55 protein-coding genes, 1 tRNA gene and 1 riboswitch (1 of these 57 cut by a window edge) are annotated in these 55,246 nt (G+C 65.2%); of the genes, 22 read left to right on the forward strand and 34 right to left on the reverse strand.

Annotation, left to right across the window (positions count from 1 at the left end; genetic code table 11):
• Positions 1-385: the 5' portion of a drug/metabolite exporter YedA gene (gene yedA / locus AC5YGJ_RS11935; protein ID WP_496186652.1), read on the reverse strand. The gene continues 521 nt to the left of window position 1, outside the view; 385 of the gene's 906 nt are visible here — the first part of the coding sequence; its start codon is at positions 383-385; its stop codon lies off the left edge, out of view.
• Positions 386-684: 299 nt separating this feature from the next.
• On the opposite strand from yedA, the gene AC5YGJ_RS11940 reads away from it, so the two are divergent.
• Together AC5YGJ_RS11940 and AC5YGJ_RS11945 are read left to right on the forward strand one after the other, a co-directional pair.
• Complete coding sequence (locus AC5YGJ_RS11940) at positions 685-2,019, forward strand: MFS transporter (protein ID WP_496186653.1); 1,335 nt, start codon at positions 685-687, stop codon at positions 2,017-2,019.
• Positions 2,020-2,086: 67 nt separating this feature from the next.
• Positions 2,087-2,386 carry a hypothetical protein gene (locus AC5YGJ_RS11945; RefSeq protein WP_249844917.1) on the forward strand — a complete coding sequence of 100 codons (300 nt, stop codon included), beginning with the start codon at positions 2,087-2,089 and terminating at the stop codon, positions 2,384-2,386.
• Between the two features lie 26 nt (positions 2,387-2,412).
• Here AC5YGJ_RS11945 and AC5YGJ_RS11950 read toward each other — a convergent pair whose 3' ends face one another.
• The 4 genes from AC5YGJ_RS11950 to AC5YGJ_RS11965 all read right to left on the reverse strand — a co-directional run bounded on the left by AC5YGJ_RS11950 (position 2,413) and on the right by AC5YGJ_RS11965 (position 7,012).
• Positions 2,413-4,065 (reverse strand): M28 family metallopeptidase, encoded by a 1,653-nt coding sequence (locus AC5YGJ_RS11950; RefSeq protein WP_496186743.1) that lies wholly within the window; start codon positions 4,063-4,065, stop codon positions 2,413-2,415.
• 105 nt (positions 4,066-4,170) lie between these two features.
• Complete coding sequence (locus tag AC5YGJ_RS11955; protein WP_496186654.1) at positions 4,171-5,103, reverse strand: MBL fold metallo-hydrolase; 933 nt, start codon at positions 5,101-5,103, stop codon at positions 4,171-4,173.
• A 156-nt stretch (positions 5,104-5,259) separates the two neighbouring features.
• Entirely contained in the window at positions 5,260-5,562 is a 303-nt protein-coding gene (locus tag AC5YGJ_RS11960; protein ID WP_309336574.1) for a hypothetical protein, read from the reverse strand.
• A gap of 154 nt (positions 5,563-5,716) precedes the next feature.
• Positions 5,717-7,012: a tryptophan--tRNA ligase gene (locus AC5YGJ_RS11965; RefSeq protein WP_496186655.1), complete on the reverse strand. Its 1,296-nt coding sequence runs from the start codon at positions 7,010-7,012 to the stop codon at positions 5,717-5,719.
• A 108-nt stretch (positions 7,013-7,120) separates the two neighbouring features.
• Here AC5YGJ_RS11965 and AC5YGJ_RS11970 point away from each other — a divergent pair, with 108 nt between their 5' ends.
• Entirely contained in the window at positions 7,121-7,921 is an 801-nt protein-coding gene (locus tag AC5YGJ_RS11970; RefSeq protein ID WP_496186656.1) for a hypothetical protein, read from the forward strand.
• Between the two features lie 66 nt (positions 7,922-7,987).
• On the opposite strand, the gene AC5YGJ_RS11975 is transcribed toward AC5YGJ_RS11970, so the two are convergent.
• From AC5YGJ_RS11975 to rocF, 3 genes are all read right to left on the reverse strand, one after another.
• Positions 7,988-8,209, reverse strand: a complete 222-nt coding sequence (locus tag AC5YGJ_RS11975; protein WP_004153772.1) for a CsbD family protein — start codon at positions 8,207-8,209, stop codon at positions 7,988-7,990.
• 199 nt (positions 8,210-8,408) lie between these two features.
• Complete coding sequence (locus tag AC5YGJ_RS11980; protein WP_014035659.1) at positions 8,409-8,546, reverse strand: entericidin A/B family lipoprotein; 138 nt, start codon at positions 8,544-8,546, stop codon at positions 8,409-8,411.
• A gap of 162 nt (positions 8,547-8,708) precedes the next feature.
• Entirely contained in the window at positions 8,709-9,629 is a 921-nt protein-coding gene (gene rocF / locus AC5YGJ_RS11985) for an arginase (RefSeq protein ID WP_123959397.1), read from the reverse strand.
• 130 nt (positions 9,630-9,759) lie between these two features.
• Here rocF and AC5YGJ_RS11990 point away from each other — a divergent pair, with 130 nt between their 5' ends.
• The gene (locus AC5YGJ_RS11990) at positions 9,760-10,107 is read left to right on the forward strand and encodes a hypothetical protein (RefSeq protein ID WP_496186657.1); all 348 of its coding nucleotides are present in this window, start codon (positions 9,760-9,762) and stop codon (positions 10,105-10,107) included.
• A gap of 22 nt (positions 10,108-10,129) precedes the next feature.
• Here the strand turns inward: AC5YGJ_RS11990 and AC5YGJ_RS11995 are convergent, their stop codons facing one another.
• The gene (locus tag AC5YGJ_RS11995; RefSeq protein WP_496186658.1) at positions 10,130-10,900 is read right to left on the reverse strand and encodes a DUF3011 domain-containing protein; all 771 of its coding nucleotides are present in this window, start codon (positions 10,898-10,900) and stop codon (positions 10,130-10,132) included.
• A gap of 584 nt (positions 10,901-11,484) precedes the next feature.
• Between AC5YGJ_RS11995 and AC5YGJ_RS12000 the strand changes: the two genes are divergently transcribed.
• Together AC5YGJ_RS12000 and AC5YGJ_RS12005 are read left to right on the forward strand one after the other, a co-directional pair.
• The gene (locus AC5YGJ_RS12000) at positions 11,485-11,892 is read left to right on the forward strand and encodes a hypothetical protein (protein WP_496186659.1); all 408 of its coding nucleotides are present in this window, start codon (positions 11,485-11,487) and stop codon (positions 11,890-11,892) included.
• An 80-nt stretch (positions 11,893-11,972) separates the two neighbouring features.
• Positions 11,973-12,296 (forward strand): hypothetical protein, encoded by a 324-nt coding sequence (locus AC5YGJ_RS12005; RefSeq protein WP_496186660.1) that lies wholly within the window; start codon positions 11,973-11,975, stop codon positions 12,294-12,296.
• 57 nt (positions 12,297-12,353) lie between these two features.
• Here AC5YGJ_RS12005 and AC5YGJ_RS12010 read toward each other — a convergent pair whose 3' ends face one another.
• Positions 12,354-12,656, reverse strand: a complete 303-nt coding sequence (locus AC5YGJ_RS12010) for an addiction module antidote protein (protein WP_496186661.1) — start codon at positions 12,654-12,656, stop codon at positions 12,354-12,356.
• 58 nt (positions 12,657-12,714) lie between these two features.
• The gene (locus tag AC5YGJ_RS12015; RefSeq protein ID WP_496186744.1) at positions 12,715-12,930 is read right to left on the reverse strand and encodes a type II toxin-antitoxin system RelE/ParE family toxin; all 216 of its coding nucleotides are present in this window, start codon (positions 12,928-12,930) and stop codon (positions 12,715-12,717) included.
• A 663-nt stretch (positions 12,931-13,593) separates the two neighbouring features.
• Between AC5YGJ_RS12015 and AC5YGJ_RS12020 the strand changes: the two genes are divergently transcribed.
• Together AC5YGJ_RS12020 and AC5YGJ_RS12025 are read left to right on the forward strand one after the other, a co-directional pair.
• Positions 13,594-14,964, forward strand: coding sequence for a hypothetical protein (locus tag AC5YGJ_RS12020; protein WP_496186662.1), 1,371 nt, complete (start codon positions 13,594-13,596; stop codon positions 14,962-14,964).
• 429 nt (positions 14,965-15,393) lie between these two features.
• Entirely contained in the window at positions 15,394-16,563 is a 1,170-nt protein-coding gene (locus AC5YGJ_RS12025) for an HNH endonuclease signature motif containing protein (RefSeq protein WP_496186663.1), read from the forward strand.
• Between the two features lie 348 nt (positions 16,564-16,911).
• On the opposite strand, the gene AC5YGJ_RS12030 is transcribed toward AC5YGJ_RS12025, so the two are convergent.
• The 4 genes from AC5YGJ_RS12030 to birA form a co-directional block, all read right to left on the reverse strand.
• Positions 16,912-16,987: transfer RNA gene (locus tag AC5YGJ_RS12030), tRNA-Thr, on the reverse strand.
• Positions 16,988-17,028: 41 nt separating this feature from the next.
• On the reverse strand, positions 17,029-17,862 hold the full coding sequence (locus AC5YGJ_RS12035; RefSeq protein ID WP_496186664.1) for an SPOR domain-containing protein: 834 nt from the start codon (positions 17,860-17,862) through the stop codon (positions 17,029-17,031).
• 9 nt (positions 17,863-17,871) lie between these two features.
• A complete protein-coding gene (locus AC5YGJ_RS12040; protein WP_496186665.1) occupies positions 17,872-18,603 on the reverse strand; it encodes a type III pantothenate kinase in 732 nt (243 codons plus the stop codon).
• The gene (gene birA / locus AC5YGJ_RS12045) at positions 18,600-19,568 is read right to left on the reverse strand and encodes a bifunctional biotin--[acetyl-CoA-carboxylase] ligase/biotin operon repressor BirA (protein ID WP_496186666.1); all 969 of its coding nucleotides are present in this window, start codon (positions 19,566-19,568) and stop codon (positions 18,600-18,602) included. The genes AC5YGJ_RS12040 and birA overlap by 4 nt, the downstream gene beginning before the upstream one ends.
• A gap of 144 nt (positions 19,569-19,712) precedes the next feature.
• Between birA and AC5YGJ_RS12050 the strand changes: the two genes are divergently transcribed.
• Both AC5YGJ_RS12050 and AC5YGJ_RS12055 read left to right on the forward strand, forming a co-directional pair.
• Positions 19,713-19,991, forward strand: coding sequence for a hypothetical protein (locus tag AC5YGJ_RS12050; protein ID WP_249842212.1), 279 nt, complete (start codon positions 19,713-19,715; stop codon positions 19,989-19,991).
• A complete protein-coding gene (locus AC5YGJ_RS12055; protein WP_249842213.1) occupies positions 19,958-20,746 on the forward strand; it encodes a M90 family metallopeptidase in 789 nt (262 codons plus the stop codon). Before AC5YGJ_RS12050 ends, AC5YGJ_RS12055 begins: the two co-directional genes overlap by 34 nt.
• A gap of 36 nt (positions 20,747-20,782) precedes the next feature.
• Here AC5YGJ_RS12055 and AC5YGJ_RS12060 read toward each other — a convergent pair whose 3' ends face one another.
• From AC5YGJ_RS12060 to dusA, 4 genes are all read right to left on the reverse strand, one after another.
• Entirely contained in the window at positions 20,783-22,207 is a 1,425-nt protein-coding gene (locus AC5YGJ_RS12060; RefSeq protein ID WP_107277805.1) for an ATP-binding protein, read from the reverse strand.
• Between the two features lie 25 nt (positions 22,208-22,232).
• Positions 22,233-22,916, reverse strand: coding sequence for a response regulator transcription factor (locus AC5YGJ_RS12065; protein WP_004136763.1), 684 nt, complete (start codon positions 22,914-22,916; stop codon positions 22,233-22,235).
• A gap of 73 nt (positions 22,917-22,989) precedes the next feature.
• Positions 22,990-23,364 carry a hypothetical protein gene (locus AC5YGJ_RS12070; RefSeq protein ID WP_057498613.1) on the reverse strand — a complete coding sequence of 125 codons (375 nt, stop codon included), beginning with the start codon at positions 23,362-23,364 and terminating at the stop codon, positions 22,990-22,992.
• Positions 23,365-23,576: 212 nt separating this feature from the next.
• On the reverse strand, positions 23,577-24,608 hold the full coding sequence (dusA, locus tag AC5YGJ_RS12075) for a tRNA dihydrouridine(20/20a) synthase DusA (protein ID WP_496186667.1): 1,032 nt from the start codon (positions 24,606-24,608) through the stop codon (positions 23,577-23,579).
• A 192-nt stretch (positions 24,609-24,800) separates the two neighbouring features.
• On the opposite strand from dusA, the gene AC5YGJ_RS12080 reads away from it, so the two are divergent.
• Positions 24,801-25,043, forward strand: coding sequence for a hypothetical protein (locus tag AC5YGJ_RS12080; RefSeq protein WP_249842216.1), 243 nt, complete (start codon positions 24,801-24,803; stop codon positions 25,041-25,043).
• A 12-nt stretch (positions 25,044-25,055) separates the two neighbouring features.
• On the forward strand, positions 25,056-25,952 hold the full coding sequence (locus AC5YGJ_RS12085; RefSeq protein ID WP_496186668.1) for a hypothetical protein: 897 nt from the start codon (positions 25,056-25,058) through the stop codon (positions 25,950-25,952).
• Positions 25,953-26,097: 145 nt separating this feature from the next.
• On the opposite strand, the gene AC5YGJ_RS12090 is transcribed toward AC5YGJ_RS12085, so the two are convergent.
• Positions 26,098-27,552, reverse strand: a complete 1,455-nt coding sequence (locus AC5YGJ_RS12090; protein ID WP_496186669.1) for a SulP family inorganic anion transporter — start codon at positions 27,550-27,552, stop codon at positions 26,098-26,100.
• A 221-nt stretch (positions 27,553-27,773) separates the two neighbouring features.
• Between AC5YGJ_RS12090 and AC5YGJ_RS12095 the strand changes: the two genes are divergently transcribed.
• On the forward strand, positions 27,774-28,730 hold the full coding sequence (locus AC5YGJ_RS12095; protein ID WP_496186670.1) for a cation diffusion facilitator family transporter: 957 nt from the start codon (positions 27,774-27,776) through the stop codon (positions 28,728-28,730).
• A gap of 111 nt (positions 28,731-28,841) precedes the next feature.
• The gene (locus tag AC5YGJ_RS12100) at positions 28,842-29,267 is read left to right on the forward strand and encodes an organic hydroperoxide resistance protein (RefSeq protein WP_004153735.1); all 426 of its coding nucleotides are present in this window, start codon (positions 28,842-28,844) and stop codon (positions 29,265-29,267) included.
• 230 nt (positions 29,268-29,497) lie between these two features.
• Here AC5YGJ_RS12100 and mmsB read toward each other — a convergent pair whose 3' ends face one another.
• Genes mmsB through AC5YGJ_RS12125 form a run of 5 tightly spaced genes read right to left on the reverse strand, consistent with a single transcriptional unit; the run spans position 29,498 to position 35,037 of the window.
• On the reverse strand, positions 29,498-30,388 hold the full coding sequence (gene mmsB, locus AC5YGJ_RS12105; RefSeq protein WP_107231484.1) for a 3-hydroxyisobutyrate dehydrogenase: 891 nt from the start codon (positions 30,386-30,388) through the stop codon (positions 29,498-29,500).
• On the reverse strand, positions 30,385-31,560 hold the full coding sequence (locus AC5YGJ_RS12110; RefSeq protein ID WP_496186671.1) for an enoyl-CoA hydratase/isomerase family protein: 1,176 nt from the start codon (positions 31,558-31,560) through the stop codon (positions 30,385-30,387). Before AC5YGJ_RS12110 ends, mmsB begins: the two co-directional genes overlap by 4 nt.
• Positions 31,557-32,354, reverse strand: a complete 798-nt coding sequence (locus AC5YGJ_RS12115; RefSeq protein WP_496186672.1) for an enoyl-CoA hydratase — start codon at positions 32,352-32,354, stop codon at positions 31,557-31,559. Before AC5YGJ_RS12115 ends, AC5YGJ_RS12110 begins: the two co-directional genes overlap by 4 nt.
• The gene (locus AC5YGJ_RS12120; protein WP_496186673.1) at positions 32,351-33,517 is read right to left on the reverse strand and encodes an acyl-CoA dehydrogenase family protein; all 1,167 of its coding nucleotides are present in this window, start codon (positions 33,515-33,517) and stop codon (positions 32,351-32,353) included. Before AC5YGJ_RS12120 ends, AC5YGJ_RS12115 begins: the two co-directional genes overlap by 4 nt.
• Positions 33,518-33,531: 14 nt before the next feature.
• Positions 33,532-35,037, reverse strand: a complete 1,506-nt coding sequence (locus AC5YGJ_RS12125) for a CoA-acylating methylmalonate-semialdehyde dehydrogenase (RefSeq protein ID WP_249842226.1) — start codon at positions 35,035-35,037, stop codon at positions 33,532-33,534.
• A 114-nt stretch (positions 35,038-35,151) separates the two neighbouring features.
• On the opposite strand from AC5YGJ_RS12125, the gene AC5YGJ_RS12130 reads away from it, so the two are divergent.
• The 3 genes from AC5YGJ_RS12130 (at position 35,152) to AC5YGJ_RS12140 (ending at position 39,252) form a co-directional block, all read left to right on the forward strand.
• Positions 35,152-36,519: a helix-turn-helix domain-containing protein gene (locus tag AC5YGJ_RS12130; protein WP_249842227.1), complete on the forward strand. Its 1,368-nt coding sequence runs from the start codon at positions 35,152-35,154 to the stop codon at positions 36,517-36,519.
• Between the two features lie 112 nt (positions 36,520-36,631).
• On the forward strand, positions 36,632-37,903 hold the full coding sequence (locus AC5YGJ_RS12135; RefSeq protein WP_496186674.1) for a phosphoribosyltransferase-like protein: 1,272 nt from the start codon (positions 36,632-36,634) through the stop codon (positions 37,901-37,903).
• A gap of 188 nt (positions 37,904-38,091) precedes the next feature.
• The gene (locus AC5YGJ_RS12140; protein WP_496186675.1) at positions 38,092-39,252 is read left to right on the forward strand and encodes a reverse transcriptase family protein; all 1,161 of its coding nucleotides are present in this window, start codon (positions 38,092-38,094) and stop codon (positions 39,250-39,252) included.
• A 23-nt stretch (positions 39,253-39,275) separates the two neighbouring features.
• Here AC5YGJ_RS12140 and AC5YGJ_RS12145 read toward each other — a convergent pair whose 3' ends face one another.
• The gene (locus AC5YGJ_RS12145; RefSeq protein WP_279919747.1) at positions 39,276-41,150 is read right to left on the reverse strand and encodes a patatin-like phospholipase family protein; all 1,875 of its coding nucleotides are present in this window, start codon (positions 41,148-41,150) and stop codon (positions 39,276-39,278) included.
• A gap of 131 nt (positions 41,151-41,281) precedes the next feature.
• Positions 41,282-41,475: riboswitch (cobalamin riboswitch) on the forward strand.
• 192 nt (positions 41,476-41,667) lie between these two features.
• Between AC5YGJ_RS12145 and AC5YGJ_RS12150 the strand changes: the two genes are divergently transcribed.
• Both AC5YGJ_RS12150 and pncA read left to right on the forward strand, forming a co-directional pair.
• Positions 41,668-42,339, forward strand: coding sequence for an epoxyqueuosine reductase QueH (locus AC5YGJ_RS12150; RefSeq protein ID WP_249842229.1), 672 nt, complete (start codon positions 41,668-41,670; stop codon positions 42,337-42,339).
• A 56-nt stretch (positions 42,340-42,395) separates the two neighbouring features.
• On the forward strand, positions 42,396-43,022 hold the full coding sequence (gene pncA, locus AC5YGJ_RS12155) for a bifunctional nicotinamidase/pyrazinamidase (RefSeq protein ID WP_496186676.1): 627 nt from the start codon (positions 42,396-42,398) through the stop codon (positions 43,020-43,022).
• 111 nt (positions 43,023-43,133) lie between these two features.
• Here pncA and purU read toward each other — a convergent pair whose 3' ends face one another.
• Positions 43,134-43,985, reverse strand: a complete 852-nt coding sequence (purU, locus tag AC5YGJ_RS12160; protein WP_249844921.1) for a formyltetrahydrofolate deformylase — start codon at positions 43,983-43,985, stop codon at positions 43,134-43,136.
• A gap of 114 nt (positions 43,986-44,099) precedes the next feature.
• Here purU and AC5YGJ_RS12165 point away from each other — a divergent pair, with 114 nt between their 5' ends.
• Positions 44,100-45,011 carry a LysR family transcriptional regulator gene (locus AC5YGJ_RS12165; protein ID WP_496186677.1) on the forward strand — a complete coding sequence of 304 codons (912 nt, stop codon included), beginning with the start codon at positions 44,100-44,102 and terminating at the stop codon, positions 45,009-45,011.
• A gap of 3 nt (positions 45,012-45,014) precedes the next feature.
• On the opposite strand, the gene AC5YGJ_RS12170 is transcribed toward AC5YGJ_RS12165, so the two are convergent.
• The 3 genes from AC5YGJ_RS12170 to AC5YGJ_RS12180 form a co-directional block, all read right to left on the reverse strand.
• Positions 45,015-46,115 carry an NADH:flavin oxidoreductase/NADH oxidase gene (locus AC5YGJ_RS12170; protein WP_496186678.1) on the reverse strand — a complete coding sequence of 367 codons (1,101 nt, stop codon included), beginning with the start codon at positions 46,113-46,115 and terminating at the stop codon, positions 45,015-45,017.
• 173 nt (positions 46,116-46,288) lie between these two features.
• Complete coding sequence (locus AC5YGJ_RS12175) at positions 46,289-47,095, reverse strand: NAD-dependent protein deacetylase (RefSeq protein ID WP_496186679.1); 807 nt, start codon at positions 47,093-47,095, stop codon at positions 46,289-46,291.
• A 43-nt stretch (positions 47,096-47,138) separates the two neighbouring features.
• Positions 47,139-47,543 carry an acyl-CoA thioesterase gene (locus tag AC5YGJ_RS12180; RefSeq protein ID WP_107231471.1) on the reverse strand — a complete coding sequence of 135 codons (405 nt, stop codon included), beginning with the start codon at positions 47,541-47,543 and terminating at the stop codon, positions 47,139-47,141.
• Positions 47,544-47,634: 91 nt separating this feature from the next.
• On the opposite strand from AC5YGJ_RS12180, the gene AC5YGJ_RS12185 reads away from it, so the two are divergent.
• The gene (locus AC5YGJ_RS12185) at positions 47,635-48,270 is read left to right on the forward strand and encodes a LysE family translocator (protein ID WP_496186680.1); all 636 of its coding nucleotides are present in this window, start codon (positions 47,635-47,637) and stop codon (positions 48,268-48,270) included.
• A 123-nt stretch (positions 48,271-48,393) separates the two neighbouring features.
• Here the strand turns inward: AC5YGJ_RS12185 and AC5YGJ_RS12190 are convergent, their stop codons facing one another.
• Together AC5YGJ_RS12190 and AC5YGJ_RS12195 are read right to left on the reverse strand one after the other, a co-directional pair.
• On the reverse strand, positions 48,394-49,413 hold the full coding sequence (locus AC5YGJ_RS12190) for a ribonucleotide-diphosphate reductase subunit beta (RefSeq protein WP_008264781.1): 1,020 nt from the start codon (positions 49,411-49,413) through the stop codon (positions 48,394-48,396).
• Between the two features lie 143 nt (positions 49,414-49,556).
• On the reverse strand, positions 49,557-51,959 hold the full coding sequence (locus tag AC5YGJ_RS12195; RefSeq protein WP_107231469.1) for a ribonucleoside-diphosphate reductase subunit alpha: 2,403 nt from the start codon (positions 51,957-51,959) through the stop codon (positions 49,557-49,559).
• 536 nt (positions 51,960-52,495) lie between these two features.
• Here AC5YGJ_RS12195 and AC5YGJ_RS12200 point away from each other — a divergent pair.
• Positions 52,496-53,332, forward strand: coding sequence for a DUF2884 family protein (locus AC5YGJ_RS12200; RefSeq protein WP_249842236.1), 837 nt, complete (start codon positions 52,496-52,498; stop codon positions 53,330-53,332).
• Positions 53,333-53,435: 103 nt separating this feature from the next.
• On the opposite strand, the gene zapE is transcribed toward AC5YGJ_RS12200, so the two are convergent.
• A complete protein-coding gene (gene zapE, locus AC5YGJ_RS12205) occupies positions 53,436-54,536 on the reverse strand; it encodes a cell division protein ZapE (RefSeq protein WP_057497008.1) in 1,101 nt (366 codons plus the stop codon).
• Positions 54,533-55,204 (reverse strand): alpha/beta hydrolase, encoded by a 672-nt coding sequence (locus AC5YGJ_RS12210; RefSeq protein WP_409460772.1) that lies wholly within the window; start codon positions 55,202-55,204, stop codon positions 54,533-54,535. Before AC5YGJ_RS12210 ends, zapE begins: the two co-directional genes overlap by 4 nt.
• Positions 55,205-55,246: the final 42 nt, after the last annotated feature.

Consider the following 55,246-nt stretch of genomic DNA (forward strand, 5'->3'; position numbering starts at 1 on the left):
GGCCGCGCAGCGCCGAGAACAACGCCATCCACAGCGGCACCGAGGCCACGGCGGTCGCCGCCAGGCCCGAGGACACCTCGCGCTCGGCCAGCACCACCATGCCGTTGCCCAGCACCAGCATGGTCACGCCCATGATCAGCAGGTTGCGCCACTGCCGCAGGCTCGGGTTCGGCATCTTCCAGAACAGGCGCAAGGCCAGGAACATCACACCGCCGGCGATGATGAACCGGCTGCCGGAGACCATCGTCAGCGGCAGCGCGCCGCCATGCAGGGCCTTGGCGATGCCCAGGTAGGTCGAACCCCAGACCACATAGACCAGCAGCAAGGCCAGCGCGACAAGGCCACCCCGGGGGGCAGCCGCAGACGGAGAAGGGGGAGCCGACATGACGCACCAGCAGACGGGGGAAACCGATTCTAGAGCCTTCTACAGAGGGAAATCACCCCGGTTTGCGACAACCTGCCGGTGCCCGCCGAAGCCCCCGCGATGACACCGGATACGACGATTTAGTTATGGTCCGCAGGCGTGGCCTGGTCCACCCTGTGCGGTCCCATGCGCTGCCCGCCCTCCCGGCACCCGGCGTTGACGTGGGATGCAGTACCTAGGAGGCTGGCCCGCAGCGCCCTGCGCACGCCTGGCACCGATCTTTCCCGCACGGAAGCGCCGCATCGAGGATTCCCACCCAGATGAGCACCACGTCCCAACCCGCTGCCCCCAGCACCGAAGGCGCCGCGCTGCGCCGCTCGATCTCCAATACCCTCAAAGGCTCCGCCGGCAACCTGGTGGAGTGGTACGACGTCTACGTGTACTCGGTGTTCGCCGTGTACTTCGAGTCGCAGTTCTTCTCGCCCGATGACAAGAACTCCACGATGTATGTGTGGGCGATCTTCGCGGCCACCTTCCTGATGCGCCCGATCGGGGCCTGGTTCTTCGGCCGCTTCGCCGACCGCCATGGCCGCCGCCTGGCGCTGACCGTCTCGGTGACGGTGATGGCGCTGTGCTCGTTCCTGATCGCCATCACTCCCACTGCGGCCAGCATCGGCATCTGGGCGGCGGTCATCCTGCTGTTCGCGCGGCTGCTGCAGGGCTTCGCCACCGGCGGTGAATATGGCGCCAGCGCCACCTACATGTCCGAGGCCGCCATTCCCGGCCGTCGCGGCTTCCTGTCCTCGTTCCACTACGTCACCCTGGTCGGCGGGCACGTGCTGGCCCAGCTTACCCTGCTGTTGATGCTGACCTTCTGGGGCAAGCCGGAGATCTCCGAGTGGGGCTGGCGCATCGCCTTCGGCATCGGTGGCATCGCCGCGGTGGTGGTGTTCTGGCTGCGTCGGGGCATGGACGAATCGCTGTCGGAGTCGTCCATCGAAGCCGCGCGCGAGGGCAAGGCACAGAAGTCCGGCTCGATGTACGAACTGTTCGTGCACCAGTGGCGCCCGCTGCTGCTGTGCTTCCTGATCACCGCCGGTGGCACCATCGCCTTCTACACCTATTCGGTGAACGGCCCGAAGATGATCCAGAGCGCCTTCGCGGGTAACGACCCGATGACCGGCACCCTGATCAACCTGGGCGTGCTGGCGTTCCTGATGGTGCTGCAGCCGGTCGGTGGCTGGCTGTCGGACATCATCGGCCGCAAGAGCCTGCTGGTGTTCTTCGGCGTGGGCGGCGTGCTGTACAGCTGGTACCTGATCACCCAGCTGCCGCACCAGCATGACGCCACCCTGGCCTTCCTGACCCTGGCCCTGGGCTTTGTCATCCTCACCGGCTACACCTCGATCAACGCGGTGGTGAAGGCCGAGCTGTTCCCCACCCACGTGCGTGCACTGGGCGTGGGCCTGGGCTATGCGCTGGCCAACTCGCTGTTCGGCGGCACCGCCCCGCTGCTGTACCAGGGCGCACTGAAGACCGGTCACGTCGACTGGTTCGCCATCTACGTGACCGCGACGATCGCGGTATCGTTGGTGGTCTATGTGTTCTTCCTCACCAACAAGGGCCCGAACTGGCTCGACGGCACCCGCAAGTAAGGATGCTGTAGTGATCGCGGCCACCGGTGCAATGCCGGTGGCCGCTGCGTCTGCGGCCTCGCCGCTGATGTGGATGGCGGTGATGCTGGCCGCCGCCACCGCGCTGGCCTGGCTGCTGCGCCGCCCCGACGCGCAGGCGGCGTGGCCGCGCATCGGTTTCGGCATCACCCTGCTGGTGCTCTGCGCCGCGCTTTCGCTGCAACTGGCGATGGACCTGGGCAGCGGGCACAGTTCGCTGCAACTGCGCTGGAGCTCCCGCCCGGGCCCCCTGCATGACGTCGGCCTGCGCACGATGGTGGTGTGCTATCTGGCCGCACTCGCGGCAGCCGGCTGGGGCGCGTGGAAACTGCTGCGCCGACGACGGTAGTGCCGGCCGCTGGCCGGCAACCCCCATCAGCGGCGGGCGGCTTCGCTCTTGTCACGCGCGCCACGGAACTCCGATTCCTTTTCCCACGTCGGCCAGCGGCGGCTGTTGGCCAGCTCGGCACCCAGGTCGTAGACCAGCAGGGTGTCGGCGGCGTGGCCGCTCGGGTCCCAGCTCGGGGTCCAGGCATCGCAGGCCTGGTGGTAGCAGTCGGCAAAGTACTTCTCGCGCAGGGCGCGGCCGGCTTCTACGCCACCGTCCCGCTTGTCCAGGCCCGGTCCGATGGTGATCGCCGGCACGCCCAAACGGGCGAAGGCGAAGTGGTCGGCGCGATAGAAGAAGCCGGCCTCCAGGTTCGGATCCGGGCTGTAGCTGCGGCCACGGGCCTTGGCCACGCGCTCCAGGTCGCCTTCCAGCGAAACCCGGCCCTTGCCCCACGACGCAATGTCACGGGTCGGGCCATCCGGGCTGAACATCTCGATGTTCAGCACCGCAGCGGTCTTGTCCAGCGGCGCCAACGGGTGCGCGGCATAGTAGCTGGCACCCAGCAGGCCCTTCTCTTCGGCGGTGAGCGCCACGAAGTACAGCGTGCGCTGCGGCTGCGGGCCGGCCGCGAACACGCGGCCCAGCTCCAGCACGGTGGCCACGCCGGTGGCGTTGTCGATCGCACCACGGCGGATGCGGTCCCCCTTGGCATCCGGCTGGCCGATGCCGAACGCGTCCCAGTGCGCAGAGAAGATCACCGCCTCGTCGCCGTGCTCGCCACCGGGCAGCTTGGCCACCACGTTGCGGGTCACCACCTGCTCGCGCTTGAGCGCGAAATCCACGCTCAGCTTGGCGTTGTCCAGCGCCACCGGGCGGAAGTCGGCGCGCATTGCCTTGCGCTTCTCGGCATCGAAATCCAGGCCGGCGTCGGCGAAGATCGCCTCGGCCAGTTCGCGCTGCATCCAGCCGCGCAGCGGCGTGTGCTGGGCCATCGCGTCAGCTTGGCCGCGCTCGATGTCGAACAGCGGCGAGGTACCCGAGCTCTTCACTGTCGCCCAGCCATAGGCGGCCGGCGCGGTCTCGTGCACGATCAGCACGCCCTCGGCGCCACGGCGTGCGGCTTCCTCGAACTTGTAGGTCCAGCGGCCGTAATAGGTCACCGCCTTGCCGTCGAACGCGCCCGGTGCATCGGCCTCGAAGTCGGCATCGTTGATCAGCACCACGGCGATCTTGCCGTGCAGGTCCACGTCCTTGTAGTCATTCCAGTGGCGTTCCGGCGCGTCGATGCCGTAGCCAACGAACACCAGCGGCGCATCCTTGATCTGCACGCGCTTGCGCGGCTGCAGGCTCTGCAGGGTCACGTCCACGCCATTGGCCAGTGCGCGCTTGCCCTGCTTCAGCGACAGGCTGGCCTTGGCCGGGCCGTCCAGCTGTGCACGCACCAGCGGTACCGGCTGCACCCAGCTGCCATCCACGCCGCCCGGCTGCAGGCCGTAGCTGCGGAACTGCTCGATCAGGTACTGCACGGTGCGCTCTTCGCCGGCAGTGGCCGGCGCGCGGCCCTCGAACTCGTCCGACGCCAGCACACGCACGTGACGCGACAGCGCCTGCGGATCGATGCCGCCGCCGGGCAGATCGTTGGCCGCATGGGCCAGGCCACCGACGAACAGGCAGGACGACAGCAGCAACACGCGCATCGGATTCACGGCAATACCACGGCAGGCTTGGAAGTCACCAGAGTGTAACGTGGTCGTGACATCGCGGCGCAGCGTGCCCTCGCCTCATTCACGCCAGGCGTGGCGTCAGGCGCGGATGCGGTCCAGCCAGCAGGCCAGGCCCTGTGCGTTGAGCTCGATGTCCATCGCCAGCACCGCCGTCACGGCGGCCTCGTCCAGCGCACAACCATGCTGCTGCGCGCGTTCCAGGTACAGCGCCTGCAAGGCAGCCAGCAGGCAGCGGTGGCGGTCCGGGCGGTCATCGCACTGGCGGCCGATGGTGGCCATTGCATCGATCTGCTCGAACAGATCGTTGGCCAGTTTCTGCACCTGCTGCACGCGGCCGTAATGGGTCAGGTACATCGCCTGCGGCGCGTAATCGAGCATGCGCTGGATCGAAGCCTTCATCGCCTCAGGGTCGAACTGCACCGGCGAGGAGGTGGGGAAGATGAAGGCGCCCTGCGCGCTGTCCAACTCGCGGTAGGAGATGCCGAAGGTATCGCCGGTGAACCAGCTGCGGCTGCGCGCATCCCACACGCAGTAGTGGTGCAGCGCGTGGCCCGGTGTGTGCAGCAGCATCAGCTCGCGGCCAGCCAGATCGATGCGGTGGCCGTCTTCGGCCACCACCACGCGCTGCTGCGGAATCGGCTCGATGCGGCCATAGCTGCGTGCGATCTCCTCGGCGCCGTACACCGCCGTCGCACCGGCAACCAGCCGGGTCGGGTCGATCATGTGCGGTGCACCGCGCGGATGCAGCACCGCCTTCGCGTTCGGCAGCTGCTGCATCAGCAGGCCGGCGCCCCCGGCGTGGTCCAGGTGCACATGGGTCAGCAGCAGCCAGTCCACCGCCTCAACGCCCAGCCCCGCGTCGGCCAGCGCCTGCAGCATGGCCGGCACTGACAGCCCGGTGCCGCAATCGACGAACGCGGCGCGGCCGTTTTCAACAATCAGATAGGCCGCATCGAAGTCGGCGCGTTGGAAGCCGGTATCGATGGTGTGGATGCTGGGGTCGGCGGTCATCGGCACGCACCTGGCAGGATCGGGAACAGACGCCCATGGTAGGCGCGTGGGCGGGCCGGGTTCGATGCGGCTTTGGTCGGGTAGTGCCGGCCGCTGGCCGGCAATCTCGCGGTCGCGAGGTGAAGGCGGTTGCCGGCCAGCGGCCGGCACTACCGATCAACCGCAGCGCAATGCGAACCGCGGTCGCAGCAGCAGGGCCAGCACCAGCACCGCCAGGAATGCGCCGTAGGCGTACAGCACCGCCAGCACCTGCGGCCAGATCGGGCCGGCGCCGGGCTGCACCACGCCGATGTGGTGCCCCCACAGCATCGAGACGATGCTCAGCGCGAAGGCCAGCAGCAGGGTGGTGCCATCGAACAAGCGCCGCCGCGCAGTACGCGGCTGGCGCGGGAACAGCCAGTACAGGCTGCCCAGCAGCAGGAACCAGGGCAGGAACAGCAGCAGCGACAACCAGGCCATCGCAGACTCCTTCTGATGTGCCAGGCCCACGCCTGACAGCAGGTTCCCTGTGTAGAGCCGAGCCCATGCTCGGCTGCCCGGAAAAGCAGTCGAGCTTGGCTCGACTCTACAAAAGCAAAGCCGAGCGTGGGCTCGGCTCTACCGCATTATCCGATCAGGCCGCTTCGCGCAGCGCCGCCAGCGCGGCCAGCACCGCATCCACCTCGGCCTCCAGCTTGAACAGCTCGCTCTGCAGCTGGTCGCCCTGCTCGGCCTGCTTGATCACCGCGATCAGCTGGCCGGCATCGCGCGGCGAATCGAAGCCTTCGCTCTGGATCAGCAGCGTGCCGTCACCGGCGGTCAGCTTGAAGTAGAAGCGGCCATCCTTCTCGCGGTACTGCTTGAACAGCGGCGGAGCCACACGGGCCACACCAGCGTCCTCGCTGGCGATGTCGCCGGCCGTGGACAGGTCGCGCAGGCCCACCGCATGGCGCAGCTCGTCCAGCAGCGGGGCCGCCAGCTGCTCGCGCAGCTGCTGGCCACGTCGCTTGAGCAGCGCTTCGATCTTCTCCGGCTCGGCCATCAGCGCGTTGTAGCGCTCGCGCAGCGGCGACAGTTCGTTGTCGATGCGCTCGAACAGCTGCTGCTTGGCATCGCCCCAGCTGATGCCGGCGGCGAACGCCTTGGCGAATTCGGCAGTCTGTTCCGGGGTAGCGAACGCCTGGTACATCTGGAACAACGCCGAGCCCTCGGTGTCCTTCGGCTCGCCCGGTGCGCGCGAGTCGGTCAGGATCGAGAACACCAGCTTCTTCAGCTCCTCGCGCGGCACGAACAGCGGAATGGTGTTGTGGTAGCTCTTGCTCATCTTGCGGCCATCCAGGCCGGCCAGCGTCGCCACCTGCTCGTCGATCACCACGTCCGGCAGCGGGAAGTACTCCTTGCCGTACACGTGGTTGAAGCGCTGGGCAAAATCGCGCGCCATCTCGATGTGCTGGATCTGGTCACGGCCCACCGGTACCTGGTTGGCCTTGAAGATCAGGATATCGGCGGCCATCAGCACCGGGTACATGAACAGGCCGGCGCTGACGCCCGCATCTTCATCCACGCCTTCCTCGCGGTTCTTGTCCACCGCCGCCTTGTAGGCGTGCGCGCGGTTGAGGATGCCCTTGCTGGCAATGGCGGTGAGGAACCACATCAGCTCGGTGGTCTCGCGGATGTCGCTCTGGCGGTAGAACCACACGTGTTCCGGGTCCAGGCCGCAGGCCAGCCAGCTGGCCGCGATCTCCAGGGTCGCGCGCTGGGTGCGCTGCGGGTCCTGGGACTTGATCAGGCTGTGCAGGTCGGCCAGGAAGAAGAAGCTCTCGATCCCCGGGGCGCGGCTGGCCGCGATCGCCGGACGGATGGCGCCAACGTAGTTGCCCAGGTGGGGCGTGCCGGAGGGGGTGATGCCGGTAAGGACTCGGGTCGTCATGACTGCGTGGGGAAACCTTCGATGAACGGGGCCAGTTTACCGTGCCCACGGCCAACCCCGTCAGGGCCGGCGGCGCGTTCATTCACTCAACCCCGCTGGAGACGCCCGATGAAACGCCTGCTGCCCCTGCTGCTGATCCTGCCCCTGGCCGGTTTCCGCCCGGCCCCGCCCCCGCCGCCGGTGTACGAAGGCGGCCCGGTGCGCATGACCCTGGTCGACCGCGACCGTGGCACCGAACTGCGCAGCTATCCCGCCGAGGGCCAGCGCTGGGTGGCCGGCGAGCGTGGCCATCGCTACGCCGTGCGCCTGTACAACGACAGCCCGCGCCGGGTGCTGGTGGTGCTGTCGGTGGACGGCATCAACGCCATTTCCGGCGAGAATGCCGATCCCTCGCAGACCGGCTACGTGCTCAACCCCGGCCAGCGCGCCGACATCACCGGCTGGCGCAAGAGCCAGGACGAAGTGGCGCAGTTCGTGTTCAGCAGCCCCAGCGGCAGCTACGCCAGCCGTACCGGCCGCCCGGACAACATCGGCGTGGTCGGCGTGGCCGTGTTCGAAGAGGCGCGTCGCTGGCGCCCCGAGCCGATCCTGCGCCGTGGCCTGCCGCCACCGGCGCCGGCCGCACAGGCCGAAGCGGCCGCCGATGCCAGTGCCAGCCGTATCGAGGGCTACGCCAGCAAGGCGCAGGCTCCCGCGCTGGGCACCGGCCACGGTGCGCGCGAACAGTCCTCTGTGCGCGATACCGCGTTCGAGCGCGCCAGCCGCAGCCCGGCCCAGGTGCTGCAGCTGCGCTACGACAGCGCCCGCAACCTGCGTGCGCGCGGCATCCTGGTCGACGCGCCCTCGCGCCTGCCGCGCGAACCGAAGGCGTTCCCGAACCGCTACGTGCCTGACCCGCCGGCGCGCTGAGCGCAGACAACACAACGCCCGCAACCTCACGGTGCGGGCGTTGTGCTGTGGGGGGAACTGTAGCGCTTACTTGTAGTCCGGGTAGTCCTTGCTCACCGCATCCTGGAACTCACGGACTTCCTTCTCGGCGCGGTCCTTGGCCCAGCCATAACGTTCCTGCAGGCGGCCGGCCAGGTACTCGGCATTGCCTTCGGCCACATCGAAATCGTCGTTGGTCAGATCGCCCCACTTGGCCTGGGCCTTGCCCTTCAGCTGCGACCACTTGCCGGAAATGATGTCTTTGTTCATTGCTGGGAGTCCTTGGTTGCAACGGCGTTCTTACCGTGGCTCCAGCTTCGCGCAGCGGCTGTTGAATGCCGGTCAACCGCCAATGAAATGCGTGCTCACCTGCTTGAATGGTTCACTACCGGTGCACGCCCGCGCAGATCAGCACGCACAAAAAAGGCCGGGAAGCCCCGGCCTTTTCCTGTTGCGTTCCGCGCCGGGCTTACTTGCCCTTGGCGGCGTCCTCAACCTTTTCACCGGCCTTCTGCACGTCCTTGCCAGCACCGGCCACGGTGTTGCAACCGGCCAGCAGGGCCACCGAGAACATCGACAACAGCATCAGGGCAACTACGCGCTTCATGGGCTTCTCCTTGGGTTCGCCGCTATACCGCTTCATTCGCGGATGGGGTTCTTTCGCTCGGCGGGAGGGCACCAATGCCCACTGCCGCCGCGTGAAGTGCAATCTGGCGGCAGGGGCGTGGAGCGGGTGTGAACGGTTCGGGATTCCGTTCAGGGGACGCCTTCAATCGCGCATCAGGGTGGACTTGCCGAACAGGCTTTCGACCAGATCCACGGCCAGCTCGGCGGTGGCATTCTGCTTGTCCAACAAGGGGTTGAGCTCGACGATATCCAGCGAACCCATGCGCCCGGTGTCGGCAATCATCTCCATCACCAGCTGCGCCTCGCGGTAGTTCACCCCGCCCGGCACGGTGGTGCCCACGCCCGGGGCGATGCTCGGGTCGAGGAAATCCACATCGAAGCTGACATGCAGATGGGTGTTCTCGTCGATGCCGGCCAGCGCCGCTTCCACCGCGCGCTTCATGCCGTTCTCGTCGATGTAGCGCATGTCATAGACATCCACCTTGTGGGTCTTGATCAGGCGCTTCTCTTCCGGGTCCACCGAGCGGATGCCAATCTGGTGCATCTGCGCCGGGGTGATCGCCGGTGCGCTGCCGCCCAGGCGGGTCAGCGCGTCGGGGCCGAGGCCGCACAGGCAGGCCACCGGCATGCCGTGGATGTTGCCCGACGGGGTCACATCGCTGGTGTTGAAATCCGAATGCGCATCCAGCCACAGCACGCGCAGCGTCTTGCCCTGCTCGCGGCACCAGCGCGCGACGGCGGTGATCGAACCGATGCCCAGGCAATGGTCGCCACCGAGCATGATCGGCATGCGCCCGGCCTGCAGTTCGGCATAACTGGCTTCCATCAGTGCATGGTTCCACGCCACCACTTCGTCCAGGTGGCGGTAGCCTTCTACCGGCGCAGTCCACGGGTTGCGCGGGCCATCCAGGTTGCCCACATCGCGCACGTCCACGCCGCGCGCTTCCAGCGCCTCCGGCAGGCCCGCCACGCGCAGCGCTTCCGGCCCCAGTCGTGCACCGCGATGGCCCGCACCCACGTCGGTGGGAACGCCGATCAACGATACGGAAATGGGATGGGCCATGGGTGCCTCCTGCGGGGGAAAAAGAAGCACAGTCTAGCCAGAGCTGTGTGACACCACTCGCGGCGGTGCAGCAGGCCATGGGCATGGCATGATGCCGCGCGGACCCGACCGCCCTTCATGGAAGAATGCCATGTCGCCCTTCATCAATACCGCCTGGCCACGCTTTTTCATGGGCGCGCTGCCCATCGCCGCGTTTGCGGTTCTGTTGAACGGCAAGGCCGATGCGTCGCCGAACGGCTGGATGATCCAGACGGCGCTCCTGCTGACGCCGTTCTCGTTCCTGGTGTTCTTCGGATTCGGTTGGCACCGCCTGCGCAAGGCGCACGCTGAATACCCGATCCTGAAGAGCGAGCCGCAGCGGATGCTGACGGCGTTGATTGGCAGCGTGAAGGTTGCCGCGCTGTGGTTCGGCCTGACGTTTTTCGCAACGTTCGCCCTGCTGCTGGCGTGGGTGCTGCTGCGGCAGACCGGCGGCTGACGCCGGCCCCGAACCCGCGGATTCAACGGCCGCGTCGGCGAACCGGCGTCACGCTCTGCACCTGGCCGTTATTGCGCATCATGCACAGGAAGCGGCCGTCGGGATAATCGATGATCAGTTCCTGGTAATCGCTGCCCACCGGCATCTGGGTGACCAGGGCGCCCTGCGCGCCCTTGCGCACATTGCAGGCCCCCAGTGCGGTATCGCCTGACGGCGCCGGGGTGGTCACCGAAGACACATTGCGGAACACCGCGCGGCAGCCGCCATTGACCCACACCGAGTGCCGCGACAGGCCCCAGTTCTTGCCTTCCTCGCAGCGGGTGCGGCTGAGCTGGCGCACGATCTCCACATTGCCACGGGTGTTCAGATCGCACGACACCTGCTGCTGGCCGGTGGATTCACAAGTCACTTCGCGCGGCAGCGCGGCATCCCCGGTGGCAGCGTCGCCAGGGCGGGCGCTGTTTGTGGCGGGCGCGGGCGCACCACGGCTGCTGACCTGGCAGATGCCATTGGCGCCGCCTCGGCCGGTGTAGCTGACCTGCGGCGAGCCGTCATCGTTGCGGCTGATCGACAGGGTGATGCCGCTGTTGGCATCGCGTGCTTCGAGATAGCGGTCGTTGAAGCGCTTCAACGCCGTTTCGCGGCCCTGCACGTAGACCGGCCCGCCTTCATCAGCGTGCACATCGATGCCGCCCGGGCAGCTGGCGTTGAAGAACGGCACGGCGGCCATGGCCGGGGCTGCGAACGCGGCGGACAACAGTGCGACGGTGAGCGGCAGGGCGTGGCGACACATGGGCGGTTCCCGAAGGGTGTGTGCCCACAGTATGCGGTGGGCCGCCGGGAGTGGTGTGTGAGGAGAATCAATATCCGGGCGCGCGTTTGGGGGTTTATGTTTGCTATGGTGGCTGTGGCGCCTCCACCCGGGCTGTTAAGCCAGCTTCACTTTGTAGGTCTTTCCAGGCCTCGCAACCGCGCTGAGGCCTGCCGATTTCCGGCGGATGATCGCATTGCGCGATATGTCGCTTTCGGCATCGCAGCGGCGGGAACAGGCCAATCGCGATAATTCATTTTTCCTTTCAGATCACCCGATGCCATCGAAACAATCGACTGGTAGGCGGTGAGTTGGCACACGCATGATGAATCGCCACCTGCAGCTGGTGGCCGGGATTTCCAACCCGAAGACTGAAAGCTGTATACGCTTGCCAGCCGGCGTCGTCCTCCCAAGAGCGGCGCCGGCTGGCAATCCGTTCGCCGGCCTACGGCGGGCGGTGCGTGGGGGCCTTGTGCCCACCGGCTCATTCAGTCCCGGGATTGGAAACCACGTATCGCCCGCCACCCTATCGTGGCGGCGCCTCTGTGCCCGACGAGGATGCCCGCATGTCCAAGACGCTCTACCCGTATCTGACCGCCACGCTGGGCGAGGCCGCCCTGCATCTGCCGCTCGAACTGGCGCAGCCGCTGGAAGCCGCCTTCGCCGCTGCCAACGATGCACCCGCGCCCATCAACCTGCCCGTCTGCCTGCGCCGCATCCAGGCCGGCGATGCCGCCGACGGGCAGCCGTGGCAGGGGCCGGCAAGCACAGCCGGCGACGCCGTGGCTGCCGCACGCAGGGACCGCGCCGCCGTGGGCCTGGTGTCACTGCTGGAGCTGTACCACGCCAACGAGCGCGTGCGCGTGGATGGGGATGAGAAAGATGATATCGGCGACGGCGTGCGCGAAGGGCTGATGCTGGCCTGCCGGGGGCTGGCCGAGTATGTGGCGTTGCAGGCGCGGGGGGCTCAATAATGCAGGCCAGCGGGATTCCCAATGCACAGGTTCAACGCGTCGCTACCCCGGCTATCGAATCAGGCAGACCCGCTCCTGAAATGAGCACACCCTATCCAAACCTGAAACCTGTTCTCGTTGAGCTGCGGCTGGACGAAGTGGATTCGCGCGGCGGCGCTGTTGCCGAGATGATCGCCTGCACCGCGCGCCCCATGGCGCTTTCGATAAGCCCTGAACTCATGTGGTACAGCTTCGTGCTGAATGATCGCGCCATCACCCGCGTCGCGCCGGGAACGCGGGCACACTGCACGATCTCATTCATCAACCATGACGGTGCGAAAGAGGTATTCCGCTGTGGCACGGTGGCCGCTTTCGGAAACGGATCGGCAACACGAGGGTTGATCCGCATCATTCGGTCTGATTGAACCTGATCGCAGCGGACTTCTTGAGGTAGCAGAATTGGAGCGCAGTGCCTTGATGCCTCAAACGGCACTGGCATGCAGGCGCACACCCAAGGCACGGGTCACCTTCAGGATGGTGGCGAAATCAGGACTGCGCTTGCCCGAGAGTGCGCGATACAGACTCTCCCGTGACAGACCCGCCGCACGTGCAACTTTGCTCATGCCTTGCGCGCGCGCGATGTCGCCCAGCGCCTTGGCGATGAAGGCAGAATCGCCATCGCTTTCCTCGATGCAGGCATCGAGATAGGCGGCCATCTCTTCGGGTGTCCGAAGATGTTCGGCCACATCAAATGCTTTGATTTCGACTTTTTTCTTGGTGGCCATGATGGAACAGCTCCAGTACTTCGGTATTGAGTCGCTTCGCCTACAGCCAGTTCGACGCTCACGGGGCACGCGCAATCTCCCTGGCCTTTTCGATATCGCGTTGCTGTGAGCTTTTGTCACCTCCGACCAGAAGAATCAGCAACTGCCTGCCGCGCTGGGTGTAGTACACGCGGTAGCCCGGCGCTGCATCGATACGCAGTTCGGAAACACCGTCCCCTAGATAGTGGTGATCAACCGGATGACCTTCGGCGAGTCGAGCGATGCGAACCAGGATGCGCGCGCGGTTACGTCCTTAGAGAGTGTCAATCCATGTCGCGAACTGGCGGGTACGCTGGATCTTCATGGAGAAATGTAGCCTACTGGCTACAGCCTTTCAAATATGCGGAATGCACATGGCAATAGGCACGCCGACGCTTCACGAGCGGGAGACAAAACAGCGAAGCAAAGAGGGAAGGACGCTCGGTGCGGAGGTATGCTCAACGAACCTTCGCACCCCAGACGACGATGCGCCCGCACCTTTTCGCTAGTGCGATTTATCCGAATCGAACGGATGACCTAGTGCTTACAAGATAGTTAAGCAAAACTCTAGAATCAGTGGCTTAGGCTATCCATTCCCAATTTTCCCGCCATCTGGCCCAGCTACCAGCATGGTTACCGCAAGTGAAGGGAATGCGAGAGAAGCAAGGACCGCAGGTGCGGCGGGCCGCTGTATGCGCGATGAGGCAGTAAGACTCCAGACGGGAGTGCCTTCGACCATGATCACCGGTATAAGGGCACTAGGTACCTAAGCCGTGGCGAGGAATCTAGACGGTCAATTGGGTTGACGCTAGCGCGCGGTGTAGAGGCCTATGCTGCAGCGCAAATGCATCAGGGTGCTTTCACAATGCCCACTATCCGTTAAGATGCTGTGATAGCCAAAGAACTAGTGGGGGGACAGGTGCAAACAATTTCCACGTATTTGCTTGAACGAATTGGCCTTTCAGCTGATGAGCGTGCAGCCCGAATTAAGTCAGTCAATTCCAGCTTTAGTGAATGGCTTTCTCAGAAGGGTGTTGCAGATCCGAACACTTCACCGGGGGCTTTTGAATCTGAGACGCCCGGCGGTGGAGGTCGCTACACTAGAGAAGTTGTGGATATTGATGGTGAGTACGCAGAAGAGCTCATCCTACGGGAGAAGGCAAACGAAAGCCAAGAGTTTGTAACCCGCATCTGTCTCACGGGATCGCAGGATAAGGTTTCCGTATATGCATCCGTCTCCGCTTGTAACATCAATACAAGAATATCTCACAGACCTACAAGTGGTCGTTGCCCGGCAGTACTACGTGACGTAATTCGCCGCCACAGAGATTGGCAACTAAATGGCGCCGCACTTCCTTCTGGGAAGCCTCAGCATTTCGGAGGCGCAGAAGAAGGTGCCGAAGTCTGTCGAGTAATTCTATCGAGTCAGCGCAAGTTTCCTCTGGTTCTGATTTCTCAGGAACGCGGTCAATTTGTATGGGACGGACTGGACAGAAAGATCGCGTCGGACTTGGTCGGACTTAGTTACGTGTCTTCTGTAGATGAGGAGGCAGCAAAGGAGATTTCTCACCGCCTCGGTCGAAAACTCGCCTGCTATGACGGCGCCGTGCGCATCTACTGGCCGACCGGAGGAACTGCGCTTGATCAAGTTTCCAGCACTGTTTGGACCTCGGAGCGGATGCTTGAGAGTCCGACGCATAGCAATGCAGAGGATAGATTTCGCTCACTGCTCCGCCAGAGAGTCATGTCTGCAGCAGCACTGTCAATTTCGGAGCCGTCCGAGATCAGTGCAATATTCAGGGCACAGGCTCGAAAAAGACTCGCCGAGCTGCATCGTACGGCTTCGGATTCCGCTGAAGCTTGGGAAATCGCGAACACCCTGGTGAGCGATCTGGACGACGCTCAGCGGAAGTTGGTTGAACTAACAACCGAGCTGTCTTTGGAACGAACTCGAGCAGAAAATGCCGAAGCTCAGCTTGAATACGCACGCATCATGGCTCCAGCCAACGACCCTGACGCACATGACGAAGATGAGGATGATAGCAGTGACGACGAGGGCCGTGACGACATCACACCTGGTCAGATCGTTTATTACAAAAAAATCTACTCCACACCAAATCACGATGTGATGGAACGACGTGGCGATTGTGGACACAATAGATGGACAAACGCTCACTCGGCCGACAAAGCTTGGAAGGGGGTCGAGAAGAAGGAGGGACGGAACGATTGGCAATCGTTCCACCACTGTGATCGGTGTCAGGGCGGTGGCATGTGGAAGGTAACTTGGTGACGACCCGCCTTCGAGAAGGCCAACGCAGTGCGCTGGCCTTCTTTGAGACCCGAAGCTCAAGACCTCCTTCGATTCCTCGTGGTACCGCCTTTCCGAAGCGAACGAACCGGGTAGAGGCACCATGGAGTCGAGCAACGCGTGCCGATGACGGCCAAGAGTAGATGGTCGCGCGCGATATATCCCGATCAGAATTGAACCTACACTGTCTTGACTAAGCTGGTCGATTCATTCCATGTCTCGACGTATCTCGTGAATCCTTTCGAGGTCCATTGCCGCTCGTTATTGAGCCTGGATAGGATGGCGAAAATAATAATCTTCTTGATCTCCACTGGATACCCACCCTTGGCAGCAGATGAAAATACATCTGGAAACACAGCCAATTCCGGCTAAAGACTCGCAAGTAGATCAGTGATCTTTGGAGCAATTGCCATGCATCAAACTGAAAAGTCATTCATTGCGAGGGGACTGGACTCTGAGTCAGCACATAAACTCAGAATGAGAGGATGGACAATCTCAAAACTCAAGATATCGTCAGAAGATGAGATGAGGTCTGCCGGTCTTAGTGATGAATTTATAAAAAGAATTCTTAATGAGCGCCGCCCACCAATCCCTACTGATGTTATTTCAAAGCTTCTTTTCGACAACCGATTTCAATGCTGCATCTGTCGCGAACCAGGGCTACCAATCATCGTTCACCATATAGATGAGTGGTCTCGAAGTCGCTCTCATGCTCCGGAGAATCTCGCAGTTTTGTGCTTAGTCCACCATAGCGATGCGCACACTAAGAAGGAACTGGCACAGAACCTCGATTCCAAGACACTCAGAAGGTCGAAGAAGGCCTGGGAAGCCAAAGTAAAGAAATTTGACTCAGAGTCGATCTTGAAGGCGATGCAGCTTGATTATTCAAACTGGAATTACATCAATGAGCTTCGTGTTTTTGAGATTGCCAAAGAACTCCAAATCAATTTCAGTGAAGTAGAAAGATTCTCGGACCTCGTATCACGGGGCATCGTTGAGCCCGGCGGGCTACCCGAACCCGTAACCAATCAGAACAGACTCTCCTACAAGTACGAAGGACCAAAAATTATACAGCGGTACTTCTACGCCTCCGAAGTCCTAAACCGCGTCATATCTAAACTGGCGATAGTAAATATCTCTGACTGGCTCGAACGAGGCGTCTTGGCCTTTGCCTTGGTGCCAGGAGATTTCATTTTTGTTCAAGGCGCTCACACTTTCTCCGCCCTTACGAACAAGAAGAATGGCAAGGGGCCAGGTCAAATGTACCGAGGCTACAGAACTGCCAATCACGTCGAGGTAAGCTTCGTTTTTGACCGTTGGGAGGCCACTTCAAGCTCGGCCAAAGGTGAATGGCTTTCAGGCACGAGGAATCAAGGAAGCTTGATCCATGTAAAGAACATCTCACGAGAAAATGGCAAACTGCTGATAAGTGGAACTGTCCTCGGAATCTGCTCTAACTTTGGAGATCTAAAAACTCGCCAGTACGCGGAGGGGCTGCTAAAGCACGGTTACTTCCATAGTTCATACGCTCACTATGAGGAAGACGACGAAGACTTCGACGACGAATCTGAGTTTGTCTAACACCCAGTCCGCATTTAGGCAGTAGCACAACAGTTTGCGATTACCGGCGGATACCTGGCCACCAGGCTGCGGGAATTCGCAATCCTTGAAGGATAATTTAGACACGCGCGGAGGCCCGCCCGTGATCGGCGGCAATTGGCATATCCCACACGCCTGTTTACCGATAGTTGCGATGAGTTGACAGTTGGCCCTCTCATCGACAAATCCTCAAGAGCCTTGATCTGTTAGCGTCTGACGCGTCTTAGCGCGCGGACTCTTCCAATTGATTCTACCGGCATCCCTTTACCGGCCAACCTAAATTCTAAGGCTATCGACCCACCAACACATTCTTTTTGTTCAATGACTTATTGGTGCCGCTTATCCGAATCGAACGGATGACCTACTGTTTACAAGACAGTTGCTCTACCAACTGAGCTAAAGCGGCATGGGTGCATCACCGGCGGCAGCGCCGCGGTCCGGGGGATTCTAGCGCAACCGTGCGCATTCCAGCGACCGGCTCTGCGCCGCGCCACTGCGCTGCTGGGCCTGCGCCGGCTGCGTGCCCGCCGCCAGCTGCCCCTCCAGCCACCACTGGCCGGCGTCGCCGCTGGCCACCAGGCGCGGCTGGAAGCCGGCGGCCTGCACGGCGGCCATGCGCCGTTCGGCACCTTCGCGGTTGCGGTACTGGCCCAGCGCCACGGCGTTGGCGTCCTCGCCCTGGCTGATGATGTAGTAGTCGCTCAGGCCGGCGGCAACGATGCGTTTCACCGTGGCCTGGGCTTCTTCGCGGTTGGCGGCGGCCGGCAACAGCACCCGGTAGCGGGCGCTGCCGCTGGCAGCGGGCTGTTCGCGCAGGCGCACCTGGCTGATCACGTTGCCGGCCTTACCCTGCGCGCTGGTGGCGGCGGCGCGGTCGGCAAACGGACCCAGCGCGACGCAGCGCGGCGGCTCGGCGGCTGCTGCGGGCGGGGTCTCAGGCTTTTCCGGCGCGGGGGTCGGGGTCGGCGCGGGCGGCGTCACCGGCTTGGCCGTTGCGGCAACCGACGTGGCCTCGGGCTTGGCCGGTACAACGGGCGCTGGCGTCGCCGCCACGGCCGTCTTCTCAGCCGGCTCGCCTTCCATCAGAGGCGCGGTCGGGGCAGCAGCAGCAGCTTCGGCGGCCGCAGCCGCATCCACACCACCGGGCACCCAGCGCAGCTCGGCCACGCCGGGCGCTTGCGGCGGCGGCGCAGGCTTCTGCGGCGCATCGCGCAGCAGCCACCAGCAGGCGACGCCAAGATTGAGAATGGCCAGTACGACGATCAGGGCACGGGTCAGCATGCGCGGATACTAGCCTGCGGGCTGGTGCACCGCCCAGCGGGCGAGGCCATCGAGCACCAGCGAGGGATGGTAATCGGCGCCCGGCAGCAGCGGCATCAGCGCCGGTGCGCCGCCGCCGTGCACCAGCAGCGACGTTGCCACGCCCAGCAGCGCATGCGCCTGCTGTGCACTGCGTTCGATCAGCGCCACGGCGGCACCATCGCAGCCGGAGGCCAGCGCATCGGCGGTGTCGTTGGCGAATTCGCTGTAGTCACCACCGGTGGCGGGCAGCTGCACCGCGCGTGCGTGCAGCGCTTCGCGCATGGTGGTGGGCGATGCGGAAATGCGACCACCGTGGTGCTGGCCGTCGGCGTCGAGCAGATCGATCGTCAGTGCGGTGCCCACGCCGACCACCAGCACCGGGCGCTGCGCCTTGGCCGCAGCCAGCAGCGCCAGAAAGCGGTCTACACCGAACTTTTCCGGCTTGGCATAGGCGATGCGCACGCCGGCGCATTCGGCGCTGGTGCGCACCACGTGCACGTGTTCGAAGCGGCGCTGCAGCTGGTCCAGCATGGCGCTGGTCAGCGACGGTGCGGCCACGCTGGCCACGAACGCGGTGGTACCGCTGGGCAGGCTGTGCGGTGGCTGCCCGGCCATGCCTTCGGCGCCATGCGCCCAGGCCTGCACGTCACCGGCACGGTCACCCTGCAACGGCGCGAACTTGAAGCGCGAGTTGCCCAGGTCGAACAACCAATCGCTCATGCCGCCCTCACGCTGACTTCGCCGGCGTGCAGCAGGCGCTCGCGGCCGTCGATGCGCACGCGCAGCGCGCCGTCATCGGCCAGGCCCAGCGCGGTACCGTGCTGCCACTGCCCTTCCAGTTCCACGCGTACTTCGCGACCGGCCAGCATGTCGAAGGCGGCGTAGCGCGGCAGGAACGGCGCCAGCCCTTCACGATCGAATTCCTCCAGCGCAGGCAACAGGCGCGCGAGCACGGCGGCGACCACCACGTTGCGGTCCACCGGCGTGCCCGCCAGCGTGTCCAGATCCACCCACGGCTGGGTGATCTGTTCGGCGAACGACGGCGGCATGTGCGTGTTGATGCCGATGCCGATCACCGCGCGCGCCGGGCCGGCGTATTCGCCGCCGCCCTCGGCCAGCAGGCCGACCAGCTTGCGCTTGCCATCGACGATCAGGTCATTCGGCCACTTCAGCTGCGCCTGGGTGAACCCGAGGTCGTGCAGGGCTTCGGCCACCGCGATGCCGGCCACCAGGCTCAGCCCGGCCAGGCGGCCCAGGCCACCGGAGAACAGGCGCAGCACCGACAGGTACACGTGAGCGGCCAGCGGCGAGGCCCAGCTGCGGCCACGGCGGCCACGGCCACCGGTCTGGCGCTCGGCCAGCAACACGCTGACCCCGCGCTGGGGCGCGCTGCACCGCAGCAATTCGGCGTTGGTGGAGTCCACCGTCCAGGCCACCTGCAGGTCGTGCAGCAGCGGCAGCACTTCGGGCGGCAGGCCGGCGCGGATGGCATCCGGGTCCAGCAGGTCAACCGGGCGGGTCAGGCCATAACCCTCGCCAGCGCGGCCCTCGATGTCCACACCGGCGGCCCTAAGTCCTTGAATGCGCTTCCAAATGGCCGCCCGGGTCTGGCCCAGCTCACGGGCCAGGGCGTCGCCGGACAGACGACCGGCAGCGAGTTTGGCCAGCAATTGGCGATCGTCCACGGCAGCTTCCACGAAGTCAGGGTGGAATTATGCGGGAAAGCCGCCAGCGACGCCCGCCACGCTGGGTTCTGCGGGGGCTTCCAACGGAGCGCCGGGTTCGGGCTAGAATCGGGAACTCACCCTCCCTTAACGTGGATGTCGTCAATGCGCCGTTATGCCCATTGCCTGATCCTGCTGACGATGCCCTTCGCGGCGTCTGCAACGGCAGCGCTGGACGACAGCCGCGGAGCGTGTGTGTCCTCCAACGGCGATGCGGCCTCGCAGCGCGCACCGACCGCCACGGCATCGGCCGCCCCGCCCAAGCCGGCGGCGGTACGCCCGGCCGCCAACACCAGCACCGGCGGCGGTGGCAGCGACGACGACGTGCTGCAGCGCATCCGCGCCCCGAAGTGGCACAGCTACCTGCCGGGAATGTTCCGCTGATCAAGTCGTTGCTACAGTGGCTGCGGCCTGCGCCGCGGCCGATTGACGATGCGCTTTGGGATGACGCCTGCCGCCGCGCGGCCTGGCTGCACGGCCTCGACGATGCGCGCCGCATGCGCCTGCGCACGCTGGCCACGCGCTTCCTGCATGAGAAGACCCTCACCCCGATCGGCGAGTTGCAGTTGCAGCCCGGCGATGGCGTGCTGCTGGCCGCGCTGTGCTGCCTGCCGTTGCTGGAATTTGGTGAGGTGGGGCTGGAAGGTTGGTCGCAGCTGATCATCTATCCCGATGCGTTCCGTGTGCACCGCAGCCACCTGGATGCGGCCGGCGTGCTGCACGAATGGGATGACGAGCTGATTGGCGAATCGTGGGACAGTGGTCCGCTGATCCTGTCCTGGGCCGATGTGCAGGCCGACCTTGATGCGCCGCACGAGGGTTACTGCGTGGCGGTACATGAGATGGTGCACAAGCTGGATGCGCTGGATGGCGCGATGGACGGCACGCCGCCGCTGCCGCGCGAATGGCAGCGTGAGTGGGCGGCCATCTTCCAGCGCGCCTACGATGCGTTCTGCGCGCAGGTGGATGCGGGCGAAGAAGTGCTGATCGATCCGTATGCGGCCGAAGCGCCGGAAGAATTCTTCGCGGTGGCCAGCGAGTACCACTTCTCCGCACCGGATCTGCTGCAGCAGGCGTTGCCGGAAGTGGCCGCGCAGCTGCGGCGGTTGTATGGCGAGCCGCCGAAGATGGCCGGTTGATTCATCCGTACGCCGGGCCATGCCCGGCGACGTTGATTAGGGCCCCGGCGGCAGGCGCACTTCGAAACGGGCGCCGCCCAGTTCGCTGGAACGGCCCACGGCCAGTTCACCACGGTAATCCTTGATCAGGTCCTGCACGATCGACAGGCCGATGCCGTGCCCCTGCACGCGCTCGTCGCCACGCACGCCACGCTGCAGCACCTTGCCGATGTCATCCGGGGCGATGCCGGGGCCATCATCGTCCACCGCCAGCAGCAGGCCGGCACGGCGCGCATTCGGTGCCGGCAGCGGCTGTGCGGTCAGCAGCACGCGGCGCTTGGCCCACTTGAAGGCGTTTTCCAGCAGGTTGCCCAGCAACTCCTGCAGGTCACCCGGCTCGCCGTGGAAGCGCGCGGCCGGGTCGATGTCGAATTCGCACAGCACGCCCTTGGCCGCATAGACCTTCTCCAGGCCACGCACGATTTCCTCGGCGTTGGATTCGATCGGCAACGGTGCGGAGAACAGCTTGTGGCCCGAGGAGGCCGCGCGCGCCAGCTGGTAGGACACCAGGTTGTTCATGCGTTGCAGCTGCACGTCCAGTTCCTCGCGCAGCGCGCCATCGCCGGCACCGCTGTCCATCTGCGTGCGCAGCACCGCAATGGGGGTCTTCAGGCTGTGCGCGAGGTCGGCCAGGGTGTTGCGCTGGCGTTCGAGGTTCTCGCGCTCGCTCTCAATGAAGGCGTTGATGCTGTCGGTCAGCGGCTCCAGTTCGCGCGGGTGACGCTCGCTCATGCGCTCGGTCTCGCCGCGCTGGACCTTGGTCAGCTCGGTGATCACCCGGCGCAGCGGACGCAGGCTCCACTGCAGGATGACGGTCTGCAGCAGCAGCAGGATCAGGCCGATGCCGCCCAGGTAGAACCAGACGCGGCCGCGGAACACACGCAGCTGCGCACCCAGCGCGCGCGAGTCTTCCATCACGTAGATGGTGTACGGGAATTCGGTGGCCGGATCGGCGTCGGCATCCCACACCAGGCCCAGGCCATAGCGGTACACCGAGCCCTGGCTGCCATCGATCTGGATCATCGGCAGCGGGCCTTCGAACACTTCCTGGCGCGGTGCCAGCAGGCCGCCGCCGACGGTGGGCAGCATCGGGCCTTCGGCCGACATCGAATTGCCCTTGCCGTGCGGCATCACCACCTGCAGGTACAGGCCGCTGCCGGGCACGTCGAAGCGCGAATCCGGCGGCTGCTCGCGGATGTACAGCGAGCGGTCGCGGGTGAAATCGATACCGGCCGCGTAGGCGGTGGCGTAATTCTTCAGGCGCTCGCGCAGGTTCGCCTTGGCCGTATCGGCAAAGGCGGCGTCAAGCGCATAACCGGCCAGCGCCAGGAACGCGACCAGGCCCACGGACGCGGCAAGCATCTGGCGCGCCTGCAGGGAGCGCGGCCGCCAGCGTCGGAAGAACCACAGACGGCCGGACATCATGGTGTCGCCAGGCGGAGCCGGCTCAGCCCTCGTTGCGCGGGATCGCGAAACGGTAGCCGCGACCGCGCACGGTCTCGATCGGCTTCAGTTCGCCATCCGGGTCCAGCTTCTTGCGCAGGCGGCCGATGAACACTTCCAGCACGTTCGAGTCGCGGTCGAAGTCCTGCTGGTAGATGTGCTCGGTGAGGTCGGCCTTGGAGACCAGTTCCCCGGCATGCATCATCAGGTACTCCAGCACCTTGTACTCGTAGCTGGTCAGGTCGACATTGCTGCCGGCCACGCTGACCGTCTGCGCTGCCAGATCCAGGGCAACCGGGCCGCATTCCAGGGTCGGCTTGCTCCAGCCGGCGGCGCGGCGCAGCAGCGCGTTGACGCGGGCCAGCAGCTCTTCGACGTGGAACGGCTTGACCAGGTAATCGTCGGCGCCCTGCTTCAGGCCCTCGACCTTGTCCTGCCAGCTCGAACGCGCGGTCAGGATCAGCACCGGGAACTTCTTGCCTTCGTCACGCAGGGCCTTGATCAGCTCCATGCCCGACATCTTGGGCAGGCCGAGGTCGATGATGCCGACATCGAACGGCACTTCACGGCCCATGTAGAGGCCTTCCTCGCCGTCCTGCGCAGCATCGACGGCAAAGCCTTCGCGCTTGAGCCGGGCTGCCAGGGTCTCACGCAGCGGGGCTTCGTCTTCGACCAGAAGGATACGCATGAACTCTCCCTAGTGTCCTGGGTGTGGCCCGGAGGCCTGTGGGGTACGGGTTGATAGCGACAACTATCCCTGTTCAGGGGTTATCGCCGCGTAGTGATGACATATCCGACCGCGGCGTGCGCGGCTGTGAACGCGACGGGGCGGGGTCGTCCATGTAGCGGACACGGCCCCGGTCGTCCATGTACTTCACCCGGTTGATGTCACGCCCATCGAACGGCACGCGCTCGGCGCCGAGGATGTGGCCGCCGGTGGTGCGCTGCACACGGCGCACGGCATCGGACAGCGAGCGCTCGTCGCCACGGCCACCGCGCTCGCCCCGCTCCATCATCTCCGCGCGCCCCTGATCGCCACGCGGCGGCTGTTGCGCCAGCGCCGAAGACAGCGGCGCAGCCGCCAGCACCACGCAGGTGGCCAGGGCAATGCGGCAATGGAAGGGAGCGGAAGACATCGATGCGATCCTAGCCGAGCACGGCGATTCGTTCAAAAGTCGTAAATCCGGGAGCCGGGTGCGGGACCCGGCCTTTACAATTCCTTTGCAAATTCTTGGTTTAGGGCAGTGAATCCGATCTGAACTTTTCCGGGTGATGCCGCGAGTCGTTCATCTAGGTGAACATTCGGGACGAAAGCGCTGGCCTTGTCAAGCCAGGAATGTGACGAGCATCACGCTGCGGCGCGATCGGCATCGCGTTCGGTGACCGCCAGCGCCTGCTCGACCAGGGTCCAATCCGCACCCGGGCGGTGTGCGCCCTCGCTCAGCACCTGGCGGAACGCGCGGCCACCGGGCTGGCCGTGGAACAGGCCCAGCAGGTGGCGGGTGATGTGCTTGAGCGCCAGACCTTCGGCCAGCCGCGCTTCCACGTAGGGGCGCAGCGCGCGCAACAGGTCGCCACGCGGCTGCAGGGGGGCGCCGGTGTGCAGCGCCTCCAGCTGATGCAGCAGGTAGGGGTCGTGGTAGGCCGCGCGGCCCAGCATCACGCCATCGACGTGCGCGGCCTGCGCCTGCACCGCCTCGATGCTGGCCAGGCCGCCGTTGATCACCACCGGCAGTGCCGGGCGCTCCTGCTTGAGGCGGTAGGCCCAGTCGTACTTCAGCGGCGGAACCTCGCGGTTCTCCTTCGGCGACAGGCCCTTGAGCCAGGCATTGCGCGCATGCACCACGACCATGCTGGCACCGGCGGCGATCTGGCGGTCGACGAAGGCGGCGAACACGTCGTAATCGTTGTCTTCGTCCACGCCCAGGCGGCATTTCACCGTCACCGGGATGTCGACCGCATCGACCATCGCCGCCACGCACTCGGCCACCAGCACCGGCTCGCGCATCAGGCAGGCGCCGAAACGCCCGGCCTGCACGCGGTCGGACGGGCAGCCGCAGTTGAGGTTCACTTCGTCGTAGCCCCACTCGGTGGCGATGCGCGCGGCCTGCGCCAGCAGCGCCGGATCGCTGCCACCGAGCTGCAGCGCCAGCGGCTGTTCGCTGGCATCGAAGCCGAGCAGGCGCTCGCGGTCGCCATGGATGACCGCATTGGCGTGCACCATCTCGGTGTACAGCCGCGCGCCCGGCGCCAGCACGCGATGGAACACGCGGCAATGGCGGTCGGTCCAGTCCATCATCGGGGCAACGGACAGGCGCAGGGAATCGGCGTAACGGGCGGTGGCGGACGTCATCGGAGTGTTGATCGTGGAGACTGGCATTGCCAGTGAGATCAACAGTTTACACCCGGTGGCTGAATGACGCCGGGGCGTCAGGCGATGTGCGAAGCGTCGGCGCCCCATTGCCGGTGCGGCACACGCCCGCCACCTCATCAAATACGAATGAGAAGTGATATCATTTGAGCGCCGCATATCGATGTGCGGCATGGATGTCCCAAGCAAACGGAACATGTAATGCAGCAACGCACCTATATCGAACTGGTCCTGGAGCTGTTCGGCTTCATCAGCCTGTGCATGGCGATGACGACCTCCGGCACCCCGGTGCTGGTTTTTGGTCTCACGACCATCCTGCTCACGGTATGGATACCCTTCCAACGGCGCGAGATTCATCGCTTTACCCGCGCCGTGTCGATTGCGCTGGTCATTGCGTCAGTAGCCAGGATCGTCATTCATTTCCTACCCAATCCATCCATCTAGGAATCGAATTCGATGAGGCTGTTCCGATACGCCACTGCGGTGGCGTTGTTGCTCTGTGCGCAGGGAGCGCACGCGCAGGTGAAGCACATACAAGATATCCCGTGCGAAGGGTGTTCATACGCTCAGATGCAGGCGGCCGCGCTGTCGGACGTCGACGTCGGCGGTGCACTGGTAACCAGTATTTCCACTGGAGAGATACGGAAGTTCGTCATCCTGTGGGATCGCAGGATCCAGGAGCTGCCGATCGAACAGGACCTGGAAGACTACTTCGTAGCCCTGGTCCGCTTCTGGCACGCGAATGGGCGCAGCCTTGAAATGAACTACGACGTTGCATCGAACACGTGGAGACTCCCCCAGCAAGCGATGGCGACTGCACGCGTGCGACGGGCACTGGCGGCTCCCGCCGCAGACCGGCCGGTTCCGGCAACCGTATACGATGCATTGCAGAGCCCGGCCAGGATGAACAACGCGATCGAGCAGTTGAATGCCTCCTGGCTCGCCCGCGGGTATGCGGCGCACATGACGTTCGTCAATTCGGTCAGGGGAAAGAACATCTCGCTGACTGCGGGCCGCCCGGTGACTACCCTGAACTTCGCCGATGGTTCCAGGATCAAGGCCTCCTACGACATCGAGATGAAAAGCTGGGCGCCCATTCCCGGCACCGGCCGCGACGTTCACGGGAACCCGGTTCCAGAGACCAAAGCAGACGTTGCCAAGGACGGCAAGCCGGTGGTGTACGAGTTCCCCGGTGGCATCACCAGTGACGCCTACATGGACTTCAGCCGCTACCTCTTCGATCTGGGCGTGCGCCCCAACATCGGCCCGGGCGACAACCAGATGATCTGCACCAGCGAAGTAATGGACGCCGACATGCGGGTGGAGGTCAGGTGCATGGGCCGCAGGCACTGATGCAACAACGCGGGTGACCGCCGCTGCGGTCACCCGGGTGCCCCCGGCCGAATCAAAGGCAGATGCCAGTGCATGCCCTGGCATCTGCCGAAGCGCTTATGGACCCATGCTCCAGCACAGATGGCGGCGATTGATGAGTGCGAACTCAGTGTCCGCCGCCGCGTCCACCCACCTGCTCGATCAACGTCCGGCTGGCGGCATTGAGCCCCACCACCGTTACCTCGGCGCCATGCGCGGCCAGTTTTTCCTGCGCGCGCTCCAGTGCGGCCACGGCGGTCAGATCCCATAGATGGGCATCGCCCAGATCAATCTGCACCTTCGGTGCCACTTGCTGGTAGTCAAACGTCGCGCCCAGCTGGCCGGCGGAAGCAAAGAACACCTGGCCGCGCACGCGGTAGACCTGCGTGTCGCCGGCCTCCTCGCGCTGCACCTCCAGCAAGCGGCCGACCTTGCGCGCGAAGAACAGCGCCGACAGTAGCACGCCGCTGAGCACGCCCTTGGCCAGGTCGTGGGTGGCCACGGTGACCACCACGGTCAGCAGCATCACCGCCGACGAACTGCGTGGATGGGTGCGCAGGTCGCGCAGCGAGCGCCAGCTGAAGGTGCCGATGCTGACCATGATCATCACCGCCACCAGCGCCGCCATCGGAATCTGCCGCACCAGGTCGCTGCCGTACACCACCAGCACCAGCAGCAGCACGCCGGCCACCAGGCAGGACAGGCGGCCACGGCCACCGGAGGTCACGTTGATGATCGACTGGCCGATCATCGCGCAGCCGGCCATGCCGCCGAGGAAGCCGGTGACCGTGTTGGCCACGCCCTGGCCGACGCATTCGCGGTTGCGCTCGCTGGGGGTTTCGGTGATGTCCTCGACGATCTGCAGGGTCATCATCGATTCGAGCAGGCCGACCACCGCCAGCGTGGCCGACACCGGCAACAGAATGCGCAGCGTTTCCCAGGTGAGCGGTACGTCGGGAATGAGGAAGTACGGCAGGCTGTCGGGCAGCTGGCCCATATCGCCGACGCTGCGCACGTCGATGCCGAAGCCGATCACCACGGCAGTGAGCACCACGATCGCCACCAGCGGCGACGGCACCACCCGGGTGATGCGCGGCAGCAGGTAGATGATCGCCAGCGCGGCCGCACACAGCACGTACACGGCCGGGCCGCGGCCAACCAGCTCGGGCAGCTGGGCGAGGAAGATCAGGATCGCCAGCGCGTTGACGAAGCCGGTGATGACCGAGCGCGAGACGAAGCGCATCAGCGAACCCAGCTTGAACACGCCGGCCAGCACCTGCAGCAGGCCTGCCAGGATGCTGGCGGCAAACAGGTACTGCACGCCGTGGTCCTTGACCAGATCGATCATCACCAGCGCCATTGCGCCGGTGGCGGCGGAGATCATGCCGGGACGGCCGCCGGCAATGGCGGTGATCACCGCAATGGAGAACGCGGCATACAGGCCGACCTTGGGGTCGACACCGGCGATGAGCGAGAAGGCGATGGCCTCGGGAATCAGGGCCAGGGCGACGACGATGCCGGACAGCAGGTCGCCACGGAGGTTGCCGAGCCATTGCTGGCGCAGCGGATAGGACGTTTGCATGGGAAAACTCCGCGCACACGCGGGCGTGGCCGCGAGGCGCTGCAGTGGAGGGACACGGGTTCCTGAGCCGGGCGGGCCGGCTGCCGAGGTGCGGCAAGGGTCAGGGTGGCGTGATCACTGCAGGGCGGGGTGGGTGCGTGGGAGGGCTGTAGTCTACGGGAAGCGGTCCGACGCGGGTAGCGCGGAGGCAGCCGAGCGTGGCTCCGCTCTACAATCCAGGCATGACTGCCGACCGCCCGCACTTCTTCGACCCCACCACCGAGCAGGGCGTGCTGCGCCTGTCGATCGCCGGCGCACTGCTGCTGGCGGTGGCCGCGGTGGTGTTCGGCCTGCTGGCCAATTCCTCGCTGATCATCTTCGATGGCATCTACGGGCTGATCGACGTGGTGATGACCTGGCTGTCGCTGCTGGTGGCGCGGCTGATTGCGCTCTCGACCAATACCGATGCGCTGCAGTCGCGGCTCAACCAGCGCTTCACCATGGGCTTCTGGCACCTGGAGCCGATCGTGCTGGGGGTCAGCGGCACGCTGATGATCGGTGCGGCGCTGTATGCGCTGGTCAATGCGGTGGATGCGCTGATGTCCGGCGGCCGCCACATCGCGCTGGGCCCGGCGATCATCTTCGCCGGCCTGTCGCTGGTGGCCGAGACTGCACTGGGTTGGTTCGTGCTGCGCGCCAACCGCCGCATCGGTTCGGAATTCATCGCACTGGACGCGAAGAACTGGGTGGTGGCGGCCAGCATGTCGGCCTGCTATCTGCTCGCCTTCCTCGGCGGCGTGCTGGTGCAGGGCACGTCGTGGGCATGGGTAGGGCCGTACATCGATCCGGCCATCCTCGCCTTCGTCTGCGTGCTGGTGATGATCGCCCCGCTCGGCACCGTGCGCCGGGCACTGGCCGGCATCCTGCTGGTCACCCCGCCGGAACTGCAGGCGCACGTGGATTCAGTGGCACGCGGCATCGTTGCCAAGCATGGCTTTGTCGAGCACCGCAGCTATGTGGCGCAGGTCGGCCGTGGCGAGCAGATCGAGCTGTTCTTCGTGGTGCCGGAGAACGACCCGCCCCGGCCACTGGTGGAGTGGGACCAGCTGCGCGACGAGATCGGCCAGGCGCTGGGCGAGGCCTCGCCGGACCGCTGGCTGACCATCCTGTTCACCACCGACCGTGAGTGGACGATCTAGGCCGCCAGGACGATCGATCAAATTTTACGGACGGAATGTCACCCAACGTACGCGGAAAGCGGGCAAAGTAGGCTCCATCGCAACACCCACCCACTGACCAGGAGCATCCCGATGTCCATCGAAAAGGTTCTGTACACCGCCCAGGCCACCTCCACCGGCGGCCGTGAAGGTCGTTCCGTCTCCTCCGACAACGTGCTGGACATCCAGCTGTCGACCCCGCGCGAGCTGGGCGGCGCCGGTGGCCCGGGCACCAACCCGGAGCAGCTGTTTGCCGCCGGTTATTCGGCCTGCTTCCTGGGCGCGCTGAAGTTCGTGGCCGGCCAGGCCAAGGTCGCACTGCCGGCCGACACCACCGTCACCGGCAAGGTCGGCATCGGCCAGATCCCGACCGGTTTCGGCATTGAAGCCGAGCTGACCATCAACGTGCCGGGCGTGCCGCGCGAGCAGGTGGAAGAACTGGTGCAGAAGGCCCACATCGTCTGCCCGTACTCCAACGCCACCCGCGGCAACATCGACGTGACGCTGATCGTTGCCTGATGCGGTGATGCCGGCCAGCGGCCTGCACTACCAACGTGAAGAGAAAAAAATGGGCGGATGCCGGTCGAAACCGGGCATCCGCCCATCCCACCTCGGGTGGGCCCCGGCGCGCGGCCGGGGACGCATTCGCTGCGGCGCGCATCCATCCTTCTGGAGAAGAGCCCCCTTGTTGTTCAAGGGGGCGCGCCAACGGCGCGGGGATAAGGTGGAATGCGCGGACCAGCGACCAGTTACTGGTCGCTGGTGATCAGCTGCACGACGCTGGAGAAATCCAGCTTGCCGCGACCGGCCTGGTGATTCATCGAATACAGGTTGCGGGCCACTTCGCCCAGCGGGATCGAGGCGCCGACACTCATCGCCGCTTCCACCGCCAGGCCCATGTCCTTGAGCATCAGGTCGCTGCCGAAACCGCCGCTGTAGCCGCGCGAGGCCGGTGCATTTTCCAGCACGCCCGGCCACGGGTTGCACACTTCGGTGGCCCAGCTGCGGCCGGTGCTGACGGCCATCATCTGCGACAGCACCTTCGGGTCCAGCCCGTGCGCCACGCCCAGCGCGATGGCTTCACCGGTCACCGCCATGATCACGCCCAGCGCCATGTTGTTGCACAGCTTGGCGACCTGGCCGGCGCCGCTGGCACCCACATGGAAGATGTTCTTGCCCATCGCCTGCAGCACCGGGCGCGCGCGTTCCAGGGCGTCCTCTTCACCACCGACGATGAAGGTCAGGGTGCCGGCCTGGGCACCGGCGGTACCGCCGGACACCGGTGCATCGATCATCTGCAGGCCACGCGCGGCCGCTGCTTCGGAGACCTTGCGGGCGCTGGCCGGGGCAATGGTGCTGCAGTCGATGACCAGCGCACCGGCCGGGATCGCGGCGAGGATGCCGTCATCGCCCAGGTACACGCCTTCGACATGACGGCTGGCCGGCAGCATCGAGATCACGACCTCGGCATCGGCGAGAGTTTCGCGCGCCGATGCGGCCGCGCTGGCACCGGCATCGACGGCGGCCTGCACCGCGGCGGGCACCAGATCGAACACGCGCACGCTGTGCCCGTTCTTGACCAGATTGGCGGCCATCGGGCCGCCCATGTTGCCCAACCCGATGAATGCAATGCGGCTCATGCCAGGCTCCTTTCAGCAAGGGGAGTTCCCAGGTCGGCCAGCGGATGTGCGGCCTCGGACCAGGGCGAAACAAAGAAGGTGTCGGCCCACGCGCCGGTGGCATCGGCCAGGGCGGCCGGGCTCCACTGCGGGTTGCGGTCCTTGTCGATCAGCAGCGCGCGGATGCCCTCGGCGAAATCGCCGTGGGCGGCGCAGTGCAGTGCGGTGATGTATTCCAGACGGTACACGCTGGCCAGGTCCTGGCCGGCGCTGCGGCGCTGCAACTCGAAGGCCAGCCGCGCCGAGCCCGGCGCACCGGCGGCGAGGGTCTTCTGCGCGGCCTGCAGCCAGGCATCGTCGGTCTGCAGAGCGCCGATGCGCGCGATGATTGCAGGCAGGTCATCGCCTGCGCACAACGCATCAACCTGCGCAGCATGGGCCAGCAGTGGGCCAGTGGCGGCATCGCTGGCATGGGACTGCAACAGATGGCTGAGGCGTTCGTGGTTGTGCGCGGCATCGCTGGACCAGGCCACCTGCAACAGCGCGTCGAACACCGCGCTGCGGCGTTCTTCGGCCACGTGCACGTCGGCCAGCCCGGCATAGATGGCGTCACCCGGGTTGAGCAGCGCGCCGGTCAGGGCCAGGAACAGGCCGCCCTTGCCGGGCACGCGCGGCAGCAACCAGCTGCCACCGACATCGGGGAACAGGCCGACGGTGATTTCCGGGAAGGCCAGCTTGGAGCGCTCACTGACCACACGATGGCTGGCACCGGACATCAGGCCGATGCCGCCGCCCATCACGATCCCATGGCCCCAGCACAGGATCGGCTTGGCGTAGGTGTGGATGAGGTAATCGACGCGGTATTCGACATCGAAGAACTCGGCGGCATAGCCGTTGTCGCGGATATCGCTGCGGCCTTCTTCGCGGAAGGCGACCATGGCCTTGTACAGGCTGTGCAGGTCGCCGCCGGCGCAGAAGGCCTTCTCGCCAGCGCCCTGCAGCACCACCATGGCGATGCCATCGTCGTCCGCCCAGGCATTCAACTGCTTCAGCAGCAGGTGCGCCATCGGCAGCGAGAAACCATTGAGCGTACGCGGCGCATTGAGCGTGGCGATGCCGATGCGCGTGCCGTTGCCGGCCACGCGCTCTTCGAACAGCACCGGTGCGTCGTCGGCAACGGTGTCGGTGCTCATGCGTTCTTCCACTGTGCGGCGCGCTTTTCCAGGAAGGCGGTCACGCCCTCGACCTGGTCGGCGGTGTCGAACAGGTCGACGAAGGCCTCGCGCTCGGCCACCAGTGCCGAGGCGTGGGTGCCGGTACGGGTGGACTGCACCAGGGTCTTGCAGGCGGCAATGCTGGTCGGGCTCTGCTTGCCGGCCTTGTTCGCCCATTCCAGCGCCAGCGCCTTGGCTTCGCCCTTGCCGACCACTTCTTCGGCCAGGCCGATGCGCAGTGCGGTCTCGGCGTTGATGCGCTCACCCAGCAGGATCATGCGCTTGGCCCAGCCCTCGCCGACCAGGCGCGGCAGGTTCTGGGTGCCACCGGCGCAAGGCAGCAGGCCGACGGTGGCCTCTGGCAGCGCGACCTGGGCGTGCTCTTCGATGATGCGCAGGTCGCAGGCCAGCGCGCACTCCAGGCCGCCGCCCATCGCATAGCCGTTGATGGCGGCGATCGACACGCCACGGAAGGCCGACAGGGCTTCGAACGCTTCACCGAAACGGCGTGCGGCCTCGCGGGCGGCGGCCTTGTCGCCGGAGGCGAACTGGTTGAGGTCGGCGCCAGCGGAGAAGAACTTCTCGCCGTCACCGGTGATCACCAGCGCGTAGATCCCGCGGTCTGCGTTGAGCGCGCCCACCAGGTCGCGCAGCGCCGACAGGCTGTGCACGGTCCAGGTGTGTGCCGGCGGGTTGTGCAGGGTGACCACGGCGGTGTGGCCATCGGCCTCGACCTTCAGGCCCACGTGCTCCTGGGTACGCCAATCCTTCATCGCAGTTCCTCTTCGGTGTTGAGCAGGTGACGGGCAACGATCACCCGCATGATCTCGTTGGTGCCTTCCAGGATCTGGTGCACGCGGCAGTCACGCAGCAAGCGCTCGATCGGGTATTCGCGGATGTAGCCGTAGCCACCGTGGATCTGCAGCGCTTCGTTGCAGACGTTGAAACCGGCATCGGTGGCGAAGCGCTTGGCCATCGCACACCACACGTTGGCATCGCTGGCACCGGCATCGAGCTTGCGCGCGGCGGTGTGCACCATCTGCCGCGCGGCCACCAGTTCGATGGCCATGTCGGCCAGCTTGAACTGCAGCGCCTGGAACTCGGCCAGCGCCTTGCCGAACTGGCGGCGCTCGCCCATGTAGCGGCGCGCGGCATCCAGTGCGCCCTGCGCAGCACCCAGCGAGCAGGCGGCGATGTTGATGCGACCGCCGTCCAGCCCCTTCATTGCCAGCTTGAAGCCGCCGCCTTCCTCTCCCAGAAGGTGGCTGACCGGCACGCGGACGTTTTCAAAGGTGATGCCACGGGTGGGCTGGCTGTTCCAGCCCATCTTCTCTTCCTTGCGGCCGAAGCTGACGCCCGGCAGGTCCGACGGCACCGCGATGGCACTGACCCCGGCGGCACCGGCACCGCCGGTACGCGCCATCACCACCAGCAGTTCGGTGGCACCGGCGCCGGAGATGAAGGCCTTGGCGCCGTTCAACACGAAGTGGTCGCCGTCGCGCACCGCCGTGGTCTTCAGCGAGGCCGCATCGGAACCGGCGCCCGGCTCGGTCAGGCAGTACGAAGCCAGCTTGCTACCCGAGGACAGATCGGTGCCCCACGCTTCGCGCAGGGCCGGCTGGCCCCACTTGGACACCATCCACGAGGCCATGTTGTGGATGCTGATGTAGGCCGCGGTCGACGGATCGACGTTGGCGAGCTCCTCGATGACGACGGCGGCATCCAGTCGGCTCAGGCCGCTGCCGCCCACTTCCGGATCCATGTACAGACCGCAGAAGCCCAGTTCACCGGCCTTGGCGATCGCCTCGCGCGGAAAGATGCCCTCCGCATCCCATCGCGCGGCGTGCGGCGCCAGTTCGGCCTGTGCGAAGTCGCGCGCAGCCTCGCGGTAGGCCTGCTGTGCTTCTTCCAGTTCCGTCGTCATCGAGTGGCTCATGGCTGCTCCTGCCGTTACTTCAGGCTGATCGTGGTGTTGACGCCGTGGCTCAGCGTTTCGTCATCGAACCAGCGCGCGGTGACCGTCTTGGTCTGGGTGTAGAACAGCACCACCTGCTTGCCGTACGGGCCCAGGTCGCCCAGCTTGGAGGCGCGCGAACCGGTGAACGAGAACAGCGGCACCGGCACCGGGATCGGCACGTTGATGCCGACCTGACCGACGTCAATGTCTTCCTGGAACTTGCGTGCGGCCGCGCCGGACTGGGTGAACAGTGCGGTGCCGTTGCCGTTGGGGTTGCTGTTGACCATCGCGATGGCGTCTTCCAGCGTTTCCGCTTCGAGGATGACCAGCACCGGCCCGAAGATTTCTTCCTGGTAGATGCGCATGTCGGTGGTGACACCGGCAAAGATGGTCGGGCCGACGAAGTTGCCCTTCTCGAAGCCATCCACCTGCGGCTTGCGGCCATCGAGCACCAGCTTGGCGCCCTGCTCCACGCCCGAGGCGATCAGGCCTTCCACGCGCTCGCGGGCGCTGCAGGAAATGACCGGGCCGACATCGGTGCCGGACACGGTGCCGCCGCTGACCTTGAGGGTCTTGGCCTTGCTGACCAGGTCCTGCACCCAGTTGCGTGCTTCACCGACCAGCACCAGGGTGGAGGCGGCCATGCAGCGCTGGCCAGCGGCACCGAAGGCGGCGCCGACCATGGCGTTGAGGGTCTGCTCCTTGTTGGCGTCCGGCAGCACCACGGCGTGGTTCTTGGCGCCCATCATGCACTGCACGCGCTTGCCGGCCAGCGAGGCACGGTTGTAGACGTGGGTGCCGACACGGGTCGAACCGACGAACGACACCGCCTTGATGTCCGGGTGGTCGCAGATGGCGTTGACCACTTCCTCGCCACCGTGGACAACGTTGAGCACGCCCTTGGGAATGCCGGCTTCCAGCGCCAGTTCCACCAGGCGCATGGTCACCATCGGGTCCTGTTCGGACGGCTTGAGGATGAAGGTGTTGCCGGTGGCGATCGCCATCGGGAACATCCACAGCGGGATCATCGCCGGGAAGTTGAAAGGGGTGATGCCGGCGCAGACGCCCAGCGGCTGCATGATCGTGTAGGTGTCCACGCCATTGGCCACGTTGTTGGCCAGTTCGCCCAGCTGCAGGTTGCCGATGGCGGCGGCGTGCTCGACCACTTCCAGACCGCGGAACACATCGCCTTCGGCGTCGGGCAGGGTCTTGCCCTGTTCGGCGGTGAGGATGTGGGCCAGCTCGCTCATGTTCTCGCGGATCAGCTGCTGGTACTTCAGGAAGATGCGCGCGCGGGTGCCGATCGGGGTCTTGCGCCAGGTCTTGAAGGCTTCCTTGGCGGCAGCGACGGCGGCGTCCACTTCACCGGCGGTGGCGAACGGCACCTGGGCCAGGACGTCCTGGGTGGCCGGATTGACCACGTCCTGCCAGTGGGAGGTGGCCGATTCGATGAACTGGCCATCGATCAGCATGCGGATACGGGGCGCTGCAACAGTCATGACGACAATCCCACGGGCTCGAAAGATGCTTGGCATTATTCACAGCGCCCACCTCGATTTCCGGCCTGAATCCGCTTAATCTGGCCAACACGCCAGACGATTCCTGTTAATTCTGTGAATTATTCAGCTGCCCAGCGACAACTCGGCCTGCGCCTGCTGCGGCTGCGCGAACAGCGCGGCTACAGCCAGGCCGATCTGGCGCGGGCGCTGGGGCTGTCGGCCAGTTATCTGAACCAGATCGAGCGCAACAAACGCCCGCTGACCCCGGCCGTGCAGAAGAAGCTGGGCCAGGTATTGGGCGACGTTTCGGCGCTTTTCGACGAAGATGAGCCCGCCGCGTTGCAGGAAGCGCTGGGGGAAACCCTGCGCGACCTGGGCCTGGCCGAGGTCAGCGCCACCGAACTGCGCGCATTAGCCGGCAACCTGCCGCAGGTCAGCCGCGCCCTGCTCGATCTGCACCGCCGCCATCTGGCGCTGCGCGAGCATGCCGCCGCACTGGAGTTCCAGCTCGGCGAGCCGGGGGCCGGCAGCACCCTGCCGGCCGGCGACCAGGTGCGCGAGTTCTTCAACCGCATGCACAACCACATTCCCGAACTGGACGAGCTGGCCGAACGCCTGTTCGCCGAGTGGGGATTGTCGCCCGGGCACGTGGCGCCGCGCCTGCGCCAATTGCTGGCCGACCGCCACGGGGTGCTGGTGGAAGTGGCCGCGCTGCAGGCCGGGCGCGAGAAGCGCCAGTACGACGCCGGTACACGACGATTGTGGCTGCCCGATTATCTGGAACCGGGCCAGCAGGCGTTCCAGATGGCGGCCGAGCTGGCCCTGCACGGTTACCTGCCGCAGATCGATGCGGTGGTGGCGCGTGCCGGTTTCAACGATGAGGCGCGCATCGCGCAGGCGCGGGTGGGTCTTTCGAACTATTTCGCCGGTGCGCTGGTGATGCCGTACATGCGTTTCCTGCGTGCGGCCGAAGCCAGCAACTATGACATCGAGCTGCTGGCGCACCAGTTCGGCGTGGGCTTCGAGGCGGTCTGCCACCGCTTGAGTACGCTGGCACGGCGCAGTGCGCCGGGCCTGCCGTTCTTCTTCATCCGCGTGGACCGCGCGGGCAATGTGTCCAAGCGTCATTCGGCCACCGACTTCCACTTCTCGCAGGTGGGCGGCTCGTGCCCGCTGTGGATCGTCTACGAGGCATTCAACCAGCCCGGGCGCATCCTCACCCAGACCGCGCGCATGCCCGATGGCCGCCGCCATTTCTGGCTGGCGCGGCAGGTCAGCAGCGGACCGGTGGGACATGGCCAGCCGCGCAAGACCTTCGCCGTGGCGCTGGGCTGCGACCTGCAGCACGCCGAGCGGCTGGTGTATTCGCTGGGGCTGGATGTGCAGAGCCCGGGCAACTCGGTGTCGATCGGCCCGGGCTGCCGGGTGTGCCCGCGCGAGGACTGCATGCAGCGCGCGTTCGCGCAGTTGCCGGGAAGGTGATTTTTTCAAGGCCAGCAATCTATAGGAACTGAAAACGTGCAAAGCCGAGAAATCTTTAACGTATGATAAGAATTGAACGAAACAAACCCAGCTCACAGGCTATGGAATAAAAATGAATTATTCCGATAAGAATGAAAAGCCACTATCCCAGTATCCAACATCCACTAAGTGGCTAAGCCAATTCAGCATCACTGACAGGACGGCTGCATCACTGATGCTAGACGAGTTTGTCCTGATTAGCGAAGATAAAGTGAGCATTGCGATACGTGAAGGCCTTCATCGATTCAGCGCATCCAGGGCAGGAAAAAAGCGCCGCATCGCATTGTTCGCCGAACGGGAGTACGCGGAATCCACTGCATTCGATTCGAAGCTCACGCCCGACAAGGCGGGAAATCTTCGTATGCGGGCATATGGCAGGAATGGAAGGCCCGCGGTCAAGCCCAAGCGCGGCAGCCCCCGCGTCGGCAGCGAGGGGCTGATTGCCTTCATCATCTCTCAGAGTTGCGAAACCTGGAAGGATTTATTCATTAACCATCCTGGCCCAGACCGTATCCGAGCAAAAACCAGACCGCCAAATACAATCGCACTAGTAACAGATTTCATTGGATCTGGCAAACGAATTCGCGACATGCTCGACAAGTTTTACCGGGTTCCCTCGGTTAAATCGTGGATATCCGGAAATCACATAAATTTTGTTGTTGTGGCCGCCGCGGCCACCCATAGCGGAGCAAGTGCAGTCCGCCAGCACCGTCTTAAGCCGGATGTAATATACACGCATGCTGTCCCCACAATCGCCGGCCACCGCAATTTCAGTCGTGCAAGTCAGTGGTACGACTTGATTGCCAGATATGGACCCGCGACAGGCAGGGGAAGTGGACGAAGTGGTTTTGGCGCAGCGTCTGCCCTAGTAGCGTTCAGCTATCGAATTCCGAATAATACACCAGCCATTATCCATAACAGTGATTCAGATTGGAACGCACTGTATATAGGCGCTGCGCCAAGCGACCTGAACCCAGCATTTGGCATGCGCAGCCTCGAATCTATCATCACCGAAGCGGCCGAAAACAATGGGGTTAATATAGATAAAATTCTTTCCGCTCAGGATGCTTCAGAGGTTCTAATTCTGAGCTTGCTACGAGGGAGGTGGCGCTGCGGGACTGAGGTCACGCTCTCAGAACGCACTGGCATCTCCATCCCAGACGTCATGGACATACTGAAGACCGCCCTCAACAGGGGGCTGATTGACAAGAAGGGCCGCCTTACTGACGCAGGGCAAGCTCTGCTCGGCGCAGCGAGGCGCGAGCGGCGCGAACGCCCCCTAGTCAAAACGAACTCAACACTATATATTCCGGGTGCACTGAGAACTCCACGGGGCATCGTTTAGAACATGCTGCTCACAAGGCAGCCTTGAAGACGGCTACCCGCCAACTTCATGGGCAATCGGGTTTCCGGTTGTCGTAGATAGAGCTTTCGAATAGTGTCTCTTGCGCCTTCGCATCTCGTTCCCTGCGGGAACCTTTCGAAGGCTCACTCGAGATGCGAAGGCGCCATAGACGAGCAGGACTCAAGTAGATGAAACATCCGTGGAGTTCTCAGAGCTTTGCAGCTGCGGCACGAAATGCCGGACGGCCGCTTCAGATGATTGAAGCTTCCGAAGCAATTGCCAGGAACATAAAGAGCTCGAACCCTGATCTTCCGGTTATTTTCACCCTGAATCATCTAGCCAATATTATCGGCGTCCGCAGCGAAGACCTTCAAAAAGTAGTTTCACGACAAGTCGACTCCTATCGAATCTTTCGTGTAAAGAAACGCGGAATTCCCGGAAAAATCCCTCCGCCAAGTCGGAAGTTTCGCACTATTTGCGTGCCGGATCCGTTCTTGATGAAGACGCAAAGGTGGATCGCCCAGAATATTCTGAACGCAATTTCACCACACGAAGCCAGCTTCGCCTTTACCCCAGGGAAGGATCTCGTCGATGCCGCAAAATGGCACACGAGCGCCAAGTGGCTAGTGAAAATGGATGTCAGAAATTTCTTCGAGTCGATAACAGAAAAGCACGCCTATCACTCATTCAGGTCTTTCGGTTACACCGCCCTGCTCTCATTTCAGATGGCTCGTATATGCACTCGCCTGCCTGAAAGAGATCGCCGCCAAGCACCTGAGCACCGAGCATTCCGCGACAAAAGCAAAATAGTTTATCGACCGCTAGCAACTGGACACCTCCCCCAAGGAGCACCAAGCAGTCCAATGCTAGCGAATTTGGCCATGCGCCGTTTGGACACCCGGCTGACAAAAATCGCGAAAGCAGAAGGCTGGACATACACTCGATATGCTGACGATCTAGCTTTATCTAGACAAACCAAAACAAGTAGAAGATCCGCGCAAAGATTAACGAAAATAATTGAACTAGAACTCAATCGATATGGCCTAATAAACCACAAACAGAAAACAAAAATATCACCCCCCGGAGCGCGGAAAGTAATTCTCGGCGTTTTGATTGATAATGACAAACCCCGCCTCACAAAAGCGTACAGGAACAACATCGAGACACACCTTTACGCATTACTAAATTCAAAGATTGGAATAGAATCACATCTGTCCAATCGAGGATTCTCGTCAACCATTGGAATGAGAAGACATATTGAAGGCCTAATCTCATTCGCACATCAAGTTGATCCAAATTACGCTAAAGATCTCTATTCGAAATTCAATCGTATTGATTGGTCTCAGTAATAAATTCGCGATCTTCTTGTAGGTCAGTAGATCGGCGTCACCTTCATCTGCGGCAGTGGCCGCGGCGCCCCATCGGTGAGGTCGGGGCCGAGGTCGTCCCAGCTGCGGCCCTGTTCGACCATCAGCCCCCACAGCTGCTGTGAGCCCAACCGCTTGTCTTCCGAGCCCAGCTTGTACGACGGTGGTGCCGGCACGCCGCTGGCGACCATCGAATAGGCTGCGCGATACGCCAGTACCTGCTGCGCCGGATCATCGGTACGCGCCACTTCCAGCGTGTAGCGCTGGTAGGCCGAGGCCAGGTTGCGCCAGCGGATCCAGTAGTGGTTCTCGAACGAGAACGCACAGAAGCGTGCACCGGCCAGGCTGCCCTTGTCGGCAATGCGGGTCAGCACCTCCTGCGGCATGTCCAGGTTCATTCCCCCCTCGTCACCCTGCAGGCTGACGTGCACGATGCGGTCGCGGTAGCCCGGCGCCCGTGCCTGCAGCAGGTCGCGCCAGTTCTGCATGGTCGCCACCACCGCGAACAGGAAGCGGCCCAGTTCGGCGGCGGCCAACGGCGTGGCGATCGACTGGTAGGTGCGCTGCCAGCCGTGACGGTTTTCGGTGGGCAGGAACACCGCGTGTTCCAGCGCCTGGCGGTCGCTGCCACCGTGACCGACGGCCTCGGCATGCTGCGGATAGACCAGATTGATGGCGAAGGTCGGCCAGCGCGGCAGCGCGGCGTCGAACAGATGGATCGGGAAGTTGCTGCTGATGCCGCCGTCGGAGAACCAGCAGATGCGGAAGGCGGTGATCACCGGTCCACAGGCCTGCCCCGCACTGGTCAACCCTTCCATGCTGTCGGCGACGTTGTGCTCCGGGTCGGCTGCCGCGGCCGTCGGCTCGCAGCGTCGCTCGCGGCGCGACGGCTCATGCAACGGCACCGCACTGATCAACAGCGGGAAGCTCAGGCTCATGCGCGTGGCCACCAGCACCGGCAGCTGCGGGCCCTGCGGCAGGCGGTGATAGTGCCGCCCGTCCACCTCCAGCGGCGGCCCGGCGTGGTCCACCAGCCACTGCACCACGCTGGCCGGGAACAGCTGCGCAAACTCCTCGCGCAGGAACCAGAACTGCGCCCCGCCCAGCGGCAGCGTGCGCGGCTCGTTGTGCGAGACACAGGTGGTGATCATCTGCAGGCTGATCGCATGCGGGCTGTCGGGCTCACCGGCGTAGCGCGGCGCGTCGTGCAGGTCGGCGAAGGTCAACGGCGCGTCCAGTGCCTTGCCCGACAGCTGCTGCAGGCAGGTGTGCAGCCACTCGGTCAGTGCCGGCCTGGAGCGGTCACGCCCCAGACCACTGCACAGGCCCAGCAGGTTGCGCCGCGCCACCCGCGCCACCCGCAGCGCAGCGCCGGCCACACCCGCCCCGTACGCGCACAGCAGCGACGGTACCAGCGTGGCCGCCATGCCGCTCCAGCCACCGCCCCACCACCCCAGGCCAAGCAGCAGCGCCAGCGAGACCAGCACTTCCAGCGGTGCAATGGTGAACACCGCGATGGCCAGGCACAGCAGCTTGCGCGGCAGGCCGGCATTGCCGGTAAGGACCACCAGCAGCCGGTATGCCGCACGCGCACCGCGTGCAGGCTGGAACAGCCGATAGATGAAGCCGCGCTGCGACAGCTGCGCCGACACCGCCGACAGTCCGTTGTAGCCGGCGTCATCGGGCAGGTGCTCGCCGGCCTGCTGGCGACGATCGCCGCAGGCCGCCGCCGCCGCCACTGCAGCGGCAATGGCGCCCGCCGAGGTACCGCCGATGCTCTTGAAGCGGTATTCGCGGGCCAGCGCGAGTACCGCATTGGGATACACGATGCCGCTGGTGATGCCGCCCTTCATGACCAGATCGCAATATTTGTCTGCCACACGCCCTCTCCCGTCCGCTGGTGTCCAGTATGGCAAGGGACGCTCTCACAACCTGAGAAGTGAGCCACACCACTGCACGGACTTCGGTCCTTGACCATTGCCGCCAACCGGTCCACCGTGCACACGCCGAAGGTATCCCTGCCCTCGCTCCGGCAAAGGCAGGGATTTGAACGGGAATCCGGTGAAGGCGCCTTGCGCGCCCATTCCGGAGCTGCCCCGCAGCGGTGAATGGAAACGAATCCTGCCAACAGCACTGGGCTCACGCCTGGGAAGCGGCAGGGAGTAGGAGGGCTTCGGCCCGTGTCCATCAGCCCGAAGACCGGCCCCGGCCGGGGGACACGACCGTCCCCTGATTCGACCTGGACTCTCCGCGGGGAGGGTGCCGGGGCTGTCGTTGTCCTGCGCACGCGGGCAGCGCGGTCGCGCGCGTCCTTTCCACGGTATCCGGTCAGACCCGTTCCCCACGCCCTGAGGCAGGGGCCGTCGCCGTTGCCGGCGGCCCCTGCGGTACCTGACGATGACCGAACTCCAACGCCCCACCCTGACCCTGCCCGCCGACGGCAAGCGCCTGCTGCTGCATTCGTGCTGCGCGCCCTGTTCGGGCGAAGTGATGGAGGCGATCACTGCCTCCGGGATCGACTATGCGATCTTCTTCTACAACCCCAACATCCACCCGGTGAAGGAATACGAGCTGCGCAAGCAGGAGAACATCCGCTTCGCGCAGCAGCACGGCATTCCGTTCATCGACTGCGACTACGACACCGACAACTGGTTCAGCCGCGCGCGCGGCATGGAGAACGAACCCGAGCGCGGCATCCGCTGCACGATGTGCTTCGACATGCGCTTCGAGCGCACCGCGCTGTACGCGCATGAACATGGCTACGACACCATCAGTTCGTCGCTGGGCATCTCGCGCTGGAAGAACATGGCGCAGATCAACGACTGCGGCATCCGCGCCGCCTCGCGCTACGAGGGCCTGCAGTACTGGGACTACAACTGGCGCAAGGGCGGTGGTGCCAGCCGCATGGTCGAGATCAGCAAGCGCGAGCAGTTCTACCAGCAGGAATACTGTGGCTGCGTGTACTCGCTGCGCGATGCCAACCGCCACCGCCGTGAAACCGGCCGCGAGCGGATCAAGATCGGCCTGCTGTACTACGGGCAGGACGCTGAGCCGGCGCAGGGCGATTGACGTACGCCCGGGGGGCGGCCACGCTGGTCGCCCCTTCAGTTTGTAGTGGATCTGCCATGACTTCCCTGCCCGCCGATGTCGCCCTGCTGGTGATCGACCTGCAGCCGGACTTCATGCCCGGCGGCGCACTGGCCTGCGACCAGGGTGATGCACTGGTGGCGCCGATCAACGCGCTGCTGGCGCAGCGCCACTACCGCACGGTGGTGGCCACCCAGGACTGGCACCCGGCCGACCATGCCTCGTTCGCCAGCCAGCATCCCGGCCAGCGCCCGTTCGAGACCATCCTGCTGCACGCACAGCCGCAGACCCTGTGGCCCGACCACTGCGTGCAAGGCAGCGAAGGCGCCGTGCTGCACCCCGGCGTGGACTGGACCTCGGCCGACCTGATCCTGCGCAAGGGCACGCGCCAACAGGTGGATTCGTACAGCGCCTTCCGCGAAAACCATGGCCCCGACGGCGAGCGCCCGGCCACCGGCCTGGCCGGTTGGCTGCACGAGCGCCGCATCCGCGAGGTGCACGTGTGCGGCCTGGCGCGTGACTACTGCGTGCTGTGGAGCGCGCAGGACGCGGTGAAATCCGGCTTCCGGGTGAAGTTCCTGTGGGAGCTGACCCGGCCGGTGACCGAGGCCAACGACGCGATGGTGCGCGAGGCGCTGGGCAAGGTGGGGATTGCGGTGATCTGAGCAATGACCGCCGGGCATGGCCCGGCGCTACCGGCAATCCGACCCGAAACGTAGTGCCGGCCGCTGGCCGGCTCCCTCGGGATCTCTACCATTGCCGGCCAGCGGCCGGCACTACCGGAATACGACCGTGCGATGCCCGTTGAGCAGGATGCGGTGCTCCACATGCCGGCGCACCGCGCGTGCCAGCACCTGCGACTCGGTATCGCTGCCCAGCCGCACCAGCTCGCGCGGCGCCATCGCATGGTCGACGCGGGCCACGTCCTGTTCGATGATCGGGCCTTCGTCCAGATCCTCGGTTACGTAGTGCGCGGTGGCACCAATGATCTTGACCCCGCGCGCGTGCGCCTGGTGGTACGGCTGCGCGCCCTTGAAGCTGGGCAGGAAGCTGTGGTGGATGTTGATCGCACGGCCAGCCAATGCGCGGCACAGCGTGGGTGACAGGATCTGCATGTAGCGCGCCAGCACCACCAGATCGACGCGTTCGCGCTCGACCAGATCGATGATCTGCTGCTCCTGTACCGCGCGCGTTTCCGCGTTCACCGGCAGGTGATGGAACGGCACCTGGTAGGACGCGGCCAGCGGCGCGAAGTCGGCGTGATTGGATGCCACTGCGGCGATGTCCACCTTCAGCTGGCCACTGTGGGCGCGGAACAGCAGATCGTTCAGGCAATGCCCCTGCTTGCTGACCAGCACCAGCAGCCGCGCACGGCGGCGACCGTCGTGCAGCTGCCAGTCCATGCCGAAGTCGGCCGCCAAGGTGGCCATCGCGGCGTGCACGGTGTCCAGCGGCAGGCTCGCGTCGCGGTCGAAATGCACGCGCAGGAAGAAGCGGCCGCTCTCCTCGTCACCGAACTGCTGGGCGTCGAGGATGTTGCAACCGTGGTCGAACAACAGGCCGGACACACGATAGACGATGCCGGTACGGTCGGGGCAGGACAGGGTGAGGATGGAATCGGGGCGCATCGTCGCAGTGTAGGCCAGCAGGGTGTTGATCGGATCGATGGTCACCGATGCAACCGAAGGGCTTGGTTCTGTCCCAAGCGATACTTGGCCGATCCCGTGGCAAGCTGGTCGGTCATGAACCTGTTGCAACTGATCCGTAGCTTCACCCGCACCGCAGAGACCGGCAGCATTGCCGCTGCGGCCCGCACCCTTGGCATCAGCGCCACCGCCGTCGGCCAGAACATCAACCGGCTCGAGGCCCATCTGGGCGTACGGCTGCTGAACCGCAGCACGCGACAGCTGGCACTCAGCGAGGCCGGTGCGTTGTATCTGGCGCAGGTGCGGCACATCGAAGCCGACCTGGCACGCGCGCAGGCGATGGTCACCGCTGGCGATATCGAACCGGCCGGGCCACTGCGCATCGCCAGCAGCAGCGCGTTCGGTCGCCATGTACTGGCGCCGTTGCTGCCCTCGCTGCAACAGCGCTACCCGCAGCTGGAGCTGGAGCTGCGCCTGAATGACCGCGCCGTACAGCATGGCCCGGAGGCGGTGGATGCCAGCATCCGCATCGGTGCGCAGCTGGAGGATGGCGTGGTCGCACGGCAACTGGCGCGCGTGCCGTTCGTGTTCTGCGCTGCGCCGGCCTACCTGCAGGCGCATGGTACCCCGCAACACCCCGCCGATCTGGGCAGCCATCGAGGCCTGCTGCACCGCTTCCCGACCGATGGCCGGCCGCTGCGCTGGGGCCTGCTGAAGGACGGCCAGCGCGTGGACGCCGCGCTGCCGCCCAGCATGGTCTGCGATGACATCGATGCGCTGGCCGCTCTGGCCGCCGCCGGGGCCGGCATCACCCGGCTGGCCGCGTTCGTGGCCGAACCCTATCTGCGTGACGGCCGCCTGCGTGCGGTGTTCGACACCGACAGCACATGGCGCCCGGAACCGATGGACGTCTATTTCTGCGTCAGCGACCGCCGCGACTTCACCGCCAAGATCCGCGCGCTGTTCGAACACCTGCAGGCCGGCATGGCGCCGGCCTGGCGGGTGTGAGCCTCAGCGCGCCTTGAACACGCCGCGTGCATCGCGCGGTTCGCAGCGCAGGTACTGCGGCGCCGGTAGCACGCTCTCGCGCAGTGCGGCGGCGGCGTGCCACGGCCAGCGCGGGTCGTAGAGGATGCCGCGCGCCAACGCCACGGCATCGGCATGGCGGTGGCGCAGGATCGACTCGGCCTGCTCCGGCTCGGTGATCATGCCCACGGCGATGACCGGCATGCGCACTTTGGCCTTGATTGCCGCCGCGAACGGCACCTGGTAGCCCGGGCCGACGGCGATCTTCTGGCGCTCATCCAGCCCGCCGCTGGAAACGTGCAGGAAATTGCAGCCGCGTGCGTCCAGTACCTGCGCCAGTGCTTCGCTCTGCACCAGGTCCCAGCCACCTTCGACCCAGTCGCTGGCGGACAGGCGCACACCCACCGCGACCTTGTCCGACACCGCTGCGCGCACCGCGTCGAACACTTCCACCAGCAGGCGCAGGCGGTTCGGCAGCGAGCCACCGTAGCCATCGGTGCGACGGTTGCTCAGCGGCGACAGGAACTGGTGCAGCAGGTAACCGTGCGCGGCATGCAGCTCGATCAGCTCCAAGCCCAGGCGCTCGGCGCGCACCGCGCTGGCGGCGAAGGCGGCGACGACCTCGGCGATACCGGCCTCGTCCAGTGCCTGCGGCGCCGGATCGGCGGCATGGAACGGCAGCGGCGACGGTGCCACCGTGGGCCAGCCGCGGGCATCGTCGGCCGGCAGCTGGCCACCGCCGTCCCACGGCCGCTTCACCGAGGCCTTGCGCCCGGCGTGGCCGAGCTGAATGCCCAGCGGCATCGGCGACCAGCGGCGGACGCTGGCCAGCACCTGCGCCAGCGCAGCCTCGGTGCCGTCGTCCCACAGCCCCAGATCGGCCCAGCTGATGCGACCGCGCGGTTCGACCGCGGTGGCTTCCAGGATCAGCAGGCCGGCGCCGGACTGCGCCAGGTTGCCCAGATGCATGGCGTGCCAGTCGCTGGCGCGGCCGTCTTCGGCGGAGTACTGGCACATCGGCGCGATGACGATGCGGTTGGACAGGGTGAGGGGGCCGAGCGAGATCGGCGAAAACAGCTGGGTCACGGCAATGCGGGGGCAAGCGGATGGGGGAGCGTATTGCACCGCCGCACGGCCTGCGAATCAACCGTGTGGATGGATCGCTGTTTCGCGGGGACGGGTTGTCGGTAGAGTCGACTGTCAGTCGACTGCTCTTGGCGGTACCGCTGAACAGCCCGCGCTGCGCGCGATAGTCGACTCTACCGACTGACGAAGCCGGCCAGCGCCTCGGCGCAGTCGCGTTCATCCTTGAACTGCAGCAGGTCGTCGGCGCGGGTGCGTCCGCGGTTCAGCGCCACTACGGGCAAGCCGGCCCTGGCGGCGGCCTGCACGAAGCGGAAGCCCGAATAGACCATCAGCGAGGAACCCACCACCAGCACGGCGTCGGCCTGCTGCAGGTGCTCATGCACGGCCGCCACGCGCTCACGCGGCACGTTTTCGCCGAAGAACACCACGTCCGGCTTCAACACCCCGCCGCAGTGCGGGCACTCGGGCACCACGAAGCGGGAGAAATCGGTCTCCAGATCGGCGTCGCCATCGGGAGCGACGCCGGCCTCCAGGGCATCCCAGCCTGGATTGGCATCCAGCAGCCGCTGCTGGAAATCCTCACGGCGGCTGCGGCGTTCGCAGCCCATGCAGCGCAGCAGGTCCAGGCGGCCATGCAGGTCGATCACGTTGTGGCTGCCGGCGCGCTGGTGCAGGCCGTCCACGTTCTGGGTCAGCAGCACCTGCAGCTTGCCACGCGCTTCCAGTGACGCCAGTGCCTGGTGGGTGCCGTTGGGCCGGGCCAGGCCGAAGCGCGGCCAGCCCAGCAGGCTGCGCGCCCAGTAGCGCTGGCGGGTGGCCGCCTCGCCCATGAAGGCCTGGTAGGTCACCGGCGGCGTGCGCTTCCACTGGCCGTCGGTGTCGCGGTAATCGGGGATGCCCGAAGCGGTGCTGCAGCCGGCACCGGTCAGCACGAACAGGCGCTGGGCGCGGTCGATGAAGTCGGTCAGCGGCGGAGTCATGGTCTTCAGGTGGGGGCGCTGGGGCGCCCCCGCAAGCATCGGTTCAGGGCGCAGCGGGCAGACGCGGCACGGCCGTGGGCTGGCCGTCTTCACCCAGCGCGATCATCACGAAGTGGCCGCGGGTACACAGCTGGCGCTCGCCGCTGTGCAGGTCTTCGGCAATCAGCTCCACTTCGACCTTCATCGAGCTGCGGCCGACCTCGACGATACGGCCGATGGTTTCCACCATCTGGCCGATGCGGATCGGCAATTTGAAGTCGACCTGGTCGCTGCGTGCGGTCACCACGGTGCGGCGGGAATAACGGGCGGCGGCCAGGAACGCGGCCTTGTCCATCCACGCCAGCGCCTGGCCACCGAACAGGGTGCCCATGTGGTTGGTGTGGTTGGGGAAGACGATTTCGGCCATGCGCACTTCGATGGGCGGCACGGTCTCGGGGATCGGGGTCATGGCGGGGATGTCGGTGTGGGGTGCGGCAATTTTAAGCCAGGCCCCGTGCAGGCGGCGCTACACTTCGCCACGCCCACTGCCAGGACTGACCATGCCCGCACCCTCCGACCTTGTGGCCTTCGCCCTCATCTCGCTGGGCATGGTGCTTACTCCCGGGCCGAACATGATCTACCTGGTCTCGCGCTCGATCTGCCAGGGCCGCACCGCCGGCTTGATCTCGCTGGGTGGGGTGGCGCTGGGCTTCGTGTTCTACATGCTGTGCGCGGCGCTGGGCATCACCGCCCTGCTGATGACCGTGCCGCTGGCCTACGACACACTGCGCATCGGTGGTGCGTTGTACCTGCTGTACCTGGCCTGGCAGGCGCTCAAGCCCGGCGGCCGGTCGCCGTTCGCGGTGCGCGATCTGCCGCCGGACAGCCCGCGCAGGCTGTTCGCGATGGGCTTTCTGACCAACCTGCTGAATCCGAAGATCGCGGTGATGTACCTGTCACTGCTGCCGCAGTTCCTGCACCCGGAAGGCCATGGCAGCGTGCTGATGCAGTCGCTGGTGCTGGGCTTCACCCAGATCGCGGTCAGTGTCAGCGTCAACGCCGTGATCGCGGTGATGGCCGGCAGCATCGCCGGCTTCCTGGCCGCGCGCCCGACCTGGCAGGCGGTGCAGCGCTGGCTGATGGGCACGGTGCTGGCCGGGCTGGCGGTGCGCATGGCGGTGGAAGGGCGGCGCTGAGCGTAGCGTCGAGCTTGCTCGACGGCTTTGCGCGAGCGGCAGTCGAGCAAGCTCGACCCTACAAGAACAAAAAACCCCGGCGTTGGCCGGGGTTTTTTGTTGCAACCGGAGTGACCGCTTCGATCAGAAGTTCATGTCGAAGGCGACTTCGCCCTGCACGCCAACCTGGTAGGCCGAGACGCGGCGTTCGAAGAAGTTGGTCAGTTCCTGCACGTCCTGCAGTTCCATGAACGGCAGCGGGTTGCGCACGTTGTACTTCTTTTCCATGCCCAGCTTGGCGAAGTGCTGGTCGGCGCAGTGCTGCAGGTACTGGCGCATGTCGCGGGTCGAGATGCCCGCCACGCCGCCGGACAGCACGTCTTCGGCGAACTGCACTTCGCATTCGATGGCCTCGGCCAGCATGTCATAGACCTGCTGCTTCATCTCATCGTCGAACAGGTCCGGCTCTTCCTCACGCACCACGCGCACCGACTCGAACGCGAACTCCATGTGCGCGCTCTCGTCGCGGAACACCCAGTTGGTGCCCGAGGCCAGGCCCGGCAGCAGGCCGCGCGAACGGAAGTAGTACACGTAGGCGAAGGCGGCGAAGAAGAACAGGCCTTCGATGCAGGCGGCGAAGCAGATCTGGTTGAGCAGGAACTGGCGGCGCTCGGCACGGGTCTCGATGCGCTTCAGATCCTGGATCGAGTCGATCCACTTGAAGCAGAAGTCGGCTTTCTTCTTGATCGAGTCGATGTTCTCCACCGCGGCGAAGGCTTTGACGCGCTCCTCCGGGTCCGGCAGGTAGTTGTCGAGCAGGGTCAGGTAGAACTGCACGTGCAGCGCTTCTTCGTACAGCTGGCGCGACAGGTACATGCGCGCTTCCGGCGCGTTCAGATGCTGGTACAGGTTCAGCACCAGGTTGTTGGACACGATCGAATCACCGGTGGCGAAGAACGCAACCAGGCGATGGATCAGGTGGCGCTCACCCGGCGACATCTTGCTGTGCAGGTCGGTGATGTCGATCTGGAAGTTGATCTCTTCCACCGTCCAGGTGTTCTTGATCGCATTCCGGTACATGTCATAGAACTGCGGGTAGCGCATCGGGCGCAGGGTCAGTTCAAAACCGGGATCGAGCAGCATCTGCTTGGGCTTGTCGGCCATGGGTGTTTCCTTGAATTCCTGGGTGAGCCGCCGGGCATGGCCCGGCGCTACCGTGGGTGTTTTTCCGCAGCCGAGCATGGCTCGGCTCTACAGGTGCGAGGTGTTCGAGTGCCGGCCAGCGGCCGGCACTACCGCGCGGTGTGTTACTGGCAGGCCTCGCAGGCTTCCGGGTTTTCCAGCGAGCAGGCAATCGCTTCGTCCGGGCTGAACACCTTGGCCGGGGCCGCGCTGCTCACCGTGGTCTTGGCGATCTTGGTGGCCGGACGCGAACGCAGGTAGTAGGTGGTCTTGATGCCCTGCTTCCAGGCGTACATGTACATGGACGACATCGCACCGATGTTCGGGCTTTCCATGAACAGGTTGAGCGAGGCCGACTGGTCGATGAAGGCACCACGCTCGGCGGCCATGTCGATCAGCGAACGCATCGGCAGTTCCCAGGCGGTGCGGTAGACCTCGCGCAGGGTTTCCGGAATCTGCGCCACGCCGGCAATGGAACCTTCGGCCAGCTTGATGGCGTCGCGCATGTCAGCGGTCCACAGGCCCAGCTTCTTCAGCTCGTTGACCAGGTAACGGTTGACCTGCAGGAAGTCGCCGGACAGGGTCTCGCGCTTGAACAGGTTGGACACCTGCGGCTCGACGCACTCGTAGCAGCCGGCGATCGAGGCGATGGTCGCGGTCGGGGCGATCGCGATCATCAGCGAGTTGCGCAGGCCGTGTTCCTTGATGCGGGCGCGCAGGGCATCCCAACGTGCGGTGTCTTCGGGCACCACGTTCCAGGCGTCGAACTGCAGTTCGCCACCGGCGGCACGGGTGTCGTTGAACGACGGGTGCTTGCCGCGTTCCTGGGCCAGCTCGCAGGACGTTTCCAGCGCGTGGAAGTAGATCGTTTCGGCGATCTTCTTCGACAGGGCGCGGGCTTCGGCGCTGTCGAACGGCAGGCGCTTGCGGAAGAACACGTCCTGCAGCCCCATGCAGCCCAGGCCGACCGGACGCCAGCGCAGGTTGGCGCGGCGGGCGGTTTCGATCGGGTAGAAGTTCAGGTCGATGACGCGGTCGAGCTGGCGCACGGCCAGGCGCACGGTCTCGGCCAGCTTCTCGAAATCGAAGTCGTTGTGCTCGTCGAAGTGGTTGCCCAGGTTGATCGAACCCAGGTTGCACACGGCGGTTTCATCGTTGGAGGTGACCTCCAGGATTTCCGTGCACAGGTTGGACAGGTGGATCACGTTGCCGGCGCGCAGGGTCTGGTTGCTGGCGCGGTTGCACTTGTCCTTGAAGGTCATCCAGCCGTTGCCGGTCTCGGCCAGCGTACGCATCATGCGGGCATACAGCTTGCGCGCCGAGATGGTGCGGCTGGCCTTGCCCTGCGCTTCGGCCTGCACGTAGGCCTGCTCGAAGGCTTCGCCGAACAGGTCGGTGAACTCCGGCACGACGCGCGGATCGAACAGCGACCATTCCTGGTCGGCCTCGACGCGCTTCATGAACAGGTCCGGCACCCAGTTGGCCAGGTTCAGGTTGTGGGTACGGCGGGCTTCGTCACCGGTGTTGTCACGCAGCTCGAGGAAATCCTCGACGTCGGCATGCCAGGTTTCCAGGTACACGCAGGCAGCGCCCTTGCGCTTGCCGCCCTGGTTCACCGCGGCCACCGACGAATCCATGGTCTTCAGCCACGGCACGATGCCGTTGGAATGGCCGTTGGTGGACTTGATGAGCGAACCACGCGAACGCACGCGGGTGTAGCTGACGCCGATGCCGCCGGAGAACTTGGACAGCTGGGCGATATCGCCGTACTTGGCGTAGATCGATTCCAGCGAGTCCTGCGGCGAGTCCAGCAGGAAGCACGAGGACAGCTGCTCGTGGGTGGTGCCGGAGTTGAACAGGGTCGGGCTGGACGGCAGGTAGTCCAGGTTGCCCATGCGCTTGTACAGCGCCAGGGTCTCGGACACGTCCTCGCTCAGCGCGCTGGCGATGCGCAGGAAGAACTGCTGCGGGGTCTCGATCACCTTGCGGGTGTGCGGGTGGCGCAGCAGGTAGCGGTCGTACAGGGTACGCAGGCCGAAGTAATCGAAGTTCAGGTCCAGCGAGATGTCGATGGCATCGTTGAGCTTGCGTGCGTTGGTCTGCACGAAGTTCAGCAGGCGATCGTTGATCAGGCCCACTTCGTGGCCACGGCTGACCGACTGCGAGAAGGCGTAGATTTCCTGGCCCGACACTTCCTTGGCGATGTAGTTGGCCAGCAGGCGCGCGGCCAGACGGCCGTACTCGGGCTCTTCACCGATCAGCAGCGCGGCGGTACGGATGGACAGTTCATCCAGCTCGCGGGTGGTGGCGCCGTTGTACAGGCCGGAAATGGTGCGGGTGGCCACGCGCATCGGATCGACGGCGTGCAGGCCTTCGGAGGAACGCTGCACCGCGCGCACGATCTTGTTCAGGTCCACCAGTTCGGTGGTCCCGTTGCGCTTGGTCACACTCATCGCGTTGGCCGTCGGCGGCGACGTCAACAGGAACTCGCTTTCCTTCTCGATGGTGGCGCTGGATTCGGTGCTCACGGCGTGTGTCCTCTTGGCGTGATTGGGGGTGCTCGATGCATCGGGTGACGCGGCCCGGGACATGACAGCCCAGGATGGCAGGACGGCGTCGCAGGGGATGAGACCCTGCGCCTGCCACTGCCGTTGACGGTTGCGTGCGGGTATCCGGGAGACCCCGCGGCGGACCCCCATACCTGGGGTTGTTGCGACCGACGGCCACAAGATAGTGGGGGTAATGGGGTCCGTCAACGCCAAATGTAGTGAAATTCGGCAATCCCTTGCGCCGCAAGGATCGTGCCATCGACGCCCGGATCAGACGCTTCAGACCTGCCGGAACGGGCTGCGCAGTCAAGCCCGAAAGGCGTCATTACGGTGGTACAACGCACCGAGGAAACGGAACAATGACAGCTTCACATGACAGTGATGAAGCTGGCCAGGGACAACCCTGTGGATAGGTGGTGGGCATCCGGTGGGCAGCCGCTGGCGGGGTGACTTCCGGCCGATGCCGGCGCGGCCTGGCGGGCAGATGCTGCAGGCTCGTCACACGGACTGTCGCCATGGACCTGCGCCTGCCCACCCTCGCCCTGCTGTCGGCCTTGCTGCTGGCCCCCGCGCAGGCCGCCGATGCGCCGAAGCTGCGCGCGGACCAGTGCGGCATCCGCACCGATTACGACGTGCTGGTGGACAGCGGTGGCATCTGGCTGCGGCACGGGCCGCAGGCGCCGCACGAAGTGGTGTTCCACGATGGGGTGCTGAGCCTGGACGATACGATCGTGCCGGTCAGCGCCGCCGACGCCGCACGCCTGCGCCAGCTCGAGGCCGGCGCCCGCCAGTTGATGCCGGCGGCCACGGCGCTGGCCCAGGAAGTGAGCGGGCTGAGCTTCGACGTGCTCGACGGAGTCTATGAAAGCCTGACCGGCACCGCCAACAGCCGCAAGGTACGGCGCCTGCGCCGGCAGGCCGACGACTGGATCGGCGGCACGCTGGGCAAGGGCTACTGGGAACAAGCCGTGTTCGGGCCGGGCTTCGAGGCCAAGGTGCAGGACATGGCCGAGTCGCTGTCCGCGTCCATCGCCCGCAGCATGCTCTGGCAGATCTTCACCGGCCGCAGCGACGCCATGGAGGCGCGCGCCGACCGCCTGGACGCGCAGATGGAGCAGCAGCTGGAAGGCCGCGCCGAGCGTATCGAAGCCCGCGCGCAGGCGCTGTGCCCGCTGGTGCAGGCGCTGGCTGACACCCACGACGCGCTGGAGGTGCGCTACCAGGGCCAACCGCTGCGGCTGCTGGAGCGCAGCGAGGGGATCCGGGTCGAGCACGCCGCCGACACCGGCCTTCAGGTGTCGGCCGGGCCGGATGAGCGGCCACTGGGGAACGCGGTTGCGCCCACGCGGTAGCCACGCGGCGCTGATGTAGAGCCGAGCCCACGCTCGGCTGCTTTTCGGCACATCATGCAAAAGCAGCCGAGCGTGGGCTCGGCTCTACAAACGGCACTCCCCCTCACGCCCGGTGCGGGGTTCCCAGATACTCGGCGCTCTGCATCTCGATCAGGCGCGAGGCGGTGCGCTCGAACGCGCCCTGCAGGCGCTGGCCGGTGTACAGCTCGATCGGCGAGGTGCTGGCGGTGCAGACCAGATTGACGTGGCGATCGTACAGCTCGTCGATCAGGTTGACGAAGCGGCGCGCGGCATCTTCGTTCAGGCGGTCGAAGGCAGGAATGCCGCCCAGCAGCACCGTGTTGAACTCGTGCGCGATCTCGATGTAGTCCGAGGGCCCGCGCGGGCCCTCGCACAGGGCGGCGAAATCGAACCAGGCAATGCTCTTGCCCCGGCCGCGCACCGGAATCTTGCGGCCCTCGATTTCGATGTTGCCGGGCTTGGCCGGCTGGCCGCCACTGAGTTCGGTCCAGCGCGTGGCCAGCCAGGCATCGCTGTCGGCGGCCAGCGGCGCGCGGTACACCGGCGAGCGGGTCAGCGCGCGCATGCGGTAGTCCTCGGTGCCTTCGGCGTACAGCTCCACGCAGAAGCGCTGCAGCAGGCCGATGGCCGGCAGGAAGCTCTCGCGCTGCAGGCCGTTGAGGTACAGGTTCTCCACCGCTGTGTTGGAGGTGGTGACCAGGGTCACGCCTTCGGCAAACAGGCGCTCCAGCAGCCGTGCCAGCAGCATCGCGTCGCCGATGTCGGTGACGAAGAACTCGTCCAGCACCAGCACGCGCAGGTTGCTGCGCCATTCCTGGGCGATCTTCGCCAGCGGGTCGCTCTGGCCCTGGTGCTCGCGCAGGCGCTCGTGGACGCTGCGCATGAAGCGATGGAAATGCGTGCGGTACTTCTGCTTGATCGGCAGGCCGTCGTAGAACAGGTCGACCAGGAAGGTCTTGCCGCGGCCGACACCGCCCCAGAAGTACAGGCCCTTGACCGGCTCGGGCTTCTTCCAGAACGAGGACAGGCGGTCCAGCCAGCCGTCCTCGGCGCTGTCGACCAGGCCCCGATGGATGCGGTCCAGCTCGGCCAGCGCCGCATGCTGGGCCGGGTCGTCCTGCCAGTCGCCACGGGCGACTCCTTCGGCATAGCGCTGCGAAGGCGTCAGCTCGGCTGCACTCATGCTGCCGCGCCCAGCCAGTGCTTGACGCCGTGGGTGAGCGCGCCGCGCAGGTCGATCAGCTTGCGGTGGAAGAAGTGGCTGGTGTCGGGCATGCGCACCAGTTCGTGCGGTGCGCCCAGGGTGTCCAGCCACTGGTAGACCGCCTGCGGGTCGACGATCTCGTCCTGCTCGCCCTGGATCACCAGCCAGCGTGCCGGCGGTTGCACGCCGTCGAAATCCCAGCGGCCAGCCGGCGGTGCGATCGAGATCAGCGCCTCCGGCTGCAGTTCACCTGCCGCCTTCAGCGAAACGAACGACCCGAAGCTGAAGCCGGCCAGCCACAGGCGATCGTCCGGACGCTGGCTGCGCACCCAGGCGACGACGGCCTTCAGGTCGTCCTGCTCGCCTGCGCCGTGGTCGAACTCACCGGCCGAGGCGCCCACGCTGCGGAAGTTGAAGCGCACCGTGGCGATGCCCAGCTCGCGCAGGGTAGTGGCGGTCATGGTGACCACCTTGTTGTGCAGGGTGCCGCCTTCGGTGGACAGCGGATGGCAGATGACGGCCACGATCGGCTGCGCCGGCACATCGGCCTTGGGCAGGTCGACGACCACTTCCAGCGGACCGGCCGGGCCGTCCAGTTCGAGGCAGGCGGTTTCGCCGGGGGCGACGGGGAACAAGGGCTTGTGCATGGCACCATGATACCGTCCCCCGCCCCTGCCCTGTGCCCGCCT

This window comes from Stenotrophomonas sp. CS3K5, assembly GCF_059515225.1.

Coding starts and splice junctions, on each gene's coding strand:
- AC5YGJ_RS11940 (WP_496186653.1), top strand. CDS start 685: ATGAGCACCACGTCCCAACCCGCTGCCCCCAGCACCGAAGGCGCCGCG.
- AC5YGJ_RS11945 (WP_249844917.1), top strand. CDS start 2,087: ATGTGGATGGCGGTGATGCTGGCCGCCGCCACCGCGCTGGCCTGGCTG.
- AC5YGJ_RS11950 (WP_496186743.1), bottom strand. CDS start 4,065: ATGCGCGTGTTGCTGCTGTCGTCCTGCCTGTTCGTCGGTGGCCTGGCC.
- AC5YGJ_RS11955 (WP_496186654.1), bottom strand. CDS start 5,103: ATGACCGCCGACCCCAGCATCCACACCATCGATACCGGCTTCCAACGC.
- AC5YGJ_RS11960 (WP_309336574.1), bottom strand. CDS start 5,562: ATGGCCTGGTTGTCGCTGCTGCTGTTCCTGCCCTGGTTCCTGCTGCTG.
- AC5YGJ_RS11965 (WP_496186655.1), bottom strand. CDS start 7,012: ATGACGACCCGAGTCCTTACCGGCATCACCCCCTCCGGCACGCCCCAC.
- AC5YGJ_RS11970 (WP_496186656.1), top strand. CDS start 7,121: ATGAAACGCCTGCTGCCCCTGCTGCTGATCCTGCCCCTGGCCGGTTTC.
- AC5YGJ_RS11975 (WP_004153772.1), bottom strand. CDS start 8,209: ATGAACAAAGACATCATTTCCGGCAAGTGGTCGCAGCTGAAGGGCAAG.
- AC5YGJ_RS11980 (WP_014035659.1), bottom strand. CDS start 8,546: ATGAAGCGCGTAGTTGCCCTGATGCTGTTGTCGATGTTCTCGGTGGCC.
- rocF (WP_123959397.1), bottom strand. CDS start 9,629: ATGGCCCATCCCATTTCCGTATCGTTGATCGGCGTTCCCACCGACGTG.
- AC5YGJ_RS11990 (WP_496186657.1), top strand. CDS start 9,760: ATGTCGCCCTTCATCAATACCGCCTGGCCACGCTTTTTCATGGGCGCG.
- AC5YGJ_RS11995 (WP_496186658.1), bottom strand. CDS start 10,900: ATGTGTCGCCACGCCCTGCCGCTCACCGTCGCACTGTTGTCCGCCGCG.
- AC5YGJ_RS12000 (WP_496186659.1), top strand. CDS start 11,485: ATGTCCAAGACGCTCTACCCGTATCTGACCGCCACGCTGGGCGAGGCC.
- AC5YGJ_RS12005 (WP_496186660.1), top strand. CDS start 11,973: ATGAGCACACCCTATCCAAACCTGAAACCTGTTCTCGTTGAGCTGCGG.
- AC5YGJ_RS12010 (WP_496186661.1), bottom strand. CDS start 12,656: ATGGCCACCAAGAAAAAAGTCGAAATCAAAGCATTTGATGTGGCCGAA.
- AC5YGJ_RS12025 (WP_496186663.1), top strand. CDS start 15,394: ATGCATCAAACTGAAAAGTCATTCATTGCGAGGGGACTGGACTCTGAG.
- AC5YGJ_RS12035 (WP_496186664.1), bottom strand. CDS start 17,862: ATGCTGACCCGTGCCCTGATCGTCGTACTGGCCATTCTCAATCTTGGC.
- AC5YGJ_RS12040 (WP_496186665.1), bottom strand. CDS start 18,603: ATGAGCGATTGGTTGTTCGACCTGGGCAACTCGCGCTTCAAGTTCGCG.
- AC5YGJ_RS12050 (WP_249842212.1), top strand. CDS start 19,713: ATGCGCCGTTATGCCCATTGCCTGATCCTGCTGACGATGCCCTTCGCG.
- AC5YGJ_RS12060 (WP_107277805.1), bottom strand. CDS start 22,207: ATGTCCGGCCGTCTGTGGTTCTTCCGACGCTGGCGGCCGCGCTCCCTG.
- AC5YGJ_RS12065 (WP_004136763.1), bottom strand. CDS start 22,916: ATGCGTATCCTTCTGGTCGAAGACGAAGCCCCGCTGCGTGAGACCCTG.
- AC5YGJ_RS12070 (WP_057498613.1), bottom strand. CDS start 23,364: ATGTCTTCCGCTCCCTTCCATTGCCGCATTGCCCTGGCCACCTGCGTG.
- dusA (WP_496186667.1), bottom strand. CDS start 24,608: ATGCCAGTCTCCACGATCAACACTCCGATGACGTCCGCCACCGCCCGT.
- AC5YGJ_RS12080 (WP_249842216.1), top strand. CDS start 24,801: ATGCAGCAACGCACCTATATCGAACTGGTCCTGGAGCTGTTCGGCTTC.
- AC5YGJ_RS12085 (WP_496186668.1), top strand. CDS start 25,056: ATGAGGCTGTTCCGATACGCCACTGCGGTGGCGTTGTTGCTCTGTGCG.
- AC5YGJ_RS12090 (WP_496186669.1), bottom strand. CDS start 27,552: ATGCAAACGTCCTATCCGCTGCGCCAGCAATGGCTCGGCAACCTCCGT.
- AC5YGJ_RS12095 (WP_496186670.1), top strand. CDS start 27,774: ATGACTGCCGACCGCCCGCACTTCTTCGACCCCACCACCGAGCAGGGC.
- AC5YGJ_RS12100 (WP_004153735.1), top strand. CDS start 28,842: ATGTCCATCGAAAAGGTTCTGTACACCGCCCAGGCCACCTCCACCGGC.
- mmsB (WP_107231484.1), bottom strand. CDS start 30,388: ATGAGCCGCATTGCATTCATCGGGTTGGGCAACATGGGCGGCCCGATG.
- AC5YGJ_RS12110 (WP_496186671.1), bottom strand. CDS start 31,560: ATGAGCACCGACACCGTTGCCGACGACGCACCGGTGCTGTTCGAAGAG.
- AC5YGJ_RS12115 (WP_496186672.1), bottom strand. CDS start 32,354: ATGAAGGATTGGCGTACCCAGGAGCACGTGGGCCTGAAGGTCGAGGCC.
- AC5YGJ_RS12120 (WP_496186673.1), bottom strand. CDS start 33,517: ATGAGCCACTCGATGACGACGGAACTGGAAGAAGCACAGCAGGCCTAC.
- AC5YGJ_RS12125 (WP_249842226.1), bottom strand. CDS start 35,037: ATGACTGTTGCAGCGCCCCGTATCCGCATGCTGATCGATGGCCAGTTC.
- AC5YGJ_RS12135 (WP_496186674.1), top strand. CDS start 36,632: ATGAATTATTCCGATAAGAATGAAAAGCCACTATCCCAGTATCCAACA.
- AC5YGJ_RS12140 (WP_496186675.1), top strand. CDS start 38,092: ATGAAACATCCGTGGAGTTCTCAGAGCTTTGCAGCTGCGGCACGAAAT.
- AC5YGJ_RS12150 (WP_249842229.1), top strand. CDS start 41,668: ATGACCGAACTCCAACGCCCCACCCTGACCCTGCCCGCCGACGGCAAG.
- pncA (WP_496186676.1), top strand. CDS start 42,396: ATGACTTCCCTGCCCGCCGATGTCGCCCTGCTGGTGATCGACCTGCAG.
- purU (WP_249844921.1), bottom strand. CDS start 43,985: ATGCGCCCCGATTCCATCCTCACCCTGTCCTGCCCCGACCGTACCGGC.
- AC5YGJ_RS12165 (WP_496186677.1), top strand. CDS start 44,100: ATGAACCTGTTGCAACTGATCCGTAGCTTCACCCGCACCGCAGAGACC.
- AC5YGJ_RS12175 (WP_496186679.1), bottom strand. CDS start 47,095: ATGACTCCGCCGCTGACCGACTTCATCGACCGCGCCCAGCGCCTGTTC.
- AC5YGJ_RS12180 (WP_107231471.1), bottom strand. CDS start 47,543: ATGACCCCGATCCCCGAGACCGTGCCGCCCATCGAAGTGCGCATGGCC.
- AC5YGJ_RS12185 (WP_496186680.1), top strand. CDS start 47,635: ATGCCCGCACCCTCCGACCTTGTGGCCTTCGCCCTCATCTCGCTGGGC.
- AC5YGJ_RS12190 (WP_008264781.1), bottom strand. CDS start 49,413: ATGGCCGACAAGCCCAAGCAGATGCTGCTCGATCCCGGTTTTGAACTG.
- AC5YGJ_RS12200 (WP_249842236.1), top strand. CDS start 52,496: ATGGACCTGCGCCTGCCCACCCTCGCCCTGCTGTCGGCCTTGCTGCTG.
- zapE (WP_057497008.1), bottom strand. CDS start 54,536: ATGAGTGCAGCCGAGCTGACGCCTTCGCAGCGCTATGCCGAAGGAGTC.
- AC5YGJ_RS12210 (WP_409460772.1), bottom strand. CDS start 55,204: ATGCACAAGCCCTTGTTCCCCGTCGCCCCCGGCGAAACCGCCTGCCTC.